The 42,806-nt window shown below is 64.5% G+C and carries 38 protein-coding genes, 1 tRNA gene and 1 pseudogene; 22 read left to right on the top strand and 18 right to left on the bottom strand.

Annotated elements, in window-relative coordinates; genetic code table 11:
• Nucleotides 1–210 (top strand): DUF4397 domain-containing protein (locus R3280_RS06865; protein ID WP_318997842.1); only part of this gene is annotated, 210 nt, incomplete at its 5' end.
• A 200-nt stretch (nucleotides 211–410) separates the two neighbouring features.
• On the top strand, nucleotides 411–1,985 hold the full coding sequence (locus tag R3280_RS06860) for a diguanylate cyclase (RefSeq protein WP_318997841.1): 1,575 nt from the start codon (nucleotides 411–413) through the stop codon (nucleotides 1,983–1,985).
• On the opposite strand, the gene R3280_RS06855 is transcribed toward R3280_RS06860, so the two are convergent.
• On the bottom strand, nucleotides 1,940–2,770 hold the full coding sequence (locus R3280_RS06855; protein WP_318997840.1) for a zinc-dependent peptidase: 831 nt from the start codon (nucleotides 2,768–2,770) through the stop codon (nucleotides 1,940–1,942). The two genes, R3280_RS06860 and R3280_RS06855, sit on opposite strands and share 46 nt — an antisense overlap.
• A gap of 132 nt (nucleotides 2,771–2,902) precedes the next feature.
• Between R3280_RS06855 and R3280_RS06850 the strand changes: the two genes are divergently transcribed.
• Nucleotides 2,903–4,189, top strand: coding sequence for a serine hydrolase domain-containing protein (locus tag R3280_RS06850; RefSeq protein ID WP_318997839.1), 1,287 nt, complete (start codon nucleotides 2,903–2,905; stop codon nucleotides 4,187–4,189).
• A gap of 11 nt (nucleotides 4,190–4,200) precedes the next feature.
• Here R3280_RS06850 and R3280_RS06845 read toward each other — a convergent pair whose 3' ends face one another.
• Nucleotides 4,201–4,545, bottom strand: a complete 345-nt coding sequence (locus R3280_RS06845) for a hypothetical protein (protein ID WP_318997838.1) — start codon at nucleotides 4,543–4,545, stop codon at nucleotides 4,201–4,203.
• A 244-nt stretch (nucleotides 4,546–4,789) separates the two neighbouring features.
• On the opposite strand from R3280_RS06845, the gene R3280_RS06840 reads away from it, so the two are divergent.
• On the top strand, nucleotides 4,790–5,038 hold the full coding sequence (locus R3280_RS06840) for a hypothetical protein (protein WP_318997837.1): 249 nt from the start codon (nucleotides 4,790–4,792) through the stop codon (nucleotides 5,036–5,038).
• Here R3280_RS06840 and R3280_RS06835 read toward each other — a convergent pair.
• On the bottom strand, nucleotides 5,032–6,051 hold the full coding sequence (locus R3280_RS06835) for a hypothetical protein (protein ID WP_318997836.1): 1,020 nt from the start codon (nucleotides 6,049–6,051) through the stop codon (nucleotides 5,032–5,034). The two genes, R3280_RS06840 and R3280_RS06835, sit on opposite strands and share 7 nt — an antisense overlap.
• Before the next feature lie 161 nt (nucleotides 6,052–6,212).
• Between R3280_RS06835 and R3280_RS06830 the strand changes: the two genes are divergently transcribed.
• From R3280_RS06830 to R3280_RS06820, 3 genes are read left to right on the top strand one after another with little or no spacing between them, the layout of a single operon-like run.
• Nucleotides 6,213–9,743: a response regulator gene (locus tag R3280_RS06830; protein ID WP_413468749.1), complete on the top strand. Its 3,531-nt coding sequence runs from the start codon at nucleotides 6,213–6,215 to the stop codon at nucleotides 9,741–9,743.
• 15 nt (nucleotides 9,744–9,758) lie between these two features.
• The gene (locus R3280_RS06825; RefSeq protein ID WP_318997835.1) at nucleotides 9,759–10,301 is read left to right on the top strand and encodes a hypothetical protein; all 543 of its coding nucleotides are present in this window, start codon (nucleotides 9,759–9,761) and stop codon (nucleotides 10,299–10,301) included.
• A gap of 46 nt (nucleotides 10,302–10,347) precedes the next feature.
• Nucleotides 10,348–10,761: a response regulator gene (locus tag R3280_RS06820; protein WP_318997834.1), complete on the top strand. Its 414-nt coding sequence runs from the start codon at nucleotides 10,348–10,350 to the stop codon at nucleotides 10,759–10,761.
• A gap of 25 nt (nucleotides 10,762–10,786) precedes the next feature.
• Here the strand turns inward: R3280_RS06820 and R3280_RS06815 are convergent, their stop codons facing one another.
• Nucleotides 10,787–11,062: a hypothetical protein gene (locus R3280_RS06815; RefSeq protein WP_318997833.1), complete on the bottom strand. Its 276-nt coding sequence runs from the start codon at nucleotides 11,060–11,062 to the stop codon at nucleotides 10,787–10,789.
• A 568-nt stretch (nucleotides 11,063–11,630) separates the two neighbouring features.
• Nucleotides 11,631–12,149: a hypothetical protein gene (locus R3280_RS06810; protein WP_318997832.1), complete on the bottom strand. Its 519-nt coding sequence runs from the start codon at nucleotides 12,147–12,149 to the stop codon at nucleotides 11,631–11,633.
• 116 nt (nucleotides 12,150–12,265) lie between these two features.
• Between R3280_RS06810 and queC the strand changes: the two genes are divergently transcribed.
• On the top strand, nucleotides 12,266–12,952 hold the full coding sequence (gene queC / locus R3280_RS06805) for a 7-cyano-7-deazaguanine synthase QueC (protein WP_318997831.1): 687 nt from the start codon (nucleotides 12,266–12,268) through the stop codon (nucleotides 12,950–12,952).
• Nucleotides 12,952–13,608: a 7-carboxy-7-deazaguanine synthase gene (gene queE, locus R3280_RS06800; RefSeq protein ID WP_318997830.1), complete on the top strand. Its 657-nt coding sequence runs from the start codon at nucleotides 12,952–12,954 to the stop codon at nucleotides 13,606–13,608. The genes queC and queE overlap by 1 nt, the downstream gene beginning before the upstream one ends.
• Nucleotides 13,609–13,619: 11 nt before the next feature.
• Here the strand turns inward: queE and R3280_RS06795 are convergent, their stop codons facing one another.
• The 4 genes from R3280_RS06795 to R3280_RS06780 form a co-directional block, all read right to left on the bottom strand.
• Complete coding sequence (locus R3280_RS06795; RefSeq protein WP_318997829.1) at nucleotides 13,620–14,702, bottom strand: AraC family transcriptional regulator; 1,083 nt, start codon at nucleotides 14,700–14,702, stop codon at nucleotides 13,620–13,622.
• 174 nt (nucleotides 14,703–14,876) lie between these two features.
• The gene (locus R3280_RS06790; RefSeq protein ID WP_318997828.1) at nucleotides 14,877–15,821 is read right to left on the bottom strand and encodes an alpha/beta hydrolase; all 945 of its coding nucleotides are present in this window, start codon (nucleotides 15,819–15,821) and stop codon (nucleotides 14,877–14,879) included.
• Nucleotides 15,822–15,961: 140 nt separating this feature from the next.
• On the bottom strand, nucleotides 15,962–17,701 hold the full coding sequence (locus R3280_RS06785; RefSeq protein WP_318997827.1) for an ExeM/NucH family extracellular endonuclease: 1,740 nt from the start codon (nucleotides 17,699–17,701) through the stop codon (nucleotides 15,962–15,964).
• Nucleotides 17,702–17,709: 8 nt separating this feature from the next.
• A complete protein-coding gene (locus tag R3280_RS06780) occupies nucleotides 17,710–18,615 on the bottom strand; it encodes a helix-turn-helix transcriptional regulator (RefSeq protein WP_318997826.1) in 906 nt (301 codons plus the stop codon).
• 322 nt (nucleotides 18,616–18,937) lie between these two features.
• Between R3280_RS06780 and R3280_RS06775 the strand changes: the two genes are divergently transcribed.
• From R3280_RS06775 to R3280_RS06740, 8 genes and pseudogenes are all read left to right on the top strand, one after another.
• Complete coding sequence (locus R3280_RS06775) at nucleotides 18,938–20,215, top strand: MFS transporter (RefSeq protein ID WP_318997825.1); 1,278 nt, start codon at nucleotides 18,938–18,940, stop codon at nucleotides 20,213–20,215.
• Nucleotides 20,216–20,367: 152 nt separating this feature from the next.
• A complete protein-coding gene (gene slyA, locus R3280_RS06770) occupies nucleotides 20,368–20,793 on the top strand; it encodes a transcriptional regulator SlyA (RefSeq protein ID WP_318997845.1) in 426 nt (141 codons plus the stop codon).
• A gap of 103 nt (nucleotides 20,794–20,896) precedes the next feature.
• The gene (locus R3280_RS06765) at nucleotides 20,897–22,213 is read left to right on the top strand and encodes an MDR family MFS transporter (protein ID WP_413468748.1); all 1,317 of its coding nucleotides are present in this window, start codon (nucleotides 20,897–20,899) and stop codon (nucleotides 22,211–22,213) included.
• 228 nt (nucleotides 22,214–22,441) lie between these two features.
• Entirely contained in the window at nucleotides 22,442–23,011 is a 570-nt protein-coding gene (locus tag R3280_RS06760; protein ID WP_318997824.1) for a TMEM165/GDT1 family protein, read from the top strand.
• Nucleotides 23,012–23,031: 20 nt separating this feature from the next.
• Nucleotides 23,032–24,114 (top strand): L,D-transpeptidase family protein, encoded by a 1,083-nt coding sequence (locus R3280_RS06755; protein ID WP_318997823.1) that lies wholly within the window; start codon nucleotides 23,032–23,034, stop codon nucleotides 24,112–24,114.
• 24 nt (nucleotides 24,115–24,138) lie between these two features.
• Nucleotides 24,139–24,891 carry an SDR family oxidoreductase gene (locus tag R3280_RS06750; RefSeq protein WP_318997822.1) on the top strand — a complete coding sequence of 251 codons (753 nt, stop codon included), beginning with the start codon at nucleotides 24,139–24,141 and terminating at the stop codon, nucleotides 24,889–24,891.
• Nucleotides 24,892–24,920: 29 nt separating this feature from the next.
• Nucleotides 24,921–26,396, top strand: coding sequence for a nodulation protein NfeD (locus R3280_RS06745; protein ID WP_318997821.1), 1,476 nt, complete (start codon nucleotides 24,921–24,923; stop codon nucleotides 26,394–26,396).
• Nucleotides 26,397–26,438: 42 nt separating this feature from the next.
• Nucleotides 26,439–27,161, top strand: a pseudogene (locus tag R3280_RS06740) (slipin family protein); the annotation flags it as partial.
• Nucleotides 27,162–27,378: 217 nt separating this feature from the next.
• Here the strand turns inward: R3280_RS06740 and R3280_RS06735 are convergent.
• From R3280_RS06735 to R3280_RS06725, 3 genes are all read right to left on the bottom strand, one after another.
• Entirely contained in the window at nucleotides 27,379–27,660 is a 282-nt protein-coding gene (locus R3280_RS06735) for an Lpp/OprI family alanine-zipper lipoprotein (protein ID WP_318997820.1), read from the bottom strand.
• Between the two features lie 224 nt (nucleotides 27,661–27,884).
• The gene (locus tag R3280_RS06730; RefSeq protein WP_413468747.1) at nucleotides 27,885–28,439 is read right to left on the bottom strand and encodes a L,D-transpeptidase family protein; all 555 of its coding nucleotides are present in this window, start codon (nucleotides 28,437–28,439) and stop codon (nucleotides 27,885–27,887) included.
• 82 nt (nucleotides 28,440–28,521) lie between these two features.
• Nucleotides 28,522–30,258 (bottom strand): potassium/proton antiporter, encoded by a 1,737-nt coding sequence (locus R3280_RS06725; protein ID WP_318997819.1) that lies wholly within the window; start codon nucleotides 30,256–30,258, stop codon nucleotides 28,522–28,524.
• Nucleotides 30,259–30,400: 142 nt separating this feature from the next.
• On the opposite strand from R3280_RS06725, the gene R3280_RS06720 reads away from it, so the two are divergent.
• Nucleotides 30,401–30,474: transfer RNA gene (locus R3280_RS06720), tRNA-Gly, on the top strand.
• Here the strand turns inward: R3280_RS06720 and R3280_RS06715 are convergent.
• Nucleotides 30,440–31,360 (bottom strand): sterol desaturase family protein, encoded by a 921-nt coding sequence (locus tag R3280_RS06715; protein WP_318997818.1) that lies wholly within the window; start codon nucleotides 31,358–31,360, stop codon nucleotides 30,440–30,442. The two genes, R3280_RS06720 and R3280_RS06715, sit on opposite strands and share 35 nt — an antisense overlap.
• A gap of 97 nt (nucleotides 31,361–31,457) precedes the next feature.
• Nucleotides 31,458–32,768 carry an NAD(P)/FAD-dependent oxidoreductase gene (locus R3280_RS06710; protein WP_318997817.1) on the bottom strand — a complete coding sequence of 437 codons (1,311 nt, stop codon included), beginning with the start codon at nucleotides 32,766–32,768 and terminating at the stop codon, nucleotides 31,458–31,460.
• Between the two features lie 282 nt (nucleotides 32,769–33,050).
• Between R3280_RS06710 and R3280_RS06705 the strand changes: the two genes are divergently transcribed.
• The gene (locus R3280_RS06705) at nucleotides 33,051–33,680 is read left to right on the top strand and encodes a YbhB/YbcL family Raf kinase inhibitor-like protein (RefSeq protein ID WP_318997816.1); all 630 of its coding nucleotides are present in this window, start codon (nucleotides 33,051–33,053) and stop codon (nucleotides 33,678–33,680) included.
• A 68-nt stretch (nucleotides 33,681–33,748) separates the two neighbouring features.
• Here R3280_RS06705 and R3280_RS06700 read toward each other — a convergent pair whose 3' ends face one another.
• From R3280_RS06700 to R3280_RS06685, 4 genes are all read right to left on the bottom strand, one after another.
• Nucleotides 33,749–34,522, bottom strand: coding sequence for an amino acid ABC transporter ATP-binding protein (locus tag R3280_RS06700; protein WP_318997815.1), 774 nt, complete (start codon nucleotides 34,520–34,522; stop codon nucleotides 33,749–33,751).
• Nucleotides 34,523–34,534: 12 nt separating this feature from the next.
• Nucleotides 34,535–35,620 carry an amino acid ABC transporter permease gene (locus R3280_RS06695; protein ID WP_318997814.1) on the bottom strand — a complete coding sequence of 362 codons (1,086 nt, stop codon included), beginning with the start codon at nucleotides 35,618–35,620 and terminating at the stop codon, nucleotides 34,535–34,537.
• Nucleotides 35,620–36,807, bottom strand: coding sequence for an amino acid ABC transporter permease (locus R3280_RS06690; RefSeq protein WP_318997813.1), 1,188 nt, complete (start codon nucleotides 36,805–36,807; stop codon nucleotides 35,620–35,622). The genes R3280_RS06695 and R3280_RS06690 overlap by 1 nt, the downstream gene beginning before the upstream one ends.
• A 93-nt stretch (nucleotides 36,808–36,900) precedes the next feature.
• A complete protein-coding gene (locus R3280_RS06685; protein WP_318997812.1) occupies nucleotides 36,901–37,923 on the bottom strand; it encodes an amino acid ABC transporter substrate-binding protein in 1,023 nt (340 codons plus the stop codon).
• 497 nt (nucleotides 37,924–38,420) lie between these two features.
• Between R3280_RS06685 and R3280_RS06680 the strand changes: the two genes are divergently transcribed.
• Genes R3280_RS06680 through R3280_RS06670 form a run of 3 tightly spaced genes read left to right on the top strand, consistent with a single transcriptional unit; the run spans nucleotide 38,421 to nucleotide 42,497 of the window.
• On the top strand, nucleotides 38,421–40,613 hold the full coding sequence (locus R3280_RS06680; RefSeq protein WP_318997811.1) for an FAD-dependent oxidoreductase: 2,193 nt from the start codon (nucleotides 38,421–38,423) through the stop codon (nucleotides 40,611–40,613).
• A gap of 44 nt (nucleotides 40,614–40,657) precedes the next feature.
• The gene (locus tag R3280_RS06675) at nucleotides 40,658–41,482 is read left to right on the top strand and encodes a DUF547 domain-containing protein (protein WP_318997810.1); all 825 of its coding nucleotides are present in this window, start codon (nucleotides 40,658–40,660) and stop codon (nucleotides 41,480–41,482) included.
• A gap of 10 nt (nucleotides 41,483–41,492) precedes the next feature.
• On the top strand, nucleotides 41,493–42,497 hold the full coding sequence (locus R3280_RS06670) for a radical SAM protein (protein WP_318997809.1): 1,005 nt from the start codon (nucleotides 41,493–41,495) through the stop codon (nucleotides 42,495–42,497).
• Nucleotides 42,498–42,806: the final 309 nt, after the last annotated feature.

Here is a 42,806-nt window from a genome sequence, read left to right as displayed (position 1 = left end):
GATGTGCCCTTTGAAGCGGCCTCCGACTACCTCTACGTGGCGGAGGGCGACTACGATGTCATCGTGATGGTCGCCGGCACCGGTACCGTGGCCATCGGACCGGCGACGGTGAGTCTCGCCAGCGGCTCCACCTATACCGTGGTGGCCCGGGAGAATGCCGAGGGCAGCGGTTTCGGCGTCCCCCTGCTGGACGATTTCATCATTAACTGACGGCGACAGCCGTTGGGCGGCGGTCTCACGGCCGCCGCCCGTTCCCGCCCCGATCCAGGCCACCAGACCCCGCATATCCCCTTCCTCCCGGCGGGCCACCGAAGCCCCCGGAGCTCCGCCCGCACCAATTCTGTCTCGACGGTTTCCGCGACACTGGCTATGGTTGGTGAACAATCGCCAAATTCATCGCAGGAACCCCGATGAGTCGTACCGATGCCCGACAGCAGGCCCTACGCCGGTCGCTGGTGGTGGTCATTGCCTACCTGGTGATCGGCGGTGGCTGGATAGCCGTCTCCGATGCCCTGCTGTTAACACTGGCAGAGGATCCGGTCGCAGTGTCCCGTGGCCAGACCCTCAAGGGCTGGGGCTTTGTCCTGGTCACCGGCCTGGTGCTGTTCGTCACCCTGTTCCAGCAGTTCCGCGCCGAAGCCCGCCAGCAGGAGCAAAAGGACCGCCAGCGTGCGGAAATCCGCGACCTCAGCCAGTTTCGCCAGAGCGTCATCGACAACGCCAATGTCTGGATCAACGTGCTGGACCCCCAGGGCCGGGTGGTGACCTGGAACAAGGCCGCCGAGCGCATCAGTGGCTACAGCCGCGATCAGGTGGTGGGGAGCGACCGGATCTGGCAGTGGCTTTACCCCGACCCGGACTACCGCGCCGAGGTCTGGGCCACCGCCAGCGAGGTGCTCTCGCACGGCCGCGAGGTGGAGGGCTTTGAAACCCGGATTACCACCCGCTCAGGCAGCGAACGTCTGATGGAATGGAGCTCACGACGTTTCTTCGACGATCGCGGCAATCTGATGGGCTCCATCGCCATCGGCTCCGACGTCACCGACCGGCGCCTGGCAGAGAAAATCCTGGCGCAGCGGGAACGCCAGCTGACCACCCTGATGGACAACCTTCCCGGCATGGCCTACCGCTGCCTTTACGACGAGTTCTGGACCATGAAATTTGTTTCAAGTGGCTGCCGGGAGCTCACCGGCTACCGCCCGGAGGAGCTGGTGGACAACAACGCGGTGGCCTTTGTCGAGCTGATCGACCAAGACTACGACGAAGCTATCCTGCAGGCGGTGGAGGAAGCCATCGCCGCGGCGGAGCCCTTCTCGGTGGAGTACCAGATCACCCGCAAGGACGGTGAGAAGATCTGGGTCTGGGAGCGGGGCCGCGGGGTCGAGGACGGCGCCAGCCTGATGCTGGAGGGCATTATCCTGGAAACCACCGATCGCAAGCGCATGGAGCAGGAGCTGTCCCGGCTGGCGACCCACGACACCCTGACCGGCCTCTATAACCGCCGCGAGATCAGCCGCATCCTTGATGAAGAAATCCAGCGCGCCGAGCGTTACGACCGCAGCCTGGCGGTGCTCTGGATCGACCTCGACCACTTCAAGCGGGTCAATGACCAGTACGGCCATGCCGCCGGTGACCGTGTCCTGCAGGCGCTCTGCGAGCGGCTCAGGGACAACATCCGCGCCGTCGATGCCATCGGCCGCTACGGCGGCGAGGAGTTCATGGTGCTGCTGCCGGAAATGGAGGAGGAAGAGGCCCGGGAAACCGCCGAGAGGCTGCGGGCGCTGGTGGCGGACAAACCCCTGGCGCTGGACCGGGAGCAGACCCTGGCGCTGACCATCAGCATCGGGGTGGCAGTCTACCCCGAGCACGGCCGCAGCCGGGACGAGCTCTGTGACGCCGCCGACAGGGCCATGTATCAGGCCAAGTCAGCGGGCCGCAATCAGGTCTGTCTGGCACGGGGCCAGTCCGCCGGCGAGAGCTGGTAGAAGCCGCTGAGGCAGCGGTACAGCGCCGGCTCCTGCTGACGCAGCTGCACCGGGGTGAGGAAGAAGGCTTCGGTCACCACCGCAAAGAGCTCGGCCGGGTCGGTGGCGCCGTAATCGTCGATGACACCGTCGCTGTCCCAGGGTTGCGCCTGCAGGCGCTCCCAGGCGTCGCTGAAGACCTGGTGCCAGTTGTCGGCGCTGATCCCCGAGGCCAGCGGCGGGGCTCCGTCGGCGGCACCGTCGAGCTGATCCAGCTGGTGGGCGAATTCATGCAGCATGACGTTGGTGGTGGTGTGGGGATCGGCCGCCTCCCAGGCCAGCTGGTCCCAGCCCAGGATGACCCGGCCGGCGTCCCAGGACTCCCCCAGCCGTTCCTGCTCCTCCACTCCGGCGATCTCGCCGTCCTGCCATTCCACCTCGGAGCGGTAGGCGCCGGGATAGACCAGTATGGAGGCCAGGCGCTGGTAGTAGTCCACCGAGAGACCGCTCACCAGCAGGGCCGCGTGACCGGCGATCAGCACCTTCATGGGCTCGGTCACCTCCTGGCCGGCGCAACCGTAAAAGTTGACTTCATCCAGGATCAGCAGGGTATTCTGATGCACCCGTTGGCGCAGCTCCCGCGGCAGCCGCCGGTAGATCGCCATGTCCCGGTACAGTTGCCGCTGCCATTGTGGCGGGAACGGCCGGCTCAGTACCCGGCGCCGGCGCAGCCGGCGATGCAGGAAGAGCCAGTAGAAGGCGAGCAGGACAATGGCGACCAGGGCGAGCCCGTAGCCAAACAGCATCGGCATTACCTCCGCGTGCGGACTGAGACGGATGACGCCCCCGCGGCTGGCCCTGGGCCAATGCTCCGCCGGAACGTCCAGGGCGATGATAGTGACTTTTGCTGTCAACAAGAACCAGACAAGGTGTACCCGATGAATCGATTTGCCCGCCGTGCCCTCCATACCTCTGCCATCCCCAACGACCTGGAGGCGGTGACCTTCCGGGACCGGGCCGGCGAGCGGCCGGAGGCTGCCGGTGTCAGCACCGCCAGCGTGGATGCCATCTGGCGCAGCGCCCAGGGTCTCTACCGCACTGGCACCCATCCGGGCATGCAGTTGTCGGTGCGCCACAGGGGCGAGCAGATCCTCCACCGGGCCATCGGCCACGCCAGCGGCAATGGCCCCCACGACTCGGCGGATACCCCGCGGGTCGCCATGACCACCGAGACCCCGGTGTGCTACTTCTCCGCCTCCAAAGCGGTGACCGCCCTGCTGATGCACATGCTGGTGGAACAGGGCCTGATCAGCCTGATGGATCCGGTGGCCTATTACTGCCCGGAATTCGCCCAGAGCGGCAAGCGCACCATCAATATCCACCAGATCCTGTCCCATCGTGGCGGCATACCCGCGATCCCCAAGGGCACCCCCATCGATGTACTCTGGGATCAGGACGAGATCTGGCGCCTGCTGTGCGAGGCCGAACCGGTGGAAGTGGACGGTACCAAGTTCGCCTACCATGCCATCACCGGCGGCTACGTGCTGCAGCGGGTGCTCGAGAAAGTTACCGGCGACACCATCGAGGCGTTCCTGGACCGTCACATCCGCAAGCCCATGGGCATGCGCTGGTTCACTTACGGCATCAGCCGCGACCGGGTCTCGGACCTGGCCACCAACTACGCCACCGGCCCGACACCCCGGTTTCCGGTGTCCTGGGTGATCAACCGCGCCCTGGGGGGTGACATCCACACCGTCGAGCAGGTCATCAACGACCCCCGCTTCCAGGAAGCGGTGATCCCGGCCGGCAACCTCTGCGGCACCGCCGAGGAAATGGGACGGTTCTACCAGATGATGCTCAACGGCGGGGTCTGGAACGGCCGGCGCATCTGTGAACCGCTGACCGTGCACCGGGCCATCCAGCAGTACGGCTCGCTGCAGATCGACCGCACCCTGATGATCCCGATGCGGTTCAGCGCCGGCCTGATGCTGGGGGGCAACCCGGTGGGTCTGTGGGGCCAGCACAGCCGTTACGCCTTCGGCCACATCGGCCTGATCAACAAGCTGTGCTGGGCGGACGCAGGGCGGGACATCTCGGTCAGCCTGCTCAACACCGGCCTGCCCATCGTGGGTCATCACCTCCCGGCACTGGCGAAGTTCGTCTACACCGTGTGCCGGGAATTCCCGCTGATTCCCGAGTCGGAGCGCCCGCTGGCCACCGCCTGAGACCGCAGAGCTCAGACGGTAGGCAGCTGCTGCTCCAGGATGCCGATCACCGACGACAGGATGTCGCGGAAATCGGTCAGGGTCTGGGTGCGCTGGATGACGTCCTCCCGCAGGTCGTCGAGCCGTTCCAGTTTCGGCACCACCCGGCGGATGCCCTCGGTGATCACCTCGTAGGGGTAGTGGTGGTCCTGGACGCTGAGTTTGTTCAGCTCCGCCACTTCCTGACTGAAGATGCTGATGATGTCGTAGATCATGTCCTTGTGGGCGATGCTGCCGGCCTCCCAGTAGGCATCGTCCAGCAGTTCCAGCAACGACAGGTATTCACGCAGGGTGTCGGCGACAGACGTCGGGGCCATGGCAGGGGCTGCTCCGCGGTGGGTTGGGGGGACGGCGGTGACAAATTTCCTGGAACTATAGCAGGGCTGTGAGCGTGTAGTAGGCGTTTACAGGGATTTTAATGATGTGAAACTCTGTTCATAATTATTGCGCTTGGTCGGACAGTCATGCAGACTGTTGTGAAAAAGTGCAAGTATAAGAACCCGTCTCGGCGATCAGGATTATCCCGGAACCACCTGCACAACTCAGCGGATGAGAGAATCTATGGATACCCCATGTCCCCCGGCGCCGGACACCGACCGGCCGGTCCACCTCGACCAGCACGACAGCGTGCGAACCCACGTATGCCAGCGCCTCAGCGACGAAGTCAGGCGGCTTGAAAACCGCATCGAGAGCCTGCGACGCACCGACGCCCCTCACGCAGCCATCATCATTGCCACCTACGAGCGCATGATCGAACGCAAACGCGGATTTATGGCCCGCTGGGGCCTGGCGGACCGGCGCAACTACTGACGCCCGGGCACGGGCTGGGTAGCAAAGCTGGTGGTGGCATCGGTCTTGTTGGCGCAATAGGCCGGATTGTCCCGGCTGTCGTCCGGGTCGGCGGTGCTGGCGTCGGGAATCTGCGCCGGCTCGTCCCTGGAGGTGAAGATCACCAGTGTGGCCATCGGGTAGTCCAGCTCCGCCCGGACGCAATCCGGGCTCTGGCCGTTTACCGTGATGGCGTCGGTTTCACTGATGAAGAGGGTATCGGTCAGCTCAGCAATGAAATCCTGTGACAGTGACATCCTGCCCAGGGTGCGGCCGGTGAAGGAGGCCTCCACCAGCTCCGGCGGGTTGTAGCCCAGGGTACCGAAGCTGGCGGAACCGAACTGGGTGCCCACCAGCAGGCTCTGCAGCTCCGGTACGCCCGCGCTGACCCCTTCCTCCGCGGCCCGGGCGATGTACTGGACGGTGCGGATGACCTTGTCCGAGCTGTTCTCCCCCGCTGGCGCGTAGACCCAGGCCAGAAGCGGATAGACCCATTCCCGTGCCGGCAGCGGCAGGCCCTGCTCGGTGGCTCCCTGGTCAATAAAGCGGATGCTGGCGTCATTGGAACGGCTGTTGAAGGTGCCGGCCACCCCCAGATCGATGCGCTCACTGATGTACTGGCGGGCATCCCGGAAGTTGGCCACTTCGCCGGCGGCGATCACCTGGGCCATGAGGTCGTAGGGGTTGCGCAGCCTGCTGTAGCCAAGGCCCTCGCTGGCCGGTTGCGAACCCATAAAGGCATCGACATGGTCCCGCAACGCCTGGGCCCAGGCGCTGGCGTCGGCATCATTGCCATCGGCGGGCTCGATACCCCGATAGAAGTCCCAGAACAGGCTTGCTTCCAGGTCCTGGCGCCGTTCGATGGTGAAGGTGGAGAACACCAGCTCCACATCGCTGGCCGGGTTCAGGGCGCTGTCGCCGGAATCGCCGGAGCCGCAGGCGCTGAGGGTCAGCAGGGTGACGCCCAGAAAGGCCAAAGTGTGACGCTGATTCATGTTGCTGTCCCCCGGGATGCGAAGCAAGGCGTTTGGCGCTAAAGTGAAGGGTCCGGGCAAGCGGACAACGGACAGGGCACTGCGAGTCCGTGACCATTGCGGCCGGATGGGGCACGACGATAACGGAAAACCCCGGGGCCTTCCCGCGTGGAGATCACATTTTGCAGCGACAGGTAACCTCAGCCGGCCTGGTCTGGCTGGTCATCCTGGCCCTCGGGCTCGCCTTGGGGCCGGCCGGTGCCGGTGCGGCCGCCAGCAATCGCTGCCAGGACCAGGCGGTGGTGATCAGCCAGCACCAGCAGGTCTACGATCTCGCTTCCTGCCTCTGGTACCTGGAGGATCCTGAGGGTGCGCTGAGCCTGGACGAGGTCCGCAACGAGTCCGCCCACCCCTTTACCCGCCACGAAGGCGGCATGCTCAATTTCGGCTACACCGATTCCGCCTACTGGGCCCGGTTCGACCTGCGCCTGGCGTCCGGCGAGGTCAACCGGGACTGGGTGCTGGAGCTGGCATTGCCGCTGGTGGACCAGGTGGACCTGTACCTGGCGCGGGACGGCGAGCTGGTGGAGCAGCGCAGTGCCGGCTACGAGGACGCCTGGTCCGAGCGGGACCTGGCACTGCCCAACCCCACCTTCAAGCTGGACCTGAGCGCCGACAGCGCCACCCGGGTCTACCTGCGGGTCAGTACCCTCAACACCTTCCGCCTGCCGCTGACACTGTGGCACCCGGACCGCTACATCGAGAAGGTGTCGGTGGAGGAAGCGGTGCGGGGCATCCTGCTGGGCAGCGTGCTGGCGATTCTGGCCTACAACCTGTTCGTGGCGGTGGCGGTGCGCGAGCGCAGCAACGTTTACTACGTGCTCTATCTGGTGTCCGCCACGGTGTTTATCTTTACCGAGCAGGTCCACGGTATCCAACTGCTGGACCAGCGCCCCGCCTTCCTGCACAAGGAGTACCTGCATTACCAGATCATGATGACCTGGTTCTGGGGCCTGCTGATGGCCCGGTCGCTGCTGGAGACCCGGGAGAAATCCCGGGACCTGGACCAGATCCTGCGCCTGTGCCTCTACTCGGTGGTGGCGAGTTTCGCCCTCGCCCTGTTCATGCCCTACCACATCGCCATGGAGTGGATCGTCATCGGTTCCATTGTGCTCTGCATCACCATGATCGTGGTGAGCTACCTGTCCTGGCGCTACTACAACCCCGCGGCCAAGGCCTACTTCTTCGCCTGGACGGCGGCACTGACCGGGTTCGGCGTCTACGCCTTCACCGTCATCGGCTACCTGCCGCTGAACACCTTCACCGCCTACTCGCCCCAGGTGGGCCTGAGCGCCCAGATCATCCTGTTCTCCTTCGCCCTGGCGGATCGCATCAAACAGGTGCAGGGGGAATCCCTGAACTGGAGCCAGCGGGCCCTGGCCAACTTGCGGCGCTACCAGTCGCTGTTCGACAATGCCGTCGAGGGCGTGTTCCAGATGTCGCTGGACCGGCGTTTCATGACCGCCAATCCCGCCATGGCGGAGCTGCTGGGCTACACCAGCAACCGTGAGCTGATCGAGAAGGACCCGGATGTGCTGGACACCTGTTTCGCCGAGGAGCGCATGCGGCGCTGGGTGGTGGAGCAACTGGAGCACAAGGGCACCCTCAAGGGCGTGGAGGCACGCTACTACACCCGCCAGGGCGAGGAACGCTGGGCCACCATCTCCCTCCACACCGTCTACGGCGCCGACGGCGAGCCCCTGCACCTGGAAGGCACCTGCATTGACGCCACCGAGCGCCACCAGCGCCAGCAGATCGAGAAAGAGCGCGAACACGAGCGCATGGAGAAGGACCTGGCCCGCAATTCCGCCCAGGCCAAGAGCCAGTTCCTGGCCAACATGAGCCACGAGATCCGCACTCCCCTGGCGGCCATCATCGGCTATGGCGAAAGCCTGCTGGACCGGGACCTGAGCCCGGAGGAGAAACGCGCCAGTGCCGAGACCGTGGTGCGCAGCGGCCGCCACCTGCTGGACCTGGTGAACGACATCCTCGACCACTCCAAGATCGACGCCAACAAGCTCGACGTGGACGTGGTGGCGGTCAACCTGCCTGAGCTGCTGGACGAGGTGCGGGCCTTCTTCGTCCCCAGGGCTCGGGAGAAGGGCGTGGATTTTGGCATCCTCTGCGAATACCCACTGCCGGAGCAGATCCAGACCGACCCCACCCGGTTCCGCCAGATCCTGATCAATCTGTGCGGAAATGCTCTCAAGTTCACCGAAAAAGGCTCGATCACCGTGAACATCCGTTGCGAACGCAAGACCGAACGACTGGTGGCACGGGTAGTGGATACGGGCATCGGCATGAAGCCGGAACAGCTGAACCGGTTGTTCGATCCCTTTGCCCAGGGCAGCGCCGCCATCGCCCGCCAGTACGGCGGCACCGGCCTGGGCCTGAGTATCTCGCGGCGGCTGGCGGAACTGCTGGGGGGCGCCATCTCGGTTCACAGCACTTACGGTGAGGGCAGCGAGTTCGAGGTCAGTATCGCCACCGGGCCCCTGGACGATGTGCACTTCCTGCGGGATGCCTCGGAGCTGAGCCAGCGCCGGCGCCAGCTGCCCATGGTGATGGCACCGCGGTTGCGGGGCCGCATCCTCTGTGCCGAGGACAACGACGTCAACCGGCATCTGGTGTCGCTGCTGGTGGCCCGCACCGGCGCCGAACTGGTCCATGTGGTTAACGGCGCCGAGGCCCTGGATGCCGTCACCCGGGAAGCCTTCGACCTGATCCTGATGGACATCCAGATGCCGGTGATGAACGGCCGCGACGCCACCGCGGCGCTGCGGGAGGCCGGCATCAATACGCCGGTGATCGCGCTGACCGCCAACGTCATGGCCGAGGATATCCGGGATTACCGGCTCGCCGGCTGCACCGAGCACCTGGCCAAGCCCATCGATCGCCAGCGCTTCTATGAGCTGCTGGCACGGTACCTGGAGGCGGACGGCGACAGTGACCGGGAACCGGCGCGGCATTACCAGGGCACGGTGCTGGTGGCTGAGGACAACGACGACAACCGCCGCCTGGTGGAGCGCATGCTGACCCGGCTGGGGCTGGCGGTGAAGGCAGTGACCGGCGGCGAGGACGCGGTCCGGCTGGCGCTGGCGGATACCGTGCAGCTGGTGCTGATGGACCGCCACATGCCGGGCATGGACGGCGTCGAGGCCACCCGGCTGCTGCGCCAGGCCGGTTTCCGGCGCCCCGTGATCGCCTTCACCGCGGGCGATCAGGTGGAGATCGATGAGCTGGTGGAAGCCGGCTGCGACGGGGTGCTGATCAAACCCATCGATCACGGCCACCTGACCGCGCTGCTGGATCGCACCCTGCTGGCGGATCCCGACGGTCAGCCCGACAATGACGAGCGGCAGGGTATCCGGCGCCTGGTGGCGCAGTTTCTCTCCGGGCTGCAGGCCCGCCGGCAGCGCATGGAGCAGGCCCTGGCGGCTGCTGACCAGGCCACCCTGGCCAGTGAGGTGCACCAGATCAAGGGCACCGCCGGTGCCATGGGCTACCCGCTGATGACCGAACAGGCCGGCCGCCTCCAGTTGCTCCTGAAAGCCGGCGAGCCGGACTGGAAGCGTATCGCCACCGAACTGGAACAGCTCCATCGCATGATCGGCCGAGCCCTGGCGACCCGCACCGACCAACCCACGGAATGACACAGGAAGCGCCTGATGAATGACACGGTTACCCGCAAAGAAAGCCAGTCCCTGAGCACCATGTACGGCACCTACGCCGACGTGCTGTTCGTGCTCTTCCCGTTTCTGGTGATCTTCATGCAGCGGCTCTGGGATGGCCAGCTGGCCCAGGTGCTGCTGCGACCGGATTTCAGCATTGCCGCCGCCATCCTGGCCGGGCTGGCCATCGGCAAGTTCGTACTGGGTCTGGTCAGCGAGCGGGACCTGGGCCGCTTCAAGGAGCGCATCGTATTCTTCATCGCGCTGACCCTGTTCGTGGTGCTGGGGCCGGCCATCATCCTGATGCTCAGCATTCTCGGGGAGCGGGAGGTGCCCGGTTTCGTGGCTTTCGTACAGCCGGTGTTACTGATTGTCGCGATTTCGCTCTACACGACCGCCATCAGTATCAGTAATATGTTGACTCGTAAGGACGATTCCGCCGACACCGGGTCGGATCAGGGCGCCTCTGTCCACCCTGCCGCCGAGGCCCGACACGCGCCCCTGGTGATTCCCCGCCGCTCCGGCGGCGAACAGGGCTGAGTGGCGTAACCGGGGGCGTTCATTCGGCGAGCAACGGAGACAAAGCATGGAAAATCTCAGAGTACTGGTGGTGGAGGATGAGCCCGTGATGCGCGAGCTGCTGCGGGACATGCTGCACCAGGCCGGTGCCACCCAGGTGACCGAGTGTGGCGACGGCGCCTGCGCACGCACCGAATACGCCGCCGAGCATTTTCACATCGTGATGCTGGATCTTGGTCTGCCGGACGCCGATGGCCATGAGCTGATGGCGCAGTTCAAGCGCGCCAATCCCCAGCAACACGTGGTGCTGGTGACCGCCGACGACTCCATCGACAGCATCCAGCGGGCCATCAGTGCCGGCGCCAATGGTTATGTGGTGAAACCCTATTCACTGGAGAAGATCCATGACGTAGTCAACAACTACGTCATGGTGCACGGTTCGGACGTGGAGATGATCCGGGGGCTGAACCGGCAGCACTGAAACCGGTTCAGGGTTGGCGCAGGTCTCAGGCGACCTGGCGCGCGATCCAGGAATTGTAGCGGGTGGCCAGGGCGCGAACGTAGCGCGCTTCGGCGCCATCCAGGTTGCTCAGCACACCCTTGAAGATCCAGCCCCGCTCGTAGAGGCCCAGCACCCTGGGCTCGTCGTCCAGATTGACCCGCTGATTGAGTTTCTTGCAGATGGCATCCAGCAGTGGCAGGCGGTCAGGCCGCTTGATGGGGGCGGTACGGGCGCTGGCGGGCTGCTTGGCCGCTTGTGGTCTGGGTGGTCTTTTGATCATGGCGTTCTCCTCGTGATACGGCGGCGTATAAACAAAAACCCCGGGCTCTGGAGCGCCGGGGTTCATGCGGAGAAGCTGACCCGGTCGCTCGAAGGCTCCCGGGTAACCGAAAGCCGCTAGCTGTTCATCACCAGCACAACAGAAGCCTGCGCTGTGGCGCGACTTGCGATGGTGTGACTCATTGATAGCTGCAAACTTACTGGCATCGATTTCAATTCCGGTTAGACAGTCCTGACTGGCTGACACCGTCAAAGCCTCCCACAGCGGCTATCTGGAGGCTTCGACTTCACTCTCAGTGTATCTTTTGCAGTCGGCTTTGCAAGTGTCCTGCCACGCAACACCTGCGGCTTTCACCTACTCGGCAAACACCTACAGACGGTCCCCGGGAGCGCCGGCATAATTTCGAGTGTCACGTGTTTTACGTTGTGCAATCCGCGATAGCCTGTGCGACAGGTGTCGATTGGATCTCTCCTTGTTTATGGCGCAGCCGATTTTGGCTGCGCTTTTTTTTGGCCGTTTTTTGGTGCGGATCAACAGGGAAGGCGGATCGGTGTGGCCGGGGTCGGGCTTATTCCAGTTCGGCGCCGGCTTCCGGCAGGGCGCGGACCTGGTCCCAGGTTTTCTGCAGGATCAGGGCGTCGTTGGCGGCCCGGTGGATCGGCAGACCCAGCTCGCCGATGACCCGGTGGCGGATCGCGGACCAGCGCTGGACCTGGCTGCTGGTGAGCAGCAGTGACACAGATTCCAGCTGGAAACTGGGCAGAATGGCGGCGGCCCGAAACAGCCGGTGGAGCCAGAAGCTGTCGAAGGTCCAGGCGTCACAGTAGACCTGGCCGCTGAGCAGTTCGTTCAGGGCGTGGGCCACGTCCTGTACTTCAATGCCTTCCCGCTCCAGCGTGGTCCGCGAGATGCCGTGGACCTGCTCCGCACTTTCCGACCAGTCCAGCCAGAGCACATGGGGCTTGATCAGCCAGCTGTGCAGGCTGCCGTCCGGCAGACAGACGCCGACCTCGATCGGATAGCTGGCCACCAGGTCCAGGCTGGATGCCTCAAAGTCCAGAAAAGCAGGGTTGCTCGGCACTGTCATTCCATCAGCGGTGTATTGTTCGGTCAGAACCAAAGTGTAACCGTCTCCCGGCGGGGACGCGAACCCATGGTCCTCCGGCACTGTTACAATACGTCCATCGAACCAGGAGACCTGCAATGTCCGAAACTGTCGTGGTTATCTATTCCGGAGGCATGGATTCCTTCACCCTGCTGCACCGGGCCCTGGCCCGTGGCCTGACGGTACATGCGCTGTCGTTCAACTACGGCCAGCGCCATGTCCGGGAACTGGATGCCGCCAGCGCGGTCTGCCGGCAGCTGGGGGTGCCGCACCAGGTCCTGGACATCACCGCCCTGGGTGCCGTGATGGCGGGCTCGGCCCTGACCGGTGCGGGCAGTGTGCCGGAAGGCCACTACCAGGAGGACAGCATGAAAGCCACGGTGGTGCCCAACCGCAACATGATTCTGCTGTCCCTGGCCACCGGTTACGCAGTGACGGTGGAGGCGGCGGCGGTCTGGTACGGTGCCCACGGCGGCGACCACGCCATCTACCCGGACTGCCGGCCGGAATTCGTCGAACGTATGGACGCGGTCTGCCGGGTGGCCAATTACCAGCCGGTCCGTATCGAGGCGCCCTACCTCAGGGCCGACAAGTCCGGGATCCTGGCGGAGGGGCTGGCCATGGGTCTGGACTACAGCCAGACCTGGACCTGCTACAATGGCCGCGAGCTGGCCTGCGGCCGCTGCGGTTCCTGCCAGGAGCGGCTGGAGGCCTTTGCCAGCCATGGCGTGGCCGATCCGCTACCCTACGAGTCCGGCGCCGTTGCCGGGGAGGGCCAGGCCTGATGTACCGGGTCAAGGAAGCGTTCTACACCCTCCAGGGCGAAGGCGCCCAGGCGGGTCGGGCGGCGGTCTTCTGCCGTTTCAGCAAATGCAACCTGTGGAATGGCCGGGAGGCGGACCGGATGGCGGCAGTGTGCAATTTCTGTGACACGGACTTTGTCGGCACCGACGGCCAGAACGGCGGGCGCTTCGAAACCGCCACCGGGCTGGCGGATCATATCGCGGCGCTATGGCCCGATGCCCCGGGCCGGCCCTACGTGGTGTGTACCGGGGGCGAGCCGCTGCTGCAGCTGGACGAGGCCCTGATCGAGGCCTTACACGATCGTGGTTTTGAGGTGGGCGTGGAAACCAACGGCACCCTGCCCGCACCCGCGGGCATCGACTGGCTGTGCGTCAGCCCCAAGGCCAACGCGCCGGTGGTGATCCGCCAGTGCGACGAGCTGAAGCTGGTGTATCCCCAGCCCCTGGCTCCGCCGGAGGCCTTCGAGAACATCCAGGCCCGGCATTTCTTCCTCTCGCCCATGGCCTCACCCTCCGAGCCCGCCAGCGGCGAGGATACGGTCAAGCAGAGCAATACCCGCCGGGCGACCGACTACTGCCTGGCCCATCCCCGCTGGCGGCTGACCCTGCAGATGCACAAGTTGCTGGGCATCGACTGACGCCCGGCTCCTCAGGCCCGCTGGCCGGCGACTGCGCCCCAGTTAGCGGGCGCGGTGGGGAAATCGGACTTGCCCTGGCAATGTTCGGCGCGAAACTGGCTCGGGCTGACACCGGTCCAGCGTTTGAATGCCCGCGTAAAGTTGGCGGCGTCGGCGTAGCCCAGGGCATCGGCGATCTGGCTCAGGTTCATGGCGGTACCTTCCAGCAGTTCCCCGGCCCGCTCCAGGCGCACGTCATCCACCAGAGTCTGGAAACTGCTGTTTTCCTCGTGCAGGCGACGCTTGAGGGTGCGCTCCGACACAAACAGGGTGCTGGCCACCCGCGCCAGTTTGGGCGGGAACGGGTGACTGGTTTCTATCACCCGGCGCACCCGGGTGCTGAAGCCGGCGTCCCGGGTCAGGGTGTGCAGGGCCTCCTCACACTGGGCGCGGGAGGCCGCCGCCAGCTGCTCATCGCTGAACCGAAGAGGCGAACTCAGGTGCTGGCAGGGAATCACGATGGCGTCTTCCGCCGCCTGGTACTGCACCGGTAAGGGAATACGATGCTTGAAGCGCTGGAAGTAAGCCGGCTCCGGGCCCCGCCTGCGAACATAGGCGCCCTCGATGGGCGCGCCGGTGAGCTGGGTACCGAGGGCGACGCAGCAGAATACCGTGGCATCCAGGGCAAACCCCTGCAGCGGTCCCAGGTCGGAGCTGCAGATCACCCGGAACACCGCCTGGCCGCCTTCCTGATGACGCTCCACCCGGAGATTGGGGGAGCGCAAGGTGAGATAGCGGGTCATCAGGTCCAGGGCCTCACCGAGTGTCCTGCTGCTCATCACGGCGGTGCCCAGGGCCCCGTGCAGGGGCAGCTTGAGTTCGCCCGCCAGCAGGATGCCCAGACCCGGCTCGCCGCTCTCGATGATAGCCCGGGTCATGAATTCGCTGGCCTGAGGCTGGCTGACGCGCAGCTCGGTGGAACGGAGGCGGCTGGGGTCCAGGCCGACCCGCATCAGCAGGGACTGTTCGTCGACGCCGGTACTGCGCAGCAGTTCCGCCAGCAGGTGCAAGTAAATCGAAGGCAAACCCAGGTCCCGGGATGCAGAGGCTCGCATGGTGTTTTCCCCACGGTTCTATTTGTTTTGTTGTTGGTGTGTCGGACAAAAATCCCCGAATTCGATTATGACCGGGACGCCGCCCTCACCCCATGACTGCGGTGACGGGTCAATGGGGTGGATGGGCCAATTGTCGGTTTGTGAACTGTCCCGGGCTGTCAGCGCCGGGTTTGCTCAGACGGTCCGGGAGGTCTGGCTGTTGACGAAATGGGCCAGCGCCTGGGCCGAGCGGCGCGGGGTTTCCAGCATGGGAACATGCCCCACGCCTTTGAATATCTGGATCTGGGCATGGGGCAGCGTGGTGCGGTAGTAATCCACGCAGCGGGTCGGCGTGATGGCGTCGCGGTCACCCCACTGCACGTGCAGCGGCAGGCGGCTGCCCTTGAGGTAGCGCACCGGAGCGTAGGGATCGGCCATCATGTCGGCGAAGATTTCCCGGTGGCCCCGGGCCCGGCGCATCAGGTCGACACCCAGCAGACCGGTCATGGCCAGACCCATGAGCGTGGGTTTGCCGTCGCCGACGTTGTTGAACATGCGGTAGACCCCGCGCCAGCTTTCGGGCACCAGCAGGGAGGGTTCGGTCTTTGGGGGGATGGCCAGGTCCAGGTCCGGGCGAATCGGGATACCGGCGCTGTTGAGCACGGTCAGGGAGCGGGCCTGGGGTTCCAGGTTGTGGGCCAGCACCGTGGCGATTGCGCCGCCCATGGAGCTGCCCACCAGGTGCAGGTTTTCCCGCAGGCCCTGCTGCTCCAGCCAGCCGGCCAGGCGCCGGGCCTGGACTTCAAAGCGGTAATCGGCGCCGCTGTGATAGTCGCTTTCACCGAAACCGGGCAGGTCCGGCACCAGCAGGTGCCACTGCCTGGGCAGCAGCGGCAGCCAGGCGCTCCAGTTCTCCTTCATGGAGGCGAAACCGTGGAGCAGCACCACGGTTGGCCGGTCGGGCCCGGCCTGGCCCCGTTCCAGCCACACCATGCGGTGGCGGTCCACCCTGGCTTCCCGCCGCTGCATCCGCGCCAGCCAGCGATGGCCGGTGCGCATCAGCGGCCAGGGGTTGGGCAGCAGGCCGGCACTGGCGGGCTTGCGGTGAATGTCCGGGGTGGTGGAGGTTTGAGTAGGCATGGCGCGGTCTCTTGACGAACAACGGCTGGGCTGCAGAGCCCGGTTCTCGGATCAGTCTACCGGGATTTGCTGTCTCGGCTTTGGCCCGTTTGACCAGGGTGCATGGCGCCCAGGCGATTCCGCCGTCGCACAGCGGAGCATCAAGGATTCAGGCGCAGATCGGTGAACAGCGGATCGTGGTCGGAGGAGCGCCAGGGCACGGGGCGCTCGGCGGCGGGCATCGGCAGGCGGTCATAGGCCAGGGCGACGGTTTCGTCGGCATTGATTCCCCAGGTCCGGGCTCCGCTGCTGCGTTCCGCCAGGGCATCGTCCGCCAGCAGGTAGTCCAGGGTGCCGGCGCGGCCGCGGTACTGATAGGTGTAGGCAGTGTCGCCCCGGTGGCGGCGGACCAGGTCGACAAAGCCGGCATCGGCCAGGGTCAGCAGCGGCCATTCCCGGGCATAGCTGTTCAGATCGCCGGCGATCAGGTTGCCAAGGTGGCCTGAGGGTTTTGGCAGCTCCGCCAGCCAGTCCGCCAGCCCCCGGGCCGCCTGTCTGCGAGTGGCGGCGTAGCAGCCCTGGCCGTCGTTCTGGTCCCGGTCGGCGCCGCTGGCGTTACGGCAGTTCTTGGATTTGAAGTGGACCGCCGCCACCCGGAAGGATTCGGGGCCGGCCGGGCTCCGGAAGGCCTGGGCCAGTGCCGGCCGGCCACTGTGGGAGGCCGGCTGGACATGGACCGGACCCACCGGTTCGACACGATCGGCCCGATACAGCAGGCCGACCCGGATGGCGTCCCGGCCGGTGCGGCCGTCAGCCCTGACGGCGCGCCAGGGCTCACCCAGGGCGCCGGCAAGGCTGGCCAGGGCGCTGTCGGTGCCGTAGCCGTCGTTCTCCAGCTCCATGACCGCCAGCACATCGGCCTGCAGGCCTCCAATGGCCGCCTTCAGGCGCGCGGTCTGGGCCGAAAATTCAGCGCTGTTGTCGGCGCCGCGGCTGGATTCGAAGCTGCCGGTGCCGTCACCGTTGAAATAGTTGCCCAGGTTGAAGCTGGCCACCCGCAGGTTGCCGGCAGCCGGCGCAGCCGGTGCTTTGGGGCGGGGGTTGACGATCTCGAAGCGCGGCTGGGTGACAGGCTGCAGACGCCACTGGCCAAAACGGAAGTCCAGGACGCCGTCCAGTTCCGTTACCCGGTTGCCGGCCCGGACGCTGGTGCCGGAGGCCAGGTCCAGGCCGCCGGCGGGGTAAGGCACCGGCCGGGGATCGCGGGCGCCGCGGCCGTCGTCCAGGGTCAGGCGCTGGCGCTCCTGGGCCTGGAAGCGCTCGCGGGCGGCCGGTCCCGGTGCCATCCGCTGGGTGGGTATCCACTGTCGTTCGGGCGCCAGCGTCAGCTCGCCGTAACGGGCCAGCTGGTAGTTGTCGATCACGGTCAGGGGCAGGGCGAGGGTGACCCGCATGTTTTCAAGGGCTTCGGCGGGCAGGGATTGTGGCCAGAGCTCGGTCAGCCGCACCGGCCGGGGCAGTTCCGCGGCACCACAGACCGCTACCACCCTGGCTTTCACCAGCTCAGTAAGACCGTGGAACTCCTTGACGGTGCCACTCACCCGCACCCGGCTGCCGGCGCTGAGCTTGCCGGCCTTGGTGTAGACAAACAGGGCTTCGGAGCTGGCGGGATTGTCGTCCCACTGGTTCTGCGGTTGCTGCAGGTAGAAGCCGCCAAAACCGCCCGGGCCGCGGGCATCCAGGGTGACCACCCCCTCCACCGTGACGGTCTGGCCGACCATGGCAGAATGATCACCGGTACCCTGGACCGCACTGATGGCAGTAGCGGGCGCGCCGCAATCGGCGAGGGCAGCCGCGGGCAGCAGCAGGGCCAGTGAGATCAAACGGTACAGCAGCAACAATCCGGCCCTCAGCAGAATTCGGCGAGTGCCTCGCGGCTCTGGTCACGGGCGGCAAGCCAGGGTTTGAGGCTGTCCGGGTTGGCCAGCTCAATCTGCTGCACCAGCGGGTCCGGGTCACGGCTGTGGGGCCGTATGCCCACGGTGGACAGCAGGTAGCGCACCAGAGCGGCCCGGGTCTGCAAAGCCAGGCGCTGGTTGGTCATGCCGAAGTCGTCGGCAATGATGGCCTGCTGTGCCGGCGTCAGGCGACGGTCCGGGCGCAGCTCCACGGTGACCGTGCGGTTCCAGTCTTCGTCCTGCTGCTCGGTCTGACGGCAGCGTTCGGGCAGCACTTCCGGGGTGCCCCGGAACCGGCTCAGGGGAAAGTCGCGGAACTGGCGGCGGTGCTCACACCAACCTCGCAGGTGCCAGCGCTGACCGCTGTAGACCAGCGTGTGAGGCTCGATGATACGTCGCACCGCGGTGGGTTCGCTCAGGGACACGTAGTCGGCCCTCAGGCGGCGGCGCTGCCGGGTTGCCGCCACGATGGCCCGCACCACCTCCGGCTCTGCCAGCCGTCTGGGCACCCGCACCACAGTGCTGTGGGGCAGGCTGATGTCGAGGCTTTCGAAGGTCTGGCTCAGGTCCTGGTTGCGGGCCAGCAGATCCAGGTATTCGTCGGAGTCGCCCCGGGTCACCACCGGGCGGAAATCCGGCGCCGGCACGTAACCCTTGAGGTGGCGATCGTAGATCAGGTTGTCCGGGGCGATTTCCCGCAGGTAGGTGTTGATGTCCTTGGACGCCTGCTGACGGCCGATGCCAAAGCCGTGGCAGATGTGGTTGGTGGTCAGCCGCCCCTCCCAGAGCGCGATGATTTCAATCAGGCGGTAGCGCAGCAGCAAGTCCCAGCGGATGGGCCATTCCGTTTTCTTCATGTCGTTGGGCTCTTTCAAATGGCTGACTAAAAACTGACCAATCCTTGATCAGTGCCGCCATGTTATCAGCTTTGTTAAAGGCCGGTGTGTTACAGCGCATTAATGTAAAACACTGTTAAATAATACTGCAGGATGTGGCTGGAGGCCATGGCCGCCAAAGGTTTCGGCAATTGCGTAATGGTTTCGCCGGCCCCGGGCTGGTGTAATAGTCAATTGGGCAGGGTGGCTCTCGGCTGCTATGTTTCTCAGTTCCCTGACCCTGCAAACTCGAGCCACCCCTGGACATCCGGATCCGGCGGTGCAGACGTTCTGGAGATACCGGATGACCCGAATGGTCGCTTCCCTGTCAGCCCTGATCCTGAGCATTCTTTTCCTGGTCAGTGGCAACGCCTTCCTGACTACCCTGCTCGGTATCCGCCTCAGTATCGAGCAGGTGGAGCCGGGCACCATCGGCTGGATCCTGGTGTGTTTTTCCATTGGTTTCGTGATCGGTACCCTCTACGTCAACCGGGTCATCGAGCGCGTCGGCCACATCCGTGCCTTTGCGGTGTTTGCCGCCATGTCGGCGGTATCGGCCCTGCTCTACCCGCTGGCGGTTTCCGAGCCGGTATGGGCGCTGTTGCGGGGGTTGTCCGGTTTCAGCAACGCCGGCGTGTTGGTGGTGATCGAGAGCTGGTTCAGCAGCCGCGCCAGCAACAGCAACCGGGGCGCGCTGTTCGCCGTCTACCAGATTGTGTTCTACATCTCCGCCGCCGGCGGCCAGCTGTTCGTCAACCTGGGGGATCCGGCCAGTTTCATGCCCTTCACCCTGGCGGCCATCCTCCTCACCCTGGCGCTGATCCCGCTGTCCCTCACCAAGATGGAGGCGCCCGCCATCGAGAAGGTGGAGCGGATGTCGTTCCTGACCCTGTTCCGGGAATCCTCCACCGGTGTGGTGGGGGCCCTGATCTGTGGCGTGCTGATCGGCTCCTTCTACGCCCTGGGTCCGGTCTACGCCACCCTGGTGGGCATGGACCTGGGCGCGACCTCGGTGTTCATGGCCAGCGCCATCATTGCCGCCATGCTGGTGGCCTGGCCGCTGGGCAAGATCTGCGACAGTTTTGACCGGCGCTGGGTGATGCTGTGGGTAGCCATGGCCGGTGCCCTTGCCGCCGTGGCGGCGGCCTTCCTGGGGCCGGATCGTTTCTGGCTGCTGCTGCTGGCGGTGGGGCTGTTCACCGGCGCCTCCGCCACCACTTACCCCATTGCGGTGGCCATCACCAACGACCGTATGGAGCACCACCGCATCGTGGCGGCCAGCGCCACCCTGCTGCTGAGCTACGGCATCGGCAGCGTGATCGGGCCGGTGGTGATGGCCGAACTGGTCAGTCTGCTGGGCCCGCGGGGGCTGTTCCTGGGCAATGCCGGCTTCCTGCTGCTGCTGGCGGGCACCACCTGGTACCGCATCCGCACCAGTTACGCCATTCCGGTGCAGGAACAGGAGCACTTCGTCGCCGCCATGCCCCAGGGCTCGGCGGTGCTCACCGAGATCGACCCGCGCAACGAAGACTTTCACCAGGGTGCTGGTCTCTCCGACCAGCCCCTTTCCAAGGCCAGCTGACGTCACCGGCGCCGCCTCTGCGGCGCCGGCTTTCGGTTTTCCCTGATTCTGCTGCCCTGGCTTTCCTGTTTTTATGGAAATAATTAGCTTACTAGTAGTAAATTTTATCCCGGTATTTGATCACTGAGGTTGTCTGAATGGATCGTCATGCGGTGCGAGATCAGTTTCCCTTTGCGGTGGCCCGAGTTACCCGGCGCTGGCGCAAGCTCCTGGATGAGCGCCTGAAGGACCTGGGCGTCACCCAGGCCCGCTGGACCACCATGTTCTATCTGCAGCGGGGCGGCGAAGGCCTGACCCAGCGCGAACTCGCCAGTCTCATGGCGATCGAGAATCCGACCCTGGTCCGGCTCCTGGACAGCCTTGAGGAGCAGGGCTTGATCGAGCGCCGGTTGTGCCAGAACGACCGCCGTGCCCGCCGGCTGCACCTGACCAAGGCCGGTGACGACTTCATGGACGAGCTCAACCGGCGCGCCCGGGACCTGCGGGACGAGATGCTGCAGGGTGTCGCCGACAGTGACATCGAAGTGGCGGTCAATGTGTTCAATCAGATCATGGTGAACGGCGACCGCCTGAAGTAACCCTCGCCGTTCGCCAGGGAGCCCCCTTCTGTCAAAGCATTCCCTGGAAGCCCTGCGTCAACGCTATGGTTACCGCTGGCGCTGGTTCGCTGTCGCCACGGTCATGCTGGGCACCATGGCCACGGTGCTCAGCGCCACCATTGTCAACGTGGCGCTGCCGGACATCATGGCGGAATTCGGTATCGGCCAAGGCCAGGCCCACTGGCTGGCTTCCGGTTTCATCGCCGCCATGACCACCACCATGCTCACCACCGGCTGGCTGCTGGACCGTTTCGGTCTGCGCCGCAGTCTTGCCTGCGCCATGTTGCTGTTTTCCGTGATTTCCGTTGCCGGCGGTTTCAGCCAGAGCCCGGAGATGCTGATCGCCGCCCGCATCGGCCAGGGCGCAGTGGCAGGGCTGATGCAGCCCATGGCCATGTACCTGGTATTCCGCATCTTCCCCCGCGAGCGGCGGGGCCAGGCCATGGGCATCTACGGCATGGGGGTGATCCTGGCGCCGGCATTGGGGCCGGTGCTGGGAGGTGTGCTGGTGGACCAGCTGGACTGGCGCTTCGTGATGTTCGCACCGGCACCGGTGACCGCACTGGGTATTTTCATGGTGTGGAAATTCCTGCCCCGGCCGGTGGCGCCCCTGCAGCTCTATCCGTTCGATTTCAGGGGCCTGGTCTGGCTGGCGCTGGCAGTGGTCAGCAGCCTGGATGCCCTCAACCACCTGCAGGCACCGGACCAGAACGGTGTCCGCATCCTGCTGGGCGCCCTGTTGGCGGTGGCGGCCACCACGCTGTTTGTGCGCCGTGAACGACGCGCCCGGCACCCGCTGCTGCAGGTCAGCCTGTTGCGCCAACGCAGCTTCCTGTTTGCCAACATCGGCGCGGTGGCGCTGGGTCTGGCGCTGTTCGGCTCCACCTACCTGATTCCCCTGTTCGTCCAGACCGCGCTGGGGTTTTCCGCCACCGAGGCCGGCCTGCTGATGCTGCCGGCGGGGATCGTGCTGGGCCTGACCTTCCCGATTGCGGGCCGGCTGGCGGACCGGCGCAGCGCCCGCGGCCTGATTACCTTTGGTATGGTGCTGTTTGCCGCCTCGGCGGTGCTGTTCGCGTTGTCCGATCTTAGCCTCGGTTTCGTCTGGCTCGCGCTCTGGGCGGTGATCGGCCGGATCGGCCTGGGCTTCATGCTGCCGGCGCTCTCCACCGGCGCGCTCAATCCGCTGGAGCCCCATCAGCTGGGCTACGGCTCCAGCACCATCAACTTCACTCGTCAGCTGGGCGGCGCCTACGGCATCAACCTGGTGGCGCTCACCCTGGAGTACGGCGAACATGCCGCCGGGCTGCCCACCATCAACGCCTTCCACACCGCCTGGTGGCTGGTGGCGGCGTTCGTGGCGCTGGCGGTGTGGCCGGTGTGGCGCATCCGCGACTGATTGTCAGCACATTTCTATTTGCATATACTGCGCACTCCTTCAGGGGAGTAGTCTCCGCAGGGCGCGCAAACGCCCTCGGGTGATGGTCAACACACTTGGGCCTCAATGCCCGTGGCCATCACGTCCCGCCCGCCAGGGCCCGGACTGACAAGACCTGGGGCGGTGCCATTTCCGGTGGGCGGAGGATGGCGCTGCCTCGTGTCTGGTTATCCGCCCTGGGCTTTAGACATGGATGCGTTCCTTACCTCCACCATTGCCGTGTTCATCGCCGAGATTGGCGACAAGACCCAGCTGTTGTCGCTGTTCCTGGTAGGCCGTTTCGCCCGGCGCACATCCATTGTCCTCGGTATCATGTCGGCCACCCTGCTCAATCACGGATTGTCGGCGCTGCTGGGTGCCTGGGTGGCGGAATGGTTGCCTCCGACGGTGCTGCCCTGGCTGATTGCGGTCAGTTTCCTGGCGCTGGCCATCTGGCTGCTGATTCCCGACCGGGACGACGGCGAAGATTCGCGGCTGCTGGGACTGGGCGCCTTCACCGCCACCAGCGTAATGTTTTTCCTGGCTGAAATCGGTGACAAGACCCAGATCGCCACGGTGGTGCTGGCAGCCCGTTATGAGGCGACCTTTTGGGTGATTGTCGGCAGCACCGTTGGTATGCTGGTGGCCAACATCCCGGTGATCATGGCGGGCAAATGGTTGATGGAACGGTTACCCCTGGCGACAGCAAGACTGGCGGCCAGCGGCCTGTTCCTGATATTGGCGGTGCTGACGGTATGGGCCGCTGTTTCTGGTGTATGACTGTTTCTGGACGTATGACTATGTGGCGCAATTCGTGGCGCATTGGAACCAAGCTCTTCGCGTTTCTGGCTCTTACCCTGGTGATCCTGCCCCTGCAGGCGCAATCGGACCGGCAGGCGGGTCCTGCCGATGGCGGCGCAGAGAAGCCGCTGGCGAAGGCCGCTGATCGGGCACCGAGGGTGCCGGTGTGGACCGTGGCCAGTGACCTGGTGGGGGAACTCTCGGTCATGACCACCCAGTACGAGGATACCTTTGCCGGCATCGGTAACCGGCGCAGCCTGGGTTACCTGGAGCTGGTCAAGGCCAACCCGGGTGTGGATCCCTGGCTGCCGGGTGAAGGCACCCAGATCACCCTGCCGCGGCGCTACGTCCTGCCGGACGCCAAGCGGGAGGGCATTGTCATCAATCTGGCGGAGTACCGGCTCTACTATTTCCATCAGGGCCAGGTCCAGGTTTACCCGGTCGGGGTCGGCACCGAGGACAACCCCTCGCCGCTGACCGACGCCCGCGTCATCATGCGGCTGGAGTCGCCGGCCTGGTACCCGCCCAAGAGCGTGCGGGCCGAATACGACGCCCGCAACGAGTATCTGCCGCGGATGATTCCGCCCGGCCCGGACAACCCGCTTGGCCCATATGCCCTGCTGCTCAGTGAAGACGGTTATCTGATCCACGGCACCAACAAGCAGTTCGGTGTGGGCATGGCCGTCAGCCACGGTTGCTTCCGGATGTACAATGAAGACATTGCCCGCTTTATCTATCAGGTCGACAAGGGCACCAACGTCACCGTCATCAGACAGCCTGTGAAGATCGGTCTGCGGGGTCGGGAGATCTGGCTGGAAGTGCACCGGCCCCAGGAGACCTACAGTGAGCGGGAGCGTGAGCAGCTCTGGCTGGAGGTGACCCGGGTGATCAACGAGTTCGAGCAGCAGCACCCGGGCGTGGAGTACCAGCGCCGGGCCATCGAGCTGGCGGTGCAGCAGGCCGATGGCCTGCCCCGAATGATTGGCGAGCAGCTTACCCGGGTTGCCGTCGACATGCCGCGGGACCGCAACGATGGCTCGTCGGAGCAGGCCGGCGAAGCGCCGGTACGGATGCTGTTCTAGTTTAACGAAGCTTTGGAGCACGCGATGAGCCGCAGTGTACTGATCACCGGTGCCAGTTCCGGGCTGGGGGAAGGCATGGCCCGGGAGTTTGCCGGCCTTGGTTACAACCTGGCCCTGTGTGCCCGGCGCACCGAGCGTCTGGATGCCCTGAAAGAGGAACTCCGCCAGAGCCACCCCGGTATTACGGTGAGCGTCCGGGCTCTGGACGTCAACGATCACGACCGGGTGTTCGAGGTGTTCCGGGCCTTCCGCGACGAGTTCTCCGGCCTGGACCGGGTCATCGTCAATGCCGGTATCGGTAAGGGCCAGCCGCTGGGAACCGGTCATTTCGAAGCCAACCGCCAGACCGCGGAAACCAACTTCGTGGCGGCCCTGGCCCAGATGGAAGCCGCTATGGAAATTTTCCGGGCGCAGAACCGCGGCCATCTGGTCACCGTATCCTCGGTATCGGCGGTGCGGGGCATGCCCAAGAACATCACCACCTACGCCGGCACCAAGTCGGGGCTGGCGGCGCTGAGCGAGGGCCTGCGGGTGGAACTGCGCAAGCAGGGCTCCGCCATCCGGGTGACCACACTTTATCCCGGTTACATCCGCACCGAGCTCAACGAAAAGGTACGCAATACGCCCTTCATTGTCGATGCCGAGACCGGCTGCCGGGCCATGGTCCGGGCCATCGAATCGGAGCGGGCCAAGGCCTATGTGCCGGCCTGGCCCTGGCTGCCCATCAGCTTCCTGATGAAGCGCCTGCCGGAGGGCCTGCTGGCGCGGCTGGTCTGAGCCGTCACTGTCGCACGGGAGGTGTTTGCATGATCACCGGACCCAAGCCATCCCCTCGCCGCCTCGCCGGCTTCCTTTTCCTGTTGCTGGCGGGGCTTGCCCTCGCGCTCTGGTCCTTTGACCAGGCCGTGATCGCCCAGGACCAGAACAACGGCACTGCCCTGGTGCTCAGCGTCGAGGGTCCGATCGGACCCGCCACCATGGACTATATCGTGCGGGGCCTGAACCAGGCCGAGCGTGACAAAGCAGACCTGGTGGTGATCGAGATGGACACCCCTGGCGGCCTGATGGCTTCCATGCGGGGCATCATCAAGGCCATCCTTGCCTCCCCGGTTCCTGTTGCCAGCTACGTCTATCCCGAGGGTGCCCGCGCCGCCAGCGCCGGCACCTTCATTCTCTACGGTAGCCACGTTGCTGCCATGGCGCCGGCCACCAACCTGGGTTCCGCCACGCCCGTGCAGATGGGCGGCATGCCCGGCAGCCCTGGAGAGTCCGAAGCGCCGGCCGGAGACTCGCCCAAGGAGGAAAGCGGCGAATCGGGAACCGGCGGTGGCGAAACCGCTGAGGATACTTCAGAGGCCGAGGCGTCGGACAAACGTCGTGGCGGCTCCGCCATGGAGCGCAAGGTGCTGGAGGATGCGGTCAGCTACATTCGCGAGCTGGCGGAACGCCATGACCGCAATGCCGACTGGGCAGAGCAGGCGGTGCGGGAAGCGGTGAACCTGGGCGCCGACGAAGCACTGGAGCGCAATGTGGTGGATGTGGTGGCCGCCAGCACACCGGAGCTGCTGCAAAAGATCGACGGCCGTACCGTCAACATGAGTGACGGCGAGCGGACACTGGCCACCGCGGGCCTGACCATTGAACGGCTTGATCCGGACTGGCGCACCCGCCTGCTCTCGGTGATCACCGATCCCAATGTGGCCTACTTCCTGATGATCATCGGCTTCTACGGCATCATCTTCGAGCTGTCCAATCCCGGCAGTCTGTTCCCCGGCGTAATCGGCGCCATCTGCCTGGTGCTGGCGCTGTTCGCCTTCCAGGTGCTGTCGGTGAATTACGCCGGGCTGGCGCTGATCCTGCTGGGACTTGCCTTCATTGTCGGGGAGGCCTTCATGCCCAGCTTCGGCATCCTCGGGATCGGCGGGCTGGTGGCCTTCGTGGTGGGCTCCATCATTCTCATGGACGGCAGCAACCAGGAAGTCTCGCTGCCAACCGTGGGCGGCCTCGCTGCCGTGGCCGGCGGCTTCATCCTGTGGACCGTGACCCGGTTCATGGGCTTGAGGCGCAAGCCGGCCCATAGTGGTATGGAGCAGCTCAAGCAGGAACAGGCCGTCGCGCTGGACGATTTCCAGCCCAACAACAGTCACTACCGTGGCCATGTCCGACTGGCGGGTGAGCGTTGGAACGCCACCAGCGAGGAGCCGGTGAGCCAGGGCCAGACCCTGGCCGTGGTCTCGGTGGAGGGTCTGTCAGTGCGGGTGAAGGTGGCCCGGCAGGAATGAAAGGACAGCACATCCCATTAACGGCGAAGGAGAACGACAACCATGATTGATCTGGTACCTTATATCGCACCCACCGTGGTGCTGTTGCTCATTCTTGGCTCGGCGATCCGGATCCTGCCGGAATACATGCGTGGCGTGGTGTTCTTTCTGGGCCGTTTCCAGGGCGTTAAGGGCCCGGGCCTGGTTATCATCATCCCCGGCATCCAGCAGATGACCAAAGTGGACCTGCGGGTCATTACCCTGGATGTGCCCAGTCAGGACGTGATCTCCAAGGACAACGTCACCGTCAAGGTCAACGCCGTGCTCTATTTCCGCGTCATTGATCCGGAGCGGGCCATTATCCGGGTGGAGGATTTTGCCTCTGCCACCAGTCAGCTGGCCCAGACCACCCTGCGCTCGGTGCTGGGTAAACACGACCTGGACGAGATGCTGTCGGAGCGAGACAAGCTCAACGCCGACATCCAGGAAATCATCGATGCCCAGACCGAGGAATGGGGCATCAAGGTGGCCAATGTGGAAATCAAGCATGTTGACCTGAACGAATCCATGATCCGCGCCATTGCCCGCCAGGCCGAGGCCGAGCGTGAGCGTCGCGCCAAGGTCATCCATGCTGAGGGCGAGCTGCAGGCGTCGGAGAAACTGGTGGAGGCGGCCCGCGTGATGTCGACCAACTCCGGCGCCATGCAGCTGCGTTACCTGCAAACCCTGTCGGACATGAGCACCGGTAACGCCTCGACCATCGTCTTCCCACTGCCCATCGAGTTGATGGACGCCTTCAAGGAGTGGCGGTCAGGCATTGGCGGCAAATCGGGATCCGGTGGCGGTTCCGCCGGCAAGTCCTCATCCGGCTCCAAGTCTGGCGGTAGTTCCAAATCCGGGAGCAGTTCCAAGTCGGACTCGGACTCCAAGTCCGGCTCCTGAGCCGGATTTTGCCCATAAAAAAAGGCCGGATTTTCCGGCCTTTTCTTTGAGGGCTTCAGCCTTACTTCTGGCTGGCCTTCTGAAGCATACGCTTGGCGCGCTCGTTTGCTTCGTCAGCTGCTTTCTGGGCAGCTTTGGCAGCAGCGAGAGCCTGCTGTGCAGTCTGCTCAGCGCTACGTGCTGTAGACTGGGCGTCGTTAGCAGTGCTCAGAGCCTGGTTAGCGGTCTGTTCTGCATTGTTGGCAGACATGGTCGCTTCGTCAATGGCGCCCTGATCGGTGGTGGCACAACCGGCAGTCAGTGCGGTGGCCAGTGCAAACCCTGCGATAGTCAACTTACGCATTTCAAATCCCCTTATTGGTCGTTGTACTTCCTGTGATGTTGAATCTTGCAAATGCCAACATCCTGTCAACTTGGCTTCGGCAGGCACGTGCTGCCGAATACGTTAATCAGTGTAAAACACTCTGAAAGAAAATGTTAACTGCTGATACGTAAAACTTCTTAGGAGGTTACGCAAAGTTAAGATGGATGGACCATCGGCTGACCGGGATGGCCTCTTCGGCCATTTCAGGGCAGGATCTGGATGGGGGTGCCGTCGCGGACCAGTTGCCAGATCTCGTCCATCTCGGCGTTACTGACCGCGATGCAGCCATCGGTCCAGTCCAGGCCGACATAGGCGAAGGCCATATCGCCGGCGTCGTTGGGCAGGCCGTGGATCATGATGCTGCCACCCGGGTCCTGGCCCCAGGCCTGGGCCATGCTGCGATCATGATCGTTGGGGTAGGAAATGTGGATCGACTTGTAGAAATCGCTGTTGGGGTTGCGCCAGTCCAGCACATAGTCGCCCTCGGGGGTCCGTTCGTCGCCCTCGAAGAGCTTGTGGCCGGTGGGGTTGTCGCCCAGGGAAATGCGATAGCTGCGCACCACGGTCTCATCCGCCATCAGGTAAAGACGGCGCTCCTCTTTGCGCACCAGTACCTGATCGACATGGGGCATGACGTCCATGGCGCGGCCGTCCAGCTCAGACGCAGTGACCACGGCCGGCAGCATGGCCGTCAGCAGGGTTGTGACCAGGAGTGCCAGGGTGGCAAATGCGGCTCGAACGGGATGATGCAGTGACATGACTTACCAATGGTTAATATTGCAACAGGCCCGTTTATAGCACAGCGGGAGCGGTTCGCGAATGTGGCCTGTGTAACAGAGTTTAACTTTTGTTGCCGCCGGCGGACTTTTCTTCCATTTTCAGGCCCACCTTGGTGACCTTGTCGGCCTCCGTGGCCCTGGCGACGAGGGTGACCGGCCCCAGCACCACCCGGTCGCCCACCACCGGGTGGCCCTTGGTACGCCGGGCAAAGCACTCGGCCAGGGACAGGTCCGGCGGCAGCTCGTCAAACTCGATACCGTAGACCTGCTCCACATCCCCCAGCAGGGCGTCGCCGTTGAGCACGAAGTCACCGAAGAAAGTGCGCTCCGACAGGTGTCTGGGGGCCTGCCGGCCGGTCAGGGATTTGCCCAGTAGCGGCAGCACGGCCGGTGTGGCGAACACCGCCACCACGTCGCCGGCGCCCACTTCCAGGTCCGGCCTGGGTTCGTGGCAGGTGCGATTGCGGAACACCCCGGCGATGGCGGTGTTCTCCGGCAGGCTGAGCCGCCCCAGCGGCCGCAATTCCTGCCACTGGTCTCCCCGCAGCGGGAACAGCATCAGCTCGTGATCGCCGGCGGCCGCCACATCCAGCGGCAGGCGCCGGTAGGGCTCGCTGCTGGCGGGTACTTCCAGCTTCAGCTTGCGGGCCAGGGGCGCCAGCGACATGCCCTGGACCAGCAGCGACACCAGTACGATGAAGAACGCGTAGTGGAAGATCTCGCGGGCTTCCGGCAGGCCGGCCATGACCGGAAACAGCGCCAGCACGATGGGCACCGCCCCCCGCAACCCGACCCAGCTGATGAAGGCCAGTTCGCGGCGGTTGAAGCCGAAGGGCCAGAGCGTAGTGACCACCGCCAACGGCCGGGCCACGAAGATCAGTACCAGCGCCAGCACCAGGCCGGGGCCCAGCAGGGGCATCAACTCACTGGGATTCACCAGCAGCCCCAGCATCAGGAACAGCCCCAGCTGCGCCAGCCAGGCCAGGCCGTCATGGACCTGCAGGATCATCGGCATCATCCGGACATGACGGTTGCCCACCACCACGCCGGCCAGGTAGATGGCCAGAAAACCGCTGCCCCCCAGTTCGTTGGTGCCGGCAAACACGATCATGCCAGCGGCCACCACCAGCAGCGGATAGAGCGAGGGCGTCAGGCGGATGCGGTTGGCCAGCTCCACGATGGCCAGGCCGCCAACCACGCCCATCACACTGCCAATGCCAAACTGCATCACCAGCATCCACAGGCTGCGCCAGACGGACCCGGCGCCCTGGCTCTCAATCAGCATCAGCAGCATCAGGGTCAGGAAGATGGCCATGGGGTCGTTGCTGCCGGACTCGATCTCCAGGGTGGCGCTGACCCGCTCGTTCAGATGCAGGCCGTGGCCCTGGAGCAGTGAGAAGACCGCGGCAGCGTCGGTGGAGGAGATGATGGCGCCGATCAGCAGCGCCGTCAGCCAGTGCACGCCGAACAGGTAGTAGGCCGTGAGCCCTGCCAGGAAGGCGGTGATCAGGACGCCGGCGGTGGCCAGAACCAACGCCGGCCGCAAGCCCACCCGGAAGGTTTCGGCGCGGGTGCGCATACCGCCGTCCAGCAGGATCACCGCCAGTGCCAGGTTGCCAATCAGGAAGGCCAGTTCGAAATCGTCGAAGGGGATGCCGCCGGCGCCGTCCTCCCCCATCATCATGCCCACCACCAGAAAAATCAGCAGCACCGGCATGCCCAGGCGGCTGGACAGCGGGCTGAGCATGATGCTCATGACCAGCATCAGGGCGCCGAGAAGGATGACAGTGGTGGGCATGGAGACTCCGGAACCGTGTTATCACCATGATAACACCCGGATTCGCACGGTTGGGGGTCACTGCCGGTGATCCCTTAAAAAAACCGCGGGGGCCGGCTTGTGGCAAACCCGGCGGGCCCCTATAGTGGGCACGAGCGGATGTGCGGGTGTAGCTCAATGGCAGAGCAGAAGCTTCCCAAGCTTACGACGAGGGTTCGATTCCCTTCACCCGCTCCATGTCTCTCCCCCTTTCCCGCAACTCCCGGGCCCGCTCCGGCGGCGCCAGCAGCATCTGCAGTTTCTGACCCCAGCGCAGATCCGGCCGTTTCAGGTCGGCGATCAGGCTTTTCCATTCGTGAAAACTGAGCACCAGCGGATTGTGGCTGTCGATGCGCTCCGGAATGCCGTAGTCCGGCGCCCGGGTCTCCTCCACAAAGGTGCCGAACAGCCGGTCCCAGATGATCAGGATGCCGCCGTAGTTGCGGTCAATGTACTCGCCGTTGCGGCCGTGATGGGCCCGATGGTGGGAGGGCGTGTTGAAGACCCACTCCAGCGGGCCCAGCTTGGCCACCAGCTGGGTATGGATGAAAAACTGGTAGGCCAGGCTGATGGCGACGGCGAAGACCACGGTCTCCGGCGGAAAACCGATGATCACGATGGGCAGCCAGAACAGCCACATGCCGGTGAGCGGGTAGGTCACGCTCTGGCGGAAGGCGGTGGACAGGTTCAAACGCTCGGAGGAATGGTGCACCACGTGGGAGCACCAGAACAGCCGGATGCGGTGATGGGCGCGATGAAACCAGTAATAGAAGAAATCCTGGATCACGAACAGCAGCGCCAGGGTCCAGGCGTTGAACGGGATATCGAACAGCCGGACGTCGAAAAAGGCGTTGTAGACAAGGATGGTGCCCAGCGCCGCCAGCACGTCACTGGCCTGGTACAGCCCCGCCAGGGTCATGTTGCTGAAGGTATCGGCCCAGGTGTAGCGGGCCGAAGCCGGGCCGCCGCCGCGCTGCAGCTGCCAGAACTCCGCCGCCATGGCCAGCAGGAAAGCCGGCGCCAGGGCCAGAGTCACCAGGTGCGGGTCGAAACCCAGCCAGTCGGTCAGTGGGGTCGGGGGCATTGCTCAGACTCCGGGATGATCACGTCGGATAGCCAGTATGCCAGCCTGCAGCGCTGTCGCCGTTGGCCGATTGCGACGTTCCCGCTGGCGAATTCCGTCAGTGCAGTTTCAGCCTGGGCTGCATCGCCCGGCTGACCCGGTCCATGAGCCAGATCACGCCGGTGCGCACGACACCGTGCAACGCCACCTGGTGCATGCGGTAGAGCGACAGATAGAACAGCCTGGCCACCTTGCCCTCGATGAGCATGCTGCGCCCGGACAGATTGCCCATCAGGTTGCCCACGGTGGTGTAGCGGCTGAAGTTGATCAATGAGCCGTAATCCCGGTACACGAAGGGCACCGGCGGCTTGCCCTGGAGCCGGTTGACCAGGGTCTGGAACAGGGTGTCGGCCTGCTGGTGGGCGGCTTGGGCCCGGGGCGGCACCGGCCGGTCGGAATCCGGCTGGGGGCAGGCGGCGCAGTCGCCGAACGCGAAAATATCGGGGTCGTTGCTGGTCTGCAGGGTCTGGCGTACCACCAGCTGATTGGAGCGGTTGGTTGCCAGGCCCGGCAGCGTTGCCAGGAACGCCGGTGCCTTGATGCCGGCGGCCCAGATGGTCATCTCCGAGCCCAGGGTGGTGCCGTCTTTCAGTACCACCTCGTTCTCGCCGACTTCGCTGACCGGCTGGCCGGTCACCACCGCCACATCGAGCCGCCCCAGCTCCCGGGTGGCGGCGGCGGACAGGCGCTCCGGCAGCGCCGGCAGAATCCGGGGCGCGGCTTCCACGATACTGATCTTCACATCCGCCGGTTTGAGGTTGTTCATGCCGTAGACCGGCAGCTCCCGGGACGCCAGCCTCAGCTCCGCCGCCAGCTCCACGCCGGTGGCGCCGGCGCCGATGATGTTGATGCGCAGCTGGTGGCCGTGGTTGCTGCTGACCTGGTAGTTGGTGCGCAGGAAGGCGTTGAGTAGCAGGTTGTGAAAGCGCTGGGCCTGGGCCAGGCTGTCCAGGAACAGGCAGTTGTCCTTGGCGCCGGGGGTGCCGAAGTCGTTGGCGGTGCTGCCCACCGCCATCACCAGGGTGTCGTAGGCAATGTGCCGTTCCGGCACTACTTCCTGACCGTCATCGCCCCTGATGGCCGCCAGCCTGACGGTCTGGTGCTCACGGTCGAGACCATCCATGCGGCCGAGCTGGAACTCGTAATGGTGCTTGCGGGCGTGGGCGCGGAAATTGATCTCATTGGCGTTGGCATCCAGGGAGCCGGCCGCCACCTCGTGCAGCAGTGGCTTCCAGACATGGGTAAGCACGGCGTCTACCAGGGTGATCCGGGCTTTGCCCTTACGGCCCAGTTTCTTGCCCAGGCGGGTGACCAGTTCCAGGCCGCCGGCACCGCCGCCGACAACCACGATGTGGTGTTTTGATTCCATGGGTAGGTCCCTGCGAAATGAAGACAGCCATGGGTTCTGGGCGACGGCTCAGAAACCATGGCTTTCGTCACTGGCGCGGGGCAGCAGCAGGCGGGAAAAGTGCGCGCGGAGCGTTCGGTGCCGACTGCTGAACTGGCGACGCCCATCCTAGCGTGAGCGCGGCGGCGGAACAATGCGACCCCGGTAGGAGACGGCCCGGCATGGCTGGACAGGAAGCTCGGGCGGCTGTTAAAACAAAACCAGTATCCGAGACCATGAGTTCAAGCCAAGAGGAGACAACCCGTGAAACTGCGAGTGAAGGGCATTGAGGACAACCAGCCGATTCCGGAGAAGTTCGCCTTCGGAGTCTACAGTGAGGAAGACCACATGAATTTCGGCCCCAACCGCAATCCGGAGCTGGAATGGTCCGGTGAGCCGGAGGGCACCCGGAGCTTCGTGGTCATGATGTTCGACCCGGACGTGCCCAGCGAGGCGGACGACGTCAACCAGGAGGGCAAGACGGTGTCGAAAGACCTGCCCCGGGTGGACTTCTTCCACTGGCTGCTGGTGGATGTGCCCGCCGATGTGCACCAGATTCCCGAGGGCGCCGACAGCGACGGGGTGATTCCCAAGGGCAAGCCCACCGGTGCCGGCCCGGTGGGTATTCGCGGCGTCAACAACTACACCCAGTTCCTCGCCGGCAACCCGGACATGGCCGGTACCTATGCCGGCCACGACGGCCCCTGCCCGCCCTGGAACGACGAGATCATCCACCGCTACCACTACGAGGTTCACGCCCTGGATGTGGACACCCTGGGGCTGAGTGGCGAATTCGACGGCAACGACGTGCGGGCGGCCATGGAAGGCCACGTGCTGGCCAGTGCCCGGGTGACCGGGACCTATACCCTCAACCCGGATCTGCGGCGCGACTGACCGGACGCGGCAGGGTAAAAGGCCGGCAGGGAGGCTGCCGGCCCTTCCGCCTCAGTGGTGCAGGCGCCTCAGTGGTGCAGGATCTGCTTGAGGAACTGCTGGGTGCGGGCTTCGCGGGGGTTCTGGAAGAACTCCTGGGGGGGCGCCACTTCAACGATCTCGCCGCCGTCCATGAAGATCACGCGGTCCGCGACGGTCTTGGCGAAGCCCATCTCGTGGGTCACGCAGATCATGGTCATGCCGCTGCCCGCCAGCTCGATCATGACGTCCAGCACTTCCTTGATCATTTCCGGGTCCAGCGCCGAGGTGGGCTCGTCGAACAGCATCACCTTGGGCTTCATGCACAGCGCCCGGGCAATGGCCACCCGCTGCTGCTGACCGCCGGATAGCTGGCCCGGGTACTTGTTGGCCTGCTCCGGAATCTTGACCCGCTCCAGGTACTCCATGGCGGTGGCCTCGGCCTCCTTGCGCGGTACCTTGCGGACCCAGAGCGGCGCCAGGCAGCAGTTCTCCAGCACCGTCAGGTGGGGAAACAGGTTGAAGTGCTGGAACACCATGCCCACTTCCCGCCGCACATTGTCGATCTGGCGCAGGTCATCGGTGAGCTCCACATTGTCGACGATGATCTTGCCCCGCTGGTGTTCCTCCAGCCGGTTGATGCAGCGGATGAAGGTGGACTTGCCCGAGCCCGAGGGCCCGCAGATGACGATACGTTCGCCGGTGGCCACATTCAGGTTGAGGCCCTTGAGGACGTGGAACTTGCCGTACCACTTGTGCATGTCCTCCACCCGGATGATGTTCTCGGGCGCCTGCTTGTCTTGCTTTTGGGTCTGTTCAGTCATGATGGATTTCCGTCAGGTACGGTGGCCGGTGTCGAGTTTGCGTTCCAGGTTCTGGCTGTAGCGGGACATGCCAAAACAGAAGATCCAGAAACAGAAGGCCACGAACACGTAACCCTCGGTGGTGACGTTCTGCCAGGCAGGGTCGGTCACCGTTGACTGCACGGTGCCAAGGATGTCGAACAGCCCGATGATCAGCACCAGGGTGGTGTCCTTGAACAGCGCAATGAAGGTGTTGACGATGCCCGGTATCACCATGGTCAGCGCCTGGGGCAGGATGATCAGCCCCATCTTGCGCCAGTAGCCCAGTCCCAGCGCGGCGGCGGCCTCGTACTGGCCCCGGGGAATGGCCTGCAGCCCGCCCCGGACAACCTCCGCCATGTAGGCGGACTGCCACAGGGTGATGCCGATCAGCGCCCGCAGCAGCTTCTCGAAGTTCATGCCCTCTGGCAGGAACAGCGGCAACATCACCGAGGCCATGAACAGTACGGTGATCAGTGGCACCGCCCGCCAGACCTCGATAAACACCACGCAGATACCGCGGATGATGGGCATCTCCGAGCGCCGGCCCAGGGCCAGGATGGTTCCCAGCGGCAGGGCCGCCAGGATGCCCACGTAGGCGATGATCAGGGTCAGCATCAGGCCGCCCCATTTGGTGCTCTCCACCGGTTCCAGTCCGAACCAGCCGCCCGGGATCAGGATCAGGCCGATCAGCGGCAGGCCGGTGATACCGAAAATGCCCAGGTACTTGCGGCCCGGAAAGCCCTCGAAGAACTGGGGCAGGAAAGACGCCGCCAGCAGGGCGAACATGATGTCGATCCGCCATTGCAGGGGGTCCGGGTAGAAGCCGTAGATGAAGAAGTTCAGCCGCTGGCTGATGAACAGCCAGCAGGCACCGGCGCCGGCACAGTCGGCGGAGGTTTCACCGGTGAAGGTGGCATCCAGCAGCAGCCATTCCAGCAGCGGCATGATGCTGGTGACCACCAGGTAGCCGATCACCAGTGTCAGCAAAGCGTTATACCAGGTGGAGAACAGGTGCTTGCGGCACCAGCCCCACGCACCGATCTCCGATTTGGGAGGCAATTCCGAAGGACTGGTCATCAGCGCTCCTGCAAGGCGACAGAACGGTTATAGATGTTCATCAGCGCCGAGATGCTCAGGCTGATGGTGAGGAACACCGCCATGGTCATGGCCACCACTTCAACGGCCTGACCGGTCTGGTTCAGGGTGGTGCCCATGAAGACGCCCACCAGGTCCGGGTAACCGATGGCGGTGGCCAGTGACGAGTTCTTGGTCAGGTTCAGGTACTGGCTGGTGAGCGGTGGCACGATCACCCGCATGGCCTGGGGGATCACCACCAGCCGCATGGTCATGCCGGAGCGCAGGCCCAGGGCCTGGGCCGCCTCGGTCTGGCCCTTGCTGACCGCAAGGATGCCGGATCGCACGATCTCGGCGATGAAGCTGGCGGTGTAGAGCGACAGCGCCACCCACAGGGCGGCCAGTTCCGGAATGATGGTGATGCCGCCGCCAAAGTTGAAGCCCCTCAGTTCAGGGATTTCCCAGCTCAGCGGACCGCCGGTGGCGAAATACGCCAGTGCCGGCAGCAGGATCAGGATAGCCAGGTTGACCCGGAAGGTGGGGAACAGCTGGCCGGTCTTGATCTGGCGCTTGCGGGCCCAGCGGGTGATGACGACGGCGGCTACGATGGCGATCACCGCCGCTGCGATGACCCAGCCGAAGCCGGGCTGGCTGAGGGGCTCCGGTATATAGAGGCCGCGGTTGTTGAGGAACACGGTGCCGCCCAGCTCCACGCTCTGGCGGGGTGCCGGCAGGTTGCGCAGAACGGCGAAATACCAGAAGAAAATCTGCAGCAGCAGCGGCAGGTTGCGCAGGGTCTCGACGTAGACCAGGGCCAGCTTGGCCACCAGCCAGTTGCTCGACAGACGCGCAACGCCGATCAGGAAACCCAGGATGGTGGCGGCCACAATGCCCATGGCGGACACCAGCAGGGTATTGAGCAGGCCCACCAGGAAGGTGCGGCCGTAAGTCATGGTGGCGTCGTAGGGAATCAGGCTCATGATGATGCCGAATCCCGCCGACTCATCCAGGAAGCCGAAACCGGTGCTGATGCCGCGGCTTTCCATGTTGGCGAGGGTATTCTGGAACAGGGTCCAGCCGGCCCAGCCCACTGCGAACAGCGCAATCACCTGGAAAACCAGCGATCGGACCTTGGGGTCGTTCCATGGACGGCGCTGGGCGTGCGCCGGTGTGGTTTTGACTTGGTTCATCGGGTACCCCGAAATGCATCCCGTGCCAGGGAATCAACAGAAGAACGCCCCGGCCGCCCATGGCGACCGGGACGCGGGATCATCACACGGGGGTTAGCGTACCGGCGGCGCGTACATGATTCCACCGTTGGTCCACAGAGCGTTGAGGCCACGCTCCAGGTCCAGCGGGGTGCCGGGGCCGACATTGCGGTTGTACATTTCGCCGTAGTTGCCTACGTCCTCGACAATCTGGTAGCCGTAGTCAGCCGGCAGGCCCAGTTTCTCGCCCATGTCGCCGTCAGTGCCCAGCAGGCGCTGGATTTCGGGATTGGTGGACTTCTTCATGTCCGCCAGGTTTTCCTGGGTGATGCCCAGTTCCTCGGCGTTGATCTGGGTGAACAGGGTCCATTTGACGATGTTGAACCACTGGTCGTCGCCCTGACGCACCACCGGGCCCAAAGGCTCCTTGGAAATGGTGTTGGGCAGAATGACGGTGCTTTCCGGATCCTCCAACTTGCTGCGCAGGGCCGCCAGCTGTGAACGGTCGGAAGTCAGCACGTCGCAACGGCCGGAGGCGAAGCCCTGAACGGTCTGCTCGGAGGTGTTGAAGACGATGGGCTTGAAGTCCATGCCCTGGGTACGGAAATAGTCCGCCAGGTTGAGTTCGGTGGTGGTGCCGGCCTGGATACAGACGGTGGCGCCGCCCAGCTGCTTGGCGTCGTCCACGCCGATATTCTTGTTCACCAGGAAGCCCTGGCCATCGTAATAGTTGGTGCCGGTGAAGTTCAGACCCAGGGAGGCGTCACGGGTCAGGGTCCAGGTGGTGTTGCGGGCCAGCACGTCGATCTCACCGGACTGCAGCGCGGTAAAACGCTCCTTGGCGGTCAGCGGGGTGAACTGTACCTTGCTGCCGTCACCGAAAATGGCGGCGGCAACCGCGCGGCAGGTGTCCACGTCCAGGCCGGTCCAGTTGCCCTTGTCGTCAGGCTGGGAAAAGCCCGGCAGGCCGGTGGTCACGCCGCACTGCAGGTGGCCCCGCTGCTTGACGGTTTCCAGAGTGGTGGCCGCACTTGCGGCACCGGCGAAGAGGGTGCCGGTGATGGTGGCTGCGGTCGCGAACGAGAGTAGCTTTTTCATTATCTTGGGTCTCCGAGTATCGGTTGGGTGCGTAGCACCTTGCGTTCCGAGCAAGGCCTAAGCCAAGCCATTCAAGCCCCTGATTATTGTAAAAATAATTTGACGCGGGTGGTTACCGGCGGGCATCGGGATGCCACCGGAACGGTCACAGGCACCACGGCGGTGCGTTTCCCTTCCGCCGCTGTCCTGTCGCCTGAACGGCACCTCGGTACCACAGTAAAACCACCACACGTCAGGGACCTGAAGCTAAGAGTAGTCCACAATGTAAAGAAAGGTGAACGTTTCGACTAAGGTCTCTGTCCCAAAGTGGTAATCGGATTCTTTGTACGGTGATGCGGCCGCGACGATCGTGTGAACATTCGGCGCGATCCTGTGCCGGGCGGCGCACGTAACAGCAGCATCGAAAGCAAAAAAATAACCGCGCCTGTGTAACTCTGGCGCTCCTCGGGTGTCCGGCAGGGAGCAATACCAATGAATCGTCAGCATGGAATCACGTCATGAACAGCAAGAAGTTGATCATCCTTGGCCTTATCGCCGCCGGTGTGGCGCTTTTCGTGGGTCTCGACGGCCACCAGCTGCTCACCCTGGAAAACCTGCAACGCCACCAGGCCGAGATTGACCGCTGGATTGCCGCCAATACCCTCACCGCACTTGTGGGCTTTGTGCTGGTGTATATCCTGGTGACCGCGCTGTCGCTGCCGGGGGCCACCATCATGACCCTGGCGGCAGGCGCTTTCTTCGGCAACCTTCACGGTCTGCTGGCAGCGTCGGTGGCTTCCACCATTGGCGCCTCGCTGGCGTTCCTGGCGGCCCGGTTCCTGCTGCGGGATACCCTGCGCCGGCGCTACAGCGAAACCGTCAAGCGCATGGACCGGGGCATCGAGAAAGACGGCGCCTTTTACCTGGCCACCCTGCGCCTGGTGCCAGTATTTCCCTTCTTCCTGATCAACCTGGCCATGGGGCTCACCGGCATGAAGCTGGTCACCTATGCCCTGGTGAGCTGGGTGGCGATGCTGCCGGGCACCTTTGTCTACGTCAACGCCGGCACCCAGCTGGCCCAGATCGACACCCTGGGGGATGTGGTCTCCGCCGACGTGCTGCTGGCCTTCGCCCTGCTGGGCCTGTTCCCGCTGATCGCCAAGGTGGTGGTGGGGCTGATCCGCCGGCGCCGGCTCTACCGCAAGTTCCAGAAACCCGCCCATTTCGATTACAACCTCTTGGTCATTGGAGGCGGCTCCGCAGGCCTTGTGTCCGCCTACATCGCGGCGGCGGTCAAAGCCAAGGTGGCGCTGATCGAGCGCCACAAAATGGGCGGCGACTGCCTGAATACCGGGTGTGTGCCTTCCAAGGCCCTGATCCAGAGCGCCAAGGTGGCCGACAGCCTGCGCCACGCCGACCGTTATGGCCTGGAGGCGGTGCCGGTGAAAGGCTCCTTCCGCAAGATCATGGACCGGGTCAAGCGGGTGATTGCCGAGGTGGAGCCCCACGACTCACCGGAGCGGTACCGCAAGCTGGGGGTGGACTGCATCTTTGGCGAGGCCCGCTTCGTATCTCCCTGGGAGCTGGAAGTGGTGCAGGGCGACGGCAAGCGCCAGCGCCTGACGGCCCGCAGTATCATCATTGCCTCCGGCGGCCGGCCGGCGTTGCCGCCGATCCCGGGCCTGAAGGACATGGCGCCGCTGACCTCCGACAATCTCTGGGAGCTGGAGGAGCAGCCGGAGCGGCTACTGGTGCTGGGTGGCGGCCCCATCGGCTCCGAGCTGAGCCAGGCTTTCCGGCGCCTGGGCAGCCAGGTGACCCAGGTGGAAATGGGTGACCGCCTGCTGGCCAAGGAGGACCCGGATGTGTCCGAGCGGGTGCTGGAGCAGTTCCGGGCCGAGGGCATCCAGGTGCATCTGAACCACAAGGCGGTGGAGTTTGTGGAAGAGAAGGGTGAGCGGATTGCGGTCTGCGAGCACGAAGGCGAACAGGTCCGGATCCCCTTCGACCGGGTGCTGGTGGCATTGGGACGGGCGGCCAATACCGCCTCCCTCAACCTGGAGGCCCTGGATATCAAGCCGGAACGCAACGGTACCCTGCCCACCGGCGAGGACATGAGCGTGGTCTATCCCAACATTTTTGCCTGCGGCGATGTCGCCGGACCCTACCAGTTCACCCACGCGGCGGCGCACCAGGCATGGTATGCCGCGGTGAACGGCCTGTTCGGTGACTTCAAGCGCTTCCGGGTGGATTACCGGGTGCTGCCCTGGGTCACCTTCACCCAGCCGGAGGTGGCCCGGGTCGGGCTGAGCGAGACCGAAGCCCGCGAACAGGGCATCAATGTGGAAGTCACCCGTTACGATCTGGGGGACCTGGACCGGGCTATCGCCGAGAGTCGCGCCACCGGCTTTATCAAGGTGCTTACCAAGCCCGGCAAGGACAAGATCCTGGGTGCCGTGGTGGTCGGGCCCCAGGGCGGCGAGATCCTGGCGGAGTTCACCCTGGCGATGAAACACGGCCTCGGCCTGAACAAGATCCTGGGTACGGTGCACCCCTACCCGACCTGGAACGAGGCCGCCAAGTACGCCGCCGGCGAATGGAAGCGGGCCAACGCGCCCCAGGGCGTGCTGGGCCTGCTGGAGAAGCTGCATGGCTGGCGCCGGGGCAAGGCCGGCGGCGCGGCGCTTGGGCGTGCCTCCAGCGAAACCTGAGCCGGCTCCGGCCGGCGTCATTCAACGATTAACGGATGCAGAGCATGAACGCCAAGCGACTCATCATCCTGGCCTGCGCACTGACCTGGCTGCTGACAGCGGGCGCCACCCGGGCCGGCGATTTCGATCACCAGCATGCGGCCTGGAACCGCCTGCTGCAGGAGCACGTGGTGTGGATTCGGGGCGGCGTCGCCTCGGAAGTGGACTACGCCGGCTTCAAGCGTAACCAAACCGCCCTGGAGGACTATCTGGGCAGCCTGTCCGCGGTGTCGGAGGACCAGTACCAGGCGTGGAGCGATGATCGCCGGCTGGCGTTTCTGATCAACGCCTACAACGCCTTCACGGTGGAGCTGATCCTCACCGAATACCCGGACCTGGCGTCCATCAAGGAGCTTGGTGGCCTGCTGAGTTCCCCCTGGGGCCGGGAATTCGTCCAGCTGCGGGGCGGGCAGCGCAGCCTCGACGACATCGAGCATGAAATGATCCGGGTGGAGTTTGCCGAGCCCAGGATCCATTTTGCCGTCAACTGTGCGTCGGTGGGTTGCCCCGCCCTGGTCGATACTGCGTATACAGGAGACAGTCTGGACGCCCAGCTGACCCGGGCGGAAGATCGTTTCATGGCGGACAGCGAGCGCAATCGCTACAACGCCGCCGCCCGGCAGTTTGAGGTGTCCCGCATCTTTGACTGGTACGGTGAAGACTGGAGCGCTGACACCGGCTACCCGGACGGTGTGCGTGGGTTCCTGATGGGCCACCTGGAGAGGCTGAGCACCGGGCCGGTGCCGCAACGGCTGGTGGCGATCGGAGCCGATATCGAATTTCTGGATTATGACTGGGCGCTGAACGACGTCCGGGATGCAACAAGGTAACGAGGACACTATGGCTTTTGATGTGATCAACGACACCGTCGCCACCCAGGCACGGGCGGATAAAGGCCGCACCAGCCGCCGCATTCCCGTCACCGAGGTCATCACGCCGCGGGCCGTGGACAGCTGGACCCACACCCGTGCCGGCGACCCGCGCGGCTACATCGACGCGGACCGGCTGAAGGAACTCTGGATCCACACCGGCACCGCCTGCAACCTGGCCTGCCCGTTCTGCCTGGAAGGCTCCCATCCCGGTGATGGCCGCATCCCGGGTATGAAGCTCTCCGACGTCAAACCCTTTATTCACGAGGCCCTGGACATGGGGGTGGAGCAGTTCTCCTTCACCGGCGGCGAGCCCTTCGTGATCCGGGATTTCGTCAACATCCTCAATTACGCCAGCCAGCACCAGCCCTGCTTCGTGCTCACCAACGCCACCGACCCGCTGCTGAAACGCAAGCGCCAGGTGCTGCCGTTGCTGGACAACCCCTACCCGATCCACTTCCGGGTCAGCCTGGACTACCCGGACGCGGCCCGCCACGACAAGGATCGCGGCGAGGGCAGTTTCGCCAAGGCACTGGAGGGCATCCGCTGGCTCCACGACCAGGGCTTCAGGGTGTCCATTGCCCGCCAGACCGACGAGGGTGAAGTGGCCTCCGAGGTGGAAGACCGCTTCCGGGCCATCTTCCGGGACTGGGGCATTCCCGAGACCCTGGCCTTCACCGCCTTCCCGGACCTGGGAACCCCCGGGTCGGAGGACGGCAGCCCGGAGATCACCGAAACCTGCATGGAGAAGTACCCCACGAAGGAAAGCCGGGCCCATTTCATGTGCACCTATACCCGCATGCTGGTGAAAAAGGGCGACAAGGTAAGGGTTTACGCCTGCACCTTGGTGGACGACGACCCGGAATACGACCTGGGGGGCACCCTGAAAGAAAGCATGGACGAGCGCATCATGCTGCGGCATCACCGTTGCTTTTCCTGTTACCGGTTCGGGGCCAGTTGTTCTGCTCCGGTCTGAGTGGGTTTGCTTTGGGACTGATGGTTGGGGGGTGGCAGAGGATGTAGGGGACCTTTCTGAAATACGCCCGTAAATACATCCATGTAGGGCTCGGGCGTGGCCATCCATGGCCACTCACGATTTCAGAAAGGTCCCCTACACCCTCTGCTTCAGATTCTGTGCCATTCGCCATTCATCGTTCGGCGGCCACAGGGTCGTAGTTTTCAATTTCGAGCTATTACAGAAGATTGGCGTGGTAGTGGGGTGGGTCCCTCCGGAAACACGCCTGTAAATACGTCCCTGTACGGCTCGGGGGGGGGGGGGGGGGGG

The sequence above is a fragment of the Marinobacter sp. genome (genome assembly GCF_033722195.1).
Taxonomy (GTDB): Bacteria; Pseudomonadota; Gammaproteobacteria; order Pseudomonadales; family Oleiphilaceae; genus Marinobacter.
Note: the sequence above shows the minus strand (reverse complement) of the source record. Positions and strands in the feature narration are given on the sequence as shown.

What these genes read in the sequence shown, in the direction of transcription:
- R3280_RS06760 (WP_318997824.1), top strand. Translation starts at nt 22,442, where the DNA reads ATGGATGCGTTCCTTACCTCCACCATTGCCGTGTTCATCGCCGAGATT.
- R3280_RS06675 (WP_318997810.1), top strand. Translation starts at nt 40,658, where the DNA reads ATGAACGCCAAGCGACTCATCATCCTGGCCTGCGCACTGACCTGGCTG.
- R3280_RS06715 (WP_318997818.1), bottom strand. Translation starts at nt 31,360, where the DNA reads ATGCCCCCGACCCCACTGACCGACTGGCTGGGTTTCGACCCGCACCTG.
- R3280_RS06670 (WP_318997809.1), top strand. Translation starts at nt 41,493, where the DNA reads ATGGCTTTTGATGTGATCAACGACACCGTCGCCACCCAGGCACGGGCG.
- R3280_RS06795 (WP_318997829.1), bottom strand. Translation starts at nt 14,702, where the DNA reads ATGCGAGCCTCTGCATCCCGGGACCTGGGTTTGCCTTCGATTTACTTG.
- R3280_RS06775 (WP_318997825.1), top strand. Translation starts at nt 18,938, where the DNA reads ATGACCCGAATGGTCGCTTCCCTGTCAGCCCTGATCCTGAGCATTCTT.
- R3280_RS06765 (WP_413468748.1), top strand. Translation starts at nt 20,897, where the DNA reads ATGCTGGGCACCATGGCCACGGTGCTCAGCGCCACCATTGTCAACGTG.
- R3280_RS06840 (WP_318997837.1), top strand. Translation starts at nt 4,790, where the DNA reads ATGGATACCCCATGTCCCCCGGCGCCGGACACCGACCGGCCGGTCCAC.
- R3280_RS06735 (WP_318997820.1), bottom strand. Translation starts at nt 27,660, where the DNA reads ATGCGTAAGTTGACTATCGCAGGGTTTGCACTGGCCACCGCACTGACT.
- R3280_RS06685 (WP_318997812.1), bottom strand. Translation starts at nt 37,923, where the DNA reads ATGAAAAAGCTACTCTCGTTCGCGACCGCAGCCACCATCACCGGCACC.
- R3280_RS06680 (WP_318997811.1), top strand. Translation starts at nt 38,421, where the DNA reads ATGAACAGCAAGAAGTTGATCATCCTTGGCCTTATCGCCGCCGGTGTG.
- R3280_RS06750 (WP_318997822.1), top strand. Translation starts at nt 24,139, where the DNA reads ATGAGCCGCAGTGTACTGATCACCGGTGCCAGTTCCGGGCTGGGGGAA.
- R3280_RS06825 (WP_318997835.1), top strand. Translation starts at nt 9,759, where the DNA reads ATGAATGACACGGTTACCCGCAAAGAAAGCCAGTCCCTGAGCACCATG.
- R3280_RS06815 (WP_318997833.1), bottom strand. Translation starts at nt 11,062, where the DNA reads ATGATCAAAAGACCACCCAGACCACAAGCGGCCAAGCAGCCCGCCAGC.
- queC (WP_318997831.1), top strand. Translation starts at nt 12,266, where the DNA reads ATGTCCGAAACTGTCGTGGTTATCTATTCCGGAGGCATGGATTCCTTC.
- R3280_RS06850 (WP_318997839.1), top strand. Translation starts at nt 2,903, where the DNA reads ATGAATCGATTTGCCCGCCGTGCCCTCCATACCTCTGCCATCCCCAAC.
- R3280_RS06755 (WP_318997823.1), top strand. Translation starts at nt 23,032, where the DNA reads ATGTGGCGCAATTCGTGGCGCATTGGAACCAAGCTCTTCGCGTTTCTG.
- R3280_RS06700 (WP_318997815.1), bottom strand. Translation starts at nt 34,522, where the DNA reads ATGACTGAACAGACCCAAAAGCAAGACAAGCAGGCGCCCGAGAACATC.
- R3280_RS06690 (WP_318997813.1), bottom strand. Translation starts at nt 36,807, where the DNA reads ATGAACCAAGTCAAAACCACACCGGCGCACGCCCAGCGCCGTCCATGG.
- R3280_RS06745 (WP_318997821.1), top strand. Translation starts at nt 24,921, where the DNA reads ATGATCACCGGACCCAAGCCATCCCCTCGCCGCCTCGCCGGCTTCCTT.
- R3280_RS06790 (WP_318997828.1), bottom strand. Translation starts at nt 15,821, where the DNA reads ATGCCTACTCAAACCTCCACCACCCCGGACATTCACCGCAAGCCCGCC.
- R3280_RS06860 (WP_318997841.1), top strand. Translation starts at nt 411, where the DNA reads ATGAGTCGTACCGATGCCCGACAGCAGGCCCTACGCCGGTCGCTGGTG.
- R3280_RS06810 (WP_318997832.1), bottom strand. Translation starts at nt 12,149, where the DNA reads ATGACAGTGCCGAGCAACCCTGCTTTTCTGGACTTTGAGGCATCCAGC.
- R3280_RS06845 (WP_318997838.1), bottom strand. Translation starts at nt 4,545, where the DNA reads ATGGCCCCGACGTCTGTCGCCGACACCCTGCGTGAATACCTGTCGTTG.
- R3280_RS06855 (WP_318997840.1), bottom strand. Translation starts at nt 2,770, where the DNA reads ATGCTGTTTGGCTACGGGCTCGCCCTGGTCGCCATTGTCCTGCTCGCC.
- R3280_RS06780 (WP_318997826.1), bottom strand. Translation starts at nt 18,615, where the DNA reads ATGAAGAAAACGGAATGGCCCATCCGCTGGGACTTGCTGCTGCGCTAC.
- R3280_RS06695 (WP_318997814.1), bottom strand. Translation starts at nt 35,620, where the DNA reads ATGACCAGTCCTTCGGAATTGCCTCCCAAATCGGAGATCGGTGCGTGG.
- R3280_RS06725 (WP_318997819.1), bottom strand. Translation starts at nt 30,258, where the DNA reads ATGCCCACCACTGTCATCCTTCTCGGCGCCCTGATGCTGGTCATGAGC.
- queE (WP_318997830.1), top strand. Translation starts at nt 12,952, where the DNA reads ATGTACCGGGTCAAGGAAGCGTTCTACACCCTCCAGGGCGAAGGCGCC.
- R3280_RS06730 (WP_413468747.1), bottom strand. Translation starts at nt 28,439, where the DNA reads ATGTCACTGCATCATCCCGTTCGAGCCGCATTTGCCACCCTGGCACTC.
- R3280_RS06710 (WP_318997817.1), bottom strand. Translation starts at nt 32,768, where the DNA reads ATGGAATCAAAACACCACATCGTGGTTGTCGGCGGCGGTGCCGGCGGC.
- R3280_RS06835 (WP_318997836.1), bottom strand. Translation starts at nt 6,051, where the DNA reads ATGAATCAGCGTCACACTTTGGCCTTTCTGGGCGTCACCCTGCTGACC.
- R3280_RS06820 (WP_318997834.1), top strand. Translation starts at nt 10,348, where the DNA reads ATGGAAAATCTCAGAGTACTGGTGGTGGAGGATGAGCCCGTGATGCGC.